This is a genomic window from Edwardsiella ictaluri ATCC 33202 (assembly GCF_000264785.1).
Classification (GTDB): domain Bacteria; phylum Pseudomonadota; class Gammaproteobacteria; order Enterobacterales; family Enterobacteriaceae; genus Edwardsiella; species Edwardsiella ictaluri.
In genome coordinates this window covers 1-57671 of sequence record NZ_AFJI01000052.1, presented here as the reverse complement: position 1 = coordinate 57671, position 57671 = coordinate 1, and the positions used below count along the sequence as shown (strand labels likewise).

At 60.2% G+C, this 57671-nt stretch carries 51 protein-coding genes and 1 pseudogene (1 of these 52 running past the window's edge); 27 read left to right on the top strand and 25 right to left on the bottom strand.

The features are described 5' to 3' along the window. Positions 1-855, bottom strand: the 5' portion of a protein-coding gene (locus EIEH_RS06645; protein WP_015871172.1) for a cobyric acid synthase. Its footprint begins 687 nt before the window's first position; the window shows 855 of its 1542 coding nt (coding positions 1-855); the start codon lies at positions 853-855; its stop codon lies off the left edge, out of view. Positions 856-1465: 610 nt separating this feature from the next. On the opposite strand from EIEH_RS06645, the gene cobD reads away from it, so the two are divergent. The 3 genes from cobD (at position 1466) to EIEH_RS06630 (ending at position 4969) form a co-directional block, all read left to right on the top strand. Next, complete coding sequence (gene cobD / locus EIEH_RS06640) at positions 1466-2542, top strand: threonine-phosphate decarboxylase CobD (RefSeq protein ID WP_015871170.1); 1077 nt, start codon at positions 1466-1468, stop codon at positions 2540-2542. Positions 2543-3014: 472 nt separating this feature from the next. After that, complete coding sequence (gene pykF, locus EIEH_RS06635; protein WP_015871168.1) at positions 3015-4427, top strand: pyruvate kinase PykF; 1413 nt, start codon at positions 3015-3017, stop codon at positions 4425-4427. 305 nt (positions 4428-4732) lie between these two features. After that, positions 4733-4969 carry a major outer membrane lipoprotein gene (locus EIEH_RS06630; protein WP_015871167.1) on the top strand — a complete coding sequence of 79 codons (237 nt, stop codon included), beginning with the start codon at positions 4733-4735 and terminating at the stop codon, positions 4967-4969. Positions 4970-5144: 175 nt separating this feature from the next. On the opposite strand, the gene EIEH_RS06625 is transcribed toward EIEH_RS06630, so the two are convergent. Then, positions 5145-6137 carry a L,D-transpeptidase family protein gene (locus tag EIEH_RS06625; protein ID WP_370447962.1) on the bottom strand — a complete coding sequence of 331 codons (993 nt, stop codon included), beginning with the start codon at positions 6135-6137 and terminating at the stop codon, positions 5145-5147. Positions 6138-6718: 581 nt separating this feature from the next. Continuing rightward, positions 6719-8338: a peptide ABC transporter substrate-binding protein gene (locus tag EIEH_RS06620; RefSeq protein WP_015871163.1), complete on the bottom strand. Its 1620-nt coding sequence runs from the start codon at positions 8336-8338 to the stop codon at positions 6719-6721. 219 nt (positions 8339-8557) lie between these two features. Between EIEH_RS06620 and tpx the strand changes: the two genes are divergently transcribed. Continuing rightward, complete coding sequence (tpx, locus tag EIEH_RS06615) at positions 8558-9061, top strand: thiol peroxidase (protein WP_015871162.1); 504 nt, start codon at positions 8558-8560, stop codon at positions 9059-9061. 59 nt (positions 9062-9120) lie between these two features. On the opposite strand, the gene tyrR is transcribed toward tpx, so the two are convergent. Beyond that, complete coding sequence (gene tyrR / locus EIEH_RS06610) at positions 9121-10707, bottom strand: transcriptional regulator TyrR (protein WP_015871161.1); 1587 nt, start codon at positions 10705-10707, stop codon at positions 9121-9123. Between the two features lie 379 nt (positions 10708-11086). Here tyrR and sseA point away from each other — a divergent pair, with 379 nt between their 5' ends. Then, entirely contained in the window at positions 11087-11926 is an 840-nt protein-coding gene (sseA, locus tag EIEH_RS06605) for a 3-mercaptopyruvate sulfurtransferase (protein WP_015871160.1), read from the top strand. A gap of 56 nt (positions 11927-11982) precedes the next feature. On the opposite strand, the gene EIEH_RS06600 is transcribed toward sseA, so the two are convergent. The 6 genes from EIEH_RS06600 to pspA are packed head-to-tail and all read right to left on the bottom strand — an operon-like array spanning position 11983 to position 15996. Next, positions 11983-13050, bottom strand: coding sequence for a TIGR01620 family protein (locus EIEH_RS06600; RefSeq protein WP_015871159.1), 1068 nt, complete (start codon positions 13048-13050; stop codon positions 11983-11985). Beyond that, the gene (locus EIEH_RS06595) at positions 13047-14447 is read right to left on the bottom strand and encodes a YcjX family GTP-binding protein (protein ID WP_015871158.1); all 1401 of its coding nucleotides are present in this window, start codon (positions 14445-14447) and stop codon (positions 13047-13049) included. The genes EIEH_RS06600 and EIEH_RS06595 overlap by 4 nt, the downstream gene beginning before the upstream one ends. Before the next feature lie 11 nt (positions 14448-14458). Then, positions 14459-14668 carry a hypothetical protein gene (locus EIEH_RS06590; protein WP_015871157.1) on the bottom strand — a complete coding sequence of 70 codons (210 nt, stop codon included), beginning with the start codon at positions 14666-14668 and terminating at the stop codon, positions 14459-14461. Positions 14669-14704: 36 nt separating this feature from the next. Next, a complete protein-coding gene (gene pspC / locus EIEH_RS06585; protein WP_015871156.1) occupies positions 14705-15058 on the bottom strand; it encodes an envelope stress response membrane protein PspC in 354 nt (117 codons plus the stop codon). Then, positions 15058-15285: an envelope stress response membrane protein PspB gene (pspB, locus tag EIEH_RS06580; protein ID WP_015871155.1), complete on the bottom strand. Its 228-nt coding sequence runs from the start codon at positions 15283-15285 to the stop codon at positions 15058-15060. Before pspB ends, pspC begins: the two co-directional genes overlap by 1 nt. Before the next feature lie 45 nt (positions 15286-15330). After that, positions 15331-15996 (bottom strand): phage shock protein PspA, encoded by a 666-nt coding sequence (gene pspA / locus EIEH_RS06575; RefSeq protein WP_015871154.1) that lies wholly within the window; start codon positions 15994-15996, stop codon positions 15331-15333. Positions 15997-16212: 216 nt separating this feature from the next. On the opposite strand from pspA, the gene pspF reads away from it, so the two are divergent. From pspF to EIEH_RS06540, 7 genes are all read left to right on the top strand, one after another. Continuing rightward, entirely contained in the window at positions 16213-17235 is a 1023-nt protein-coding gene (gene pspF / locus EIEH_RS06570) for a phage shock protein operon transcriptional activator (protein ID WP_015871153.1), read from the top strand. A gap of 401 nt (positions 17236-17636) precedes the next feature. Further along, positions 17637-19307, top strand: a complete 1671-nt coding sequence (sapA, locus tag EIEH_RS06565) for an ABC transporter substrate-binding protein SapA (RefSeq protein WP_015871152.1) — start codon at positions 17637-17639, stop codon at positions 19305-19307. Further along, positions 19304-20269 carry a putrescine export ABC transporter permease SapB gene (sapB, locus tag EIEH_RS06560; protein WP_015871151.1) on the top strand — a complete coding sequence of 322 codons (966 nt, stop codon included), beginning with the start codon at positions 19304-19306 and terminating at the stop codon, positions 20267-20269. The genes sapA and sapB overlap by 4 nt, the downstream gene beginning before the upstream one ends. After that, positions 20256-21146 carry a putrescine export ABC transporter permease SapC gene (sapC, locus tag EIEH_RS06555; RefSeq protein ID WP_015871150.1) on the top strand — a complete coding sequence of 297 codons (891 nt, stop codon included), beginning with the start codon at positions 20256-20258 and terminating at the stop codon, positions 21144-21146. The genes sapB and sapC overlap by 14 nt, the downstream gene beginning before the upstream one ends. Continuing rightward, on the top strand, positions 21146-22141 hold the full coding sequence (gene sapD / locus EIEH_RS06550; RefSeq protein ID WP_015871149.1) for a putrescine export ABC transporter ATP-binding protein SapD: 996 nt from the start codon (positions 21146-21148) through the stop codon (positions 22139-22141). The genes sapC and sapD overlap by 1 nt, the downstream gene beginning before the upstream one ends. After that, positions 22138-22953, top strand: coding sequence for a putrescine export ABC transporter ATP-binding protein SapF (gene sapF / locus EIEH_RS06545; protein WP_107775284.1), 816 nt, complete (start codon positions 22138-22140; stop codon positions 22951-22953). Before sapD ends, sapF begins: the two co-directional genes overlap by 4 nt. Before the next feature lie 94 nt (positions 22954-23047). After that, the gene (locus EIEH_RS06540; RefSeq protein WP_015871147.1) at positions 23048-24019 is read left to right on the top strand and encodes a mechanosensitive ion channel family protein; all 972 of its coding nucleotides are present in this window, start codon (positions 23048-23050) and stop codon (positions 24017-24019) included. A 77-nt stretch (positions 24020-24096) separates the two neighbouring features. Here the strand turns inward: EIEH_RS06540 and fabV are convergent, their stop codons facing one another. Further along, a complete protein-coding gene (gene fabV / locus EIEH_RS06535) occupies positions 24097-25290 on the bottom strand; it encodes an enoyl-ACP reductase FabV (RefSeq protein ID WP_015871146.1) in 1194 nt (397 codons plus the stop codon). Between the two features lie 196 nt (positions 25291-25486). On the opposite strand from fabV, the gene EIEH_RS06530 reads away from it, so the two are divergent. The 3 genes from EIEH_RS06530 to EIEH_RS06520 all read left to right on the top strand — a co-directional run bounded on the left by EIEH_RS06530 (position 25487) and on the right by EIEH_RS06520 (position 29799). Further along, positions 25487-26947 (top strand): AMP nucleosidase, encoded by a 1461-nt coding sequence (locus EIEH_RS06530; RefSeq protein ID WP_015871145.1) that lies wholly within the window; start codon positions 25487-25489, stop codon positions 26945-26947. Positions 26948-27081: 134 nt separating this feature from the next. Beyond that, entirely contained in the window at positions 27082-29025 is a 1944-nt protein-coding gene (locus EIEH_RS06525; RefSeq protein ID WP_015871144.1) for an exoribonuclease II, read from the top strand. Positions 29026-29205: 180 nt separating this feature from the next. Continuing rightward, positions 29206-29799 (top strand): NAD(P)H-dependent oxidoreductase, encoded by a 594-nt coding sequence (locus EIEH_RS06520; RefSeq protein WP_015871143.1) that lies wholly within the window; start codon positions 29206-29208, stop codon positions 29797-29799. Between the two features lie 86 nt (positions 29800-29885). Here the strand turns inward: EIEH_RS06520 and pepT are convergent, their stop codons facing one another. Further along, a complete protein-coding gene (pepT, locus tag EIEH_RS06515; protein WP_015871142.1) occupies positions 29886-31124 on the bottom strand; it encodes a peptidase T in 1239 nt (412 codons plus the stop codon). A gap of 364 nt (positions 31125-31488) precedes the next feature. Between pepT and potA the strand changes: the two genes are divergently transcribed. The 5 genes from potA to potD all read left to right on the top strand — a co-directional run bounded on the left by potA (position 31489) and on the right by potD (position 36624). Then, the gene (gene potA, locus EIEH_RS06510; protein WP_015871141.1) at positions 31489-32622 is read left to right on the top strand and encodes a spermidine/putrescine ABC transporter ATP-binding protein PotA; all 1134 of its coding nucleotides are present in this window, start codon (positions 31489-31491) and stop codon (positions 32620-32622) included. Next, entirely contained in the window at positions 32606-33472 is an 867-nt protein-coding gene (gene potB, locus EIEH_RS06505) for a spermidine/putrescine ABC transporter permease PotB (protein WP_015871140.1), read from the top strand. Before potA ends, potB begins: the two co-directional genes overlap by 17 nt. A 161-nt stretch (positions 33473-33633) precedes the next feature. Further along, complete coding sequence (gene potC, locus EIEH_RS06500; protein WP_015871139.1) at positions 33634-34410, top strand: spermidine/putrescine ABC transporter permease PotC; 777 nt, start codon at positions 33634-33636, stop codon at positions 34408-34410. Between the two features lie 236 nt (positions 34411-34646). Further along, on the top strand, positions 34647-35282 hold the full coding sequence (locus tag EIEH_RS19945) for a transposase (protein WP_050977406.1): 636 nt from the start codon (positions 34647-34649) through the stop codon (positions 35280-35282). 283 nt (positions 35283-35565) lie between these two features. Continuing rightward, positions 35566-36624: a spermidine/putrescine ABC transporter substrate-binding protein PotD gene (gene potD / locus EIEH_RS06490; protein WP_015871138.1), complete on the top strand. Its 1059-nt coding sequence runs from the start codon at positions 35566-35568 to the stop codon at positions 36622-36624. A gap of 41 nt (positions 36625-36665) precedes the next feature. On the opposite strand, the gene ycfP is transcribed toward potD, so the two are convergent. The 6 genes from ycfP to hinT all read right to left on the bottom strand — a co-directional run bounded on the left by ycfP (position 36666) and on the right by hinT (position 40590). Then, positions 36666-37208, bottom strand: a complete 543-nt coding sequence (gene ycfP, locus EIEH_RS06485; RefSeq protein ID WP_015871137.1) for an alpha/beta hydrolase YcfP — start codon at positions 37206-37208, stop codon at positions 36666-36668. Positions 37209-37295: 87 nt separating this feature from the next. Further along, on the bottom strand, positions 37296-38318 hold the full coding sequence (nagZ, locus tag EIEH_RS06480) for a beta-N-acetylhexosaminidase (RefSeq protein WP_015871136.1): 1023 nt from the start codon (positions 38316-38318) through the stop codon (positions 37296-37298). A 39-nt stretch (positions 38319-38357) separates the two neighbouring features. Then, a complete protein-coding gene (locus tag EIEH_RS06475) occupies positions 38358-39212 on the bottom strand; it encodes a phosphotransferase (RefSeq protein WP_035609077.1) in 855 nt (284 codons plus the stop codon). Beyond that, positions 39202-39792, bottom strand: coding sequence for a penicillin-binding protein activator LpoB (gene lpoB, locus EIEH_RS06470; protein WP_035609107.1), 591 nt, complete (start codon positions 39790-39792; stop codon positions 39202-39204). The genes EIEH_RS06475 and lpoB overlap by 11 nt, the downstream gene beginning before the upstream one ends. Positions 39793-39817: 25 nt before the next feature. Beyond that, positions 39818-40210, bottom strand: coding sequence for a YcfL family putative periplasmic lipoprotein (locus EIEH_RS06465; RefSeq protein ID WP_015871132.1), 393 nt, complete (start codon positions 40208-40210; stop codon positions 39818-39820). A 29-nt stretch (positions 40211-40239) separates the two neighbouring features. Beyond that, a complete protein-coding gene (gene hinT, locus EIEH_RS06460; RefSeq protein ID WP_015871131.1) occupies positions 40240-40590 on the bottom strand; it encodes a purine nucleoside phosphoramidase in 351 nt (116 codons plus the stop codon). Between the two features lie 398 nt (positions 40591-40988). Between hinT and EIEH_RS18440 the strand changes: the two are divergent. Beyond that, positions 40989-41517, top strand: a pseudogene (locus EIEH_RS18440) (IS1 family transposase); the annotation flags it as partial. Positions 41518-41784: 267 nt separating this feature from the next. Here EIEH_RS18440 and EIEH_RS06450 read toward each other — a convergent pair. Together EIEH_RS06450 and EIEH_RS06445 are read right to left on the bottom strand one after the other, a co-directional pair. After that, positions 41785-42303 carry a Spy/CpxP family protein refolding chaperone gene (locus EIEH_RS06450; protein ID WP_035609074.1) on the bottom strand — a complete coding sequence of 173 codons (519 nt, stop codon included), beginning with the start codon at positions 42301-42303 and terminating at the stop codon, positions 41785-41787. 381 nt (positions 42304-42684) lie between these two features. After that, complete coding sequence (locus EIEH_RS06445) at positions 42685-43200, bottom strand: Spy/CpxP family protein refolding chaperone (protein WP_015871128.1); 516 nt, start codon at positions 43198-43200, stop codon at positions 42685-42687. Between the two features lie 412 nt (positions 43201-43612). On the opposite strand from EIEH_RS06445, the gene kduI reads away from it, so the two are divergent. From kduI to EIEH_RS06425, 4 genes are all read left to right on the top strand, one after another. Next, a complete protein-coding gene (kduI, locus tag EIEH_RS06440; protein WP_015871126.1) occupies positions 43613-44449 on the top strand; it encodes a 5-dehydro-4-deoxy-D-glucuronate isomerase in 837 nt (278 codons plus the stop codon). Positions 44450-44514: 65 nt separating this feature from the next. After that, complete coding sequence (gene kduD / locus EIEH_RS06435) at positions 44515-45276, top strand: 2-dehydro-3-deoxy-D-gluconate 5-dehydrogenase KduD (protein ID WP_015871125.1); 762 nt, start codon at positions 44515-44517, stop codon at positions 45274-45276. Between the two features lie 323 nt (positions 45277-45599). Continuing rightward, positions 45600-45851, top strand: a complete 252-nt coding sequence (locus tag EIEH_RS06430; RefSeq protein WP_035609071.1) for a hypothetical protein — start codon at positions 45600-45602, stop codon at positions 45849-45851. Positions 45852-46076: 225 nt separating this feature from the next. Continuing rightward, complete coding sequence (locus tag EIEH_RS06425; RefSeq protein ID WP_015871123.1) at positions 46077-46928, top strand: MurR/RpiR family transcriptional regulator; 852 nt, start codon at positions 46077-46079, stop codon at positions 46926-46928. A gap of 260 nt (positions 46929-47188) precedes the next feature. Here the strand turns inward: EIEH_RS06425 and prc are convergent, their stop codons facing one another. The 3 genes from prc to EIEH_RS06410 all read right to left on the bottom strand — a co-directional run bounded on the left by prc (position 47189) and on the right by EIEH_RS06410 (position 50548). Next, the gene (gene prc / locus EIEH_RS06420; RefSeq protein ID WP_015871122.1) at positions 47189-49231 is read right to left on the bottom strand and encodes a carboxy terminal-processing peptidase; all 2043 of its coding nucleotides are present in this window, start codon (positions 49229-49231) and stop codon (positions 47189-47191) included. A gap of 19 nt (positions 49232-49250) precedes the next feature. Then, positions 49251-49955 (bottom strand): RNA chaperone ProQ, encoded by a 705-nt coding sequence (gene proQ / locus EIEH_RS06415; RefSeq protein ID WP_015871121.1) that lies wholly within the window; start codon positions 49953-49955, stop codon positions 49251-49253. Positions 49956-50056: 101 nt separating this feature from the next. Then, positions 50057-50548: a GAF domain-containing protein gene (locus tag EIEH_RS06410; RefSeq protein WP_015871120.1), complete on the bottom strand. Its 492-nt coding sequence runs from the start codon at positions 50546-50548 to the stop codon at positions 50057-50059. 292 nt (positions 50549-50840) lie between these two features. On the opposite strand from EIEH_RS06410, the gene yebS reads away from it, so the two are divergent. Together yebS and EIEH_RS06400 are read left to right on the top strand one after the other, a co-directional pair. Then, positions 50841-52085 carry a membrane integrity lipid transport subunit YebS gene (yebS, locus tag EIEH_RS06405; protein WP_015871119.1) on the top strand — a complete coding sequence of 415 codons (1245 nt, stop codon included), beginning with the start codon at positions 50841-50843 and terminating at the stop codon, positions 52083-52085. After that, on the top strand, positions 52045-54684 hold the full coding sequence (locus EIEH_RS06400) for a PqiB family protein (protein WP_015871118.1): 2640 nt from the start codon (positions 52045-52047) through the stop codon (positions 54682-54684). The genes yebS and EIEH_RS06400 overlap by 41 nt, the downstream gene beginning before the upstream one ends. A gap of 639 nt (positions 54685-55323) precedes the next feature. Here EIEH_RS06400 and EIEH_RS06395 read toward each other — a convergent pair. Beyond that, the gene (locus EIEH_RS06395; RefSeq protein ID WP_015871117.1) at positions 55324-55683 is read right to left on the bottom strand and encodes a YcgJ family protein; all 360 of its coding nucleotides are present in this window, start codon (positions 55681-55683) and stop codon (positions 55324-55326) included. Between the two features lie 1088 nt (positions 55684-56771). Further along, a partial coding sequence (locus tag EIEH_RS06390; protein WP_035609066.1) for an LPD38 domain-containing protein occupies positions 56772-57671 on the bottom strand: 900 nt, incomplete at its 5' end.

Below are 57671 nucleotides of genomic sequence, written 5' to 3'. Positions count from 1 at the left end.
GTGCTCCGTGATATAGCGCAGGGTAACGTCCGGCTGGGCGTTCAGCGGCGAGAAGTCGGTAAAGTTGGCGATATAGGGGAGCTGCAGCACCGCGATCTCCAGTGCCCGCCCCTCTGCGTGGCGGTACTTACCGCGCTGCAACGCCACGCCGTCCTCGTCATCCAAATCAAGCGTCAGCCACGGTAGGACCCCCAGCACCGGCACGCCGGTAAGGGACTCTATCTGGCGCAGCCCCGGAGTGAGCAGGCTGAAGTCACCGCGGAACTTATTGATGATGACTCCTTTGACCCGCGCGCGCTCCTGCGGCGTCAACAGTGCCAGTGTGCCATAGATAGCGGCGAATACACCGCCGCGATCGATATCTGCCACCAGCAGCACCGGCGCGTCGACCTTCTCCGCCATCCCCATATTGACGATATCGCGATCGCGCAGATTGATCTCCGCCGGACTGCCAGCCCCCTCCAACACCATGATATCGACCTGGCTGGCCAACTCACGGTAAACCTGCGCCACCTGCTCTAACAGTCGGGGCTTATAGCGGTGATAGTGGACGGCGTCCATATCCTGCAGCACCCGTCCCATCAGCACCACCTGGGCATGACAATCACTGGTGGGCTTCAGCAGGATCGGGTTCATCCGCACGTCCGGGGCGATGTTGGCGGCCTCGACCTGCATCATCTGCGCCCGTCCCATCTCGCCGCCGTCGGCGGTGATCCCGGAGTTCAGCGCCATATTCTGTGACTTAAACGGCGCCACCCGGTAGCCATCCCGGGAGAACACCCGGCACAGCCCGGCGCACAAAACGCTTTTCCCCGCGTCCGAGGCGGTGCCCTGTATCATGATCGATAGGGTCATTCTCCCTCCACCAGGGCGCGCGGCGGCCAGCCGGTCAAGGCCGGGTTAGCGCTGGCGCCGAACCATCGCATTCTCATCGTCGTTTACCTTATAAAACACCCGCCGAAACGGGTTGGTCATGTATCCGCGCAAACGGCGCTTTGCAGCGCCGACAGACCCAGCCCATCCCTGCCCGCCGGAGGCATTACTCTGTTATGGTATGACGGTCGGCATTCTGACTTGGCCTCACACTTACCCGCCCCTTCCCCCCTGGCGATCGGTGCCCTTCTACGGGGTCGTCAGCCTCACCGCCGCCGCGGCTGCGGCTGCGGCTGCGGCTGCGGCTGCGGCTGCGGCTGCGGCTGCGGAAGGATCGTACCGCCGGCCCAAACACATCGCGTCAGTAAACCGTCATACACCTGCTGGCACTTGCAAAAAGACGCCTGAAACGCATAAATTACAGCAAAATCATCAAAAGAGTAGCCTTACCCCTCATTGAAGGGGCTGATGGACAGACAAACGGCGCCCCGTGCGCAGAATGTATCCGATCAGGGGCGCCCCATTAACCGAGGGCGCCGGTGCCCGCCGTGACGGCGATGCGGGGCACCGGCCTCCCTTTTGGAGCACCGCGATGTTACACAGCCAGCACGGCGGCGACGTTATCGGCGTCGCAGAGCGCCTGGGCGTCAGCGCACTCAACCTCACCGACTTCAGCGCCAATATTAATCCCCTGGGTATGCCTGACAGCCTGCGTCAGGCCCTGCATCACCACCTGTCGTTGGCCCAGCCCTATCCCGATATTGAATACCGCGCGCTGTACCGTGCTCTGGCTGACCATCACGGGGTTGACGCCGGATGGATCGTCGCCGGCAACGGCGAGACGGAGCTGATTTTTGCCCTGGCCGATGCCCTGCGTCCGCGGCGTGCCTTGCTGCTGACGCCCGGCTTTGCCGAGTATCGGCGGGCGCTGCAGCGGGTGGGCTGCGCCATTCAGACCCACCCGCTCAAGGCCGGGAACGGATTTCAGGTGGATGAGGATCTGCTGGCAGCGCTGACGGCCGATCTGGACTGCCTCTTTATCTGCACGCCCAATAACCCGACCGGACTCACCCCCGATCCCGCTCTGCTGCTGGTGCTGGCGGAGCGCTGTCAGCACCTGGGCATCCGCCTGATCGTCGATGAGGCCTTTTGGGACTTCATCACCGATGAGGCGGGGATGATCCCGCAGCTGGCACGCTTTTCCTGCCTCTGTGTGCTGCGCTCCCTGACCAAGTTTTACGCCATCGCCGGGCTGCGCCTGGGTTACCTGCTGAGCGCCGATGCATCACTGACCGCGCGGCTGCGGGCGCGACAGATGCCCTGGAGCATCAATGCCTTTGCCGCACTGGCCGGCGAGGTCGTGTTGCGCGACCGCGCCTATCAGCAGGCCACCCATCGCTGGCTGGCGCAGGAGCGCCCTTTTCTGTACTCGGCGCTGGCGGCGCTGCCGTCGCTTCAGGTGTGGCCCGGTCGCGCCAACTATCTGTTTCTGCGCTGCGACCGCCCACAGATATGTCTACAGCAGGCCCTGCTGTCTCACGGCCTGTTGATCCGCCGCTGCGCTGACTATCCGGGACTGGATCCGCGTTATTATCGGGTTTGCGTGCGCCTGCGTTCCGATAATCTGCGGCTGATCGCCGCCCTGCGTACATGCCTCTGCGCAGGCTGACGCACGCCTGCTCCCCCGCCGTGAACCGGGCCGGAGTAGGTCTGTCATGACACGCAGGCCCGATGGCGACGCCGCCATACTGGTCGCACCGATCGCGGCAGAGTGTCACACCACGCACTAGACAGCGCGCGTTGCGCAACAAACCTGGCCTTTTCGCGCCCTTTTTTCATCATTGCGCACCAGGCCACCAAATTCGTTGCCTTTCTTGCGTTTAAATACGTATAATATCAGGCGTCAATTTTGTTGAATGGTTTCAGCCCTTGATTCTTCGCAGCGCCTGCTACATAACAACGCGACCTTTGCACTGGTCACCTCCCCACGGGCACGCATTTTTTGCCCCGGTACATCGGCTGTCACCTATTCCTCTTAGCCGTTCTATTTTCACATCACCTGTTTTACCCCCTGTCCTCCCAGTCGCTGGCGGTGGGAGTAAGCTTTTTCCAATCCATCACAACTTGCAGAAATGAATGTCATGAAAAAGACCAAAATCGTATGCACCATCGGTCCGAAGACCGAATCCGAAGAGATGCTGGGTAAACTGCTGAACGCAGGTATGAACGTAATGCGTCTGAACTTTTCCCACGGTGACTATGAAGAACACGGCCAGCGCATCAAAAACCTGCGCGCTGTCATGGAGAATACCGGCCAGAAAGCCGCTATCCTGCTGGATACCAAAGGACCGGAAATCCGCACCATGAAGCTGGAAGGCGGCAATGATGTCTCCCTGACCGCTGGCCAGACCTTCACCTTCACCACCGACCAGAGAGTCATCGGTAACAACGAACGCGTCGCCGTCACCTATCCGGGTTTCGCCGCTGACCTGCGCATCGGCAACACCGTGCTGGTGGACGATGGCCTGATCGGCATGGAAGTGACCGATGTCACCGAACGTACCGTGGTATGCAAGGTTCTGAACAATGGCGACCTGGGCGAGAACAAAGGTGTTAACCTGCCGGGCGTTTCCATCCAGCTGCCGGCGCTGGCTGAAAAAGACAAGCGCGACCTGATTTTTGGCTGCGAGCAGGGCGTTGACTTCGTCGCCGCCTCTTTCATCCGTAAGCGCGCCGACGTCCTGGAGATCCGTGAGCACCTGAAGGCCCACGGCGGCGAGCAGATCCAGATCATCTCCAAGATCGAAAACCAGGAAGGTCTGAACAACTTTGACGAAATTCTGGAGGCCTCCGACGGCATCATGGTTGCCCGTGGCGATCTGGGCGTGGAAATCCCGGTAGAAGAAGTTATCTTCGCGCAGAAGATGATGATCGAAAAATGCAACCGTGCCCGCAAAGTGGTCATCACCGCGACCCAGATGCTGGACTCCATGATCAAAAACCCGCGCCCAACCCGTGCGGAAGCCGGTGACGTTGCCAACGCCATCCTCGACGGCACCGACGCCGTTATGCTGTCCGGCGAGAGCGCCAAGGGTAAATACCCGCTGGAGTCCGTCGGTATCATGGCGACCATCTGTGAGCGTACCGACCGTGTCATGCAGAGCCGTATCGATACCCTGCACGACTCACGCAAGCTGCGTATCACCGAAGCAGTATGCCGCGGTGCGGTAGAGACCGCCGAAAAGCTGGATGCCCCGCTGATCGTCGTTGCCACCGCCGGCGGCAAATCCGCCAAAGCCGTCCGTAAGTACTTCCCGGATGCGATGATCCTGGCGCTGACCACTAACCCGGTCACCGCCCGCCAGCTGATCCTGAGCAAAGGCGTTATCCCTATGATGGTCAAAGAGATCGCCTCTACCGACGATTTCTACCGTATCGGTAAAGATGCTGCCCAGGAAAGCGGTCTGGCCCAGAAAGGCGACGTTGTCGTCATGGTCTCCGGCGCGCTGGTACCGAGCGGCACCACCAACACCGCATCAGTACACGTGCTCTGATAGAGAGCAAAAAGATAATTAAATTCAAGCGCCGCTCTGCGGCGCTTTTTTTATCCTGTCACAACATTTTTATCTCTTGAACTGATATTATTAATAGAATTAACTGAATAACGAAATAAGAAGATTCCAATAGAAGCGACCTGTTTTGTCTCTCTTTTTTTAACCTTCCCGCAAAACAAGGTGGTTCTTTGAGCGAACGATCAAAATAAACCGATTTGGCATGAAAAATTTATTCTCTTTAGAAAATGGTTTGTGTAATACTTGTGACGCTACATGGAGATTAACTCAATCTAGAGGGTTTTATAATGAATCGTACTAAACTGGTACTGGGCGCTGTTATCCTGGGTTCTACTCTGCTGGCTGGCTGCTCTTCCAACGCTAAAATCAACCAGCTGTCTTCTGACGTTCAGACTCTGAACACCAAAGTTGACCAGCTGTCTTCTGACGTGAACGCAATGCGCGCTGACGTTCAGGCTGCTAAAGACGATGCAGCTCGCGCTAACCAGCGTCTGGACAACATGGCTCACGCTTACAAGAAATAAGATTTCTTGAGTTGAGCAAAAGAGGCGCACTTCAGTGCGCCTTTTTTATTTCTGCACCACCCTCTCTCGCCTCTAACGCGCCTCCTCCATTCAACGCCCGCACGCCCTGTGTCACGCTGCGATACGCAAAAAGGGGGGTTGCACTTCCTATTCGATACACCGGGCCCCTGGCTCCTTAGCGGCCGTCCAATACTGCCTCGGGGATAGCAGCATCGATCGGCGCCGGAGCGCTAGCGGACGCCAGAACATTAGTGGATGCCTCGTTGCTGAGCGGCGCAGCATGGCTTACCAGTACCGGCATACCTGAACGTCGCGCCATCGCTCCATCAAACGCTGCGCGCTCCGTCAGCGGGCTGGCTGCGAAGGTGGACAGACGTCCATTCAACACGATCGGTAGCACCTGCGGATCGTCACGCTCAGAGCGCGACAGCGGCTGGTGCACCTCAACATAGCGTTTACCGTCCGGCTCTACCGACACCTTCAGCGGCTGATTGACAATCTGTACCCGGGTTCCTCCAGGTACGCTGCGAAACAGTGCTTCAATATCATCAGGACGCAAGCGGATACAGCCGGAGCTGACCCGCATGCCGATGCCAAAGTCGGCATTGGTACCGTGGATAAGATAGACCCCGCCCTGGGCGGCCAGACGCAGCGCAAAGCGCCCCATCGGGTTATCCGGTCCGGCGGGCATCACCGCAGGCAGGCTGATCCCCTGAGCCTGATAGTCGCGGCGGATATTGGCGGTCGGCGTCCAGGTTGGATCCTTAATATGCTGAGAGATCCGCGTCACCATCTCCGGCGTATCGCGTCCCAGCTGGCCGATGCCGATCGGATAGACCTCAACCCGATTCTCTCCCGGCGGGTAGTAGAACAGACGCAACTCGGCAAGGTTGATAACGATCCCTTCACGCGGCGCGTCCGGCAGAAGCATCTGGGCTGGGATGATCAGCTCGCTGCCCGGCCGGGGCAAGAAGGGATCTACGCCGGGATTGGCCTCCAGCATCCCCAGCAGCCCAATCTGAAATCGCGCAGCCGTCGCCTCCAGTGGTTTGCCATCGCGGGGAACGGTGTAAGTAAAATTTTCGCCAATGAGGCGGCTGTCAGACGTCGGCAATGGATAGTCCGCCGCGTGGGCGCCGCTCCCTGCCGCCATCCATAGCGACAGCATAAAGCTTACTGCAGTCAGTGTACATTTCATGCTGGGTTCCCGATCTGTTCTGTATCTACCGACGCCGCCGCGTCGGATACCGTCTTGGGCGACAGCCGCAGGCAATCGACACAAATATTAATATTTACTGATGTAATGGCAATTTATTCTGCCAGTATTTCTCTAAGCAATTCTGAGATTTACACTTGTTTTCAAATAATTACTAAAATATAGCTGGCAAAATCCTCCGTGGACTCAACGCTGAGGGAGGTAGAGGGGGGAAAGGAGAAAACGCGCTGAGAAATACTCTTCCACCGGCAAACCAGCGGCATGACATACCAAAAACGTCTATTTTGACATCCTTAGGTGAAAAGTTGCTCCAGAGCAGGGAATAATGTCTATTTATATCGCTATCCACGACATATAGTGAAATAAAACATTATTTTTTTCTTTATTCTTTGCGTCTATTTCCGCGGTGCTGCCAGAGTAAATACGCTAAATATGTTCTTTCTTTAAATAAGCAGAATAGAATGGCCATGGCACTCTTATTTTAGAGCCATGGCCAACGAGGACAATATCGTCATCCAGCGGAATAATACGGGCTAGTGCTTTATGATATACAGCTGGCGGCTGTAGGCGACATCCTCCGGATTATTGATGGGGTATCCCTTTACCCAAGGCTTAATCAACCTAGCATTGGTGTACTGATACAGAGGGGCGATCGGCGCCTCCTCTGCCAGCATGCGCTCCGCCTGTTGGTATATGGCGCTACGCTTCTGCGCATTGCCTTCCCGCGCGGCCTGCAGCAGCAGCGCATCGTATCCCGGCTGGCTAAAGCCGGTCAGGTTGCCGCTGTTGTGGCTCCCCAGCAACCCCAGAAAGCTGGAGGGCTCATTATAGTCAGCAATCCACGACCCACGTACCACGTCAAACCGACCGCTGTGACGGTTATCAACATAGGTTTTCCACTCCTGATTGGTCAGCTCAACCTGAACCCCCAAGGTCTTTTTCCACATTGATGCCACGGCGATGGCAATTTTCTGGTTATTCTCCGCTGTGTTATACAGCAGCGACAGCCGGAGCGGCCGCGATGGCCCGTAGCCCGCCTCGTGCAGCCAGGCCTGCGCCTGACGGTTACGCTCTGCCTGACTCATCAGCTGCATCGGCAGCTGCTGCGGCGCCATACCGTTTGTCGCATCCGGCGTCAGCCGATAGGCGGGCTTCTCCCCACTGCCCAGCACCTTGCCGGCGATAATCTCGCGATCGATGGCATAGGAGAGCGCACGTCGCACCCGCACATCGTTCAACGGCGCGCGGCGGGTATTGAACGCATAGTAGTAGGTCCCCAGCTGAATCGGCGTAAACACCTCACCGGGAATGCGCTTTTTCAGCGTCTGATACATGTTTTTCGGAAAAGACTCGGTGATATCCAGATCCCCGGCCAGATAGCGTTTGGTCGCCGTGCTCTCTTGGTTTATTAAAACAAAGGTCACCTTTGTCAGTTGAGTATGGGCCTTATCCCAGTAATAGGGGTTCGGCGTCAGCACGATATGTTCGTTGACCACATGCTGCTTCAGCTGGAAAGCGCCGTTACCCACCAGGTTACCCGGACGCGTCCACGACTGGCCATAGCGCTCAACCACCTTCTGTGGCTGTGGGAGCAGACTGAAATGGGCGCAAAGCTGTGGGAAATAGGACAGCGGGAAATTCAGCTGCACCACCAGCGTATGGGCATCCAGAGCCGTCACACCCAGTCGATCGGGGGGCAGTTTTCCGCTGACAATCTCCGCGGCGTTGGCGATCCCCGCCGTCTCGGCAAACCAGGCAAAGGGGGAATGGGTCTTCGGATCAACCAGACGCCGCCAGGAATAGACAAAGTCGTAGGCTGTCACGGGATCGCCGTTGGACCAGCGTGCCGTATCGCGCAGATGAAATACATAGCGCTGCTGATCCTTACTCTGCCAGGCATAGGCCACGCCGGGCTGGATGCTGCCATCTTCCCCTTGATTAACCAGCCCCTCAAACAGATCGCGCAGCACCTGTGCCTCCGGCAATCCGACGGCGGCGACGGGATCCAGCGACACCGGCTCATCCTTCAGTTGGCGTACCACGCTCTGCGTCTCGGCCAGCACGGTACCTGGCGGTACCTGCGCCGCCAGGACGCTTTGACTTACGGCGACGACCCCAACGGCCGCCGCGACGGCCAGACGAAAAAGCTGCATCGTTTACTATCCTATGTTGATCACACTGCCCGTAGGGCGCCCGGTTGGTGCCACGCTACCCTACTCTGCCTGAAGCGTGCATTCATCACCACCCCCACTTATTGCCTGGTGGAACCACCATGCAAGTAAACAAAATCTTAACACCACTCACCTATTAATGGCGCATTAATTAGCATACACTGAACACCCATTAACAATAAGTAAACAAGAGGAAGTTTTATGACACAGACTGTTTTATTCCGTGGCACACCGGTCACGCTCGACGGTCACTTTCCACGCCCCGGCGAAACGGCGCAGCCGTTCTCCCTGGTGTCGAAAGATCTGGCAGATCTGAACCTGGTAAGCTTTGGCCAGCAGCGTAAAATTCTCAATATTTTCCCCAGCATTGACACCGGTGTCTGCGCCACCTCGGTGCGGCGCTTCAACCAGCTGGCCGCCGAGGCCACTAACGCCGTCGTGCTGTGCATCTCCGCCGACCTGCCTTTCGCCCAGGCGCGCTTCTGCGGCGCCGAAGGGTTGAATAACGTGATTACCCTGTCCACCCTGCGCGGCGGCGAGTTCAAGCAGGCGTATGGCGTGGCGATTGCGGAGGGACCGCTGGCCGGACTGACGGCGCGGGCGGTGGTGATACTGGATGGTGAGAATCGGGTGATTTACAGCCAGCTGGTGGCGGAGATCGCCGACGAGCCAGACTACGAGGCCGCCCTGGCCGCGCTGAAGTAACACTCAGGCAGGCACCGTACCGCAGGCGACTCGCCTTGCGGTACGGCGTCAAGACTCCCTTATTCTCCCTGATGGTGGGGATCGGCCTCCTGATGACGGCGGCTGCTCAGTCCGTATTCGCGCAGCTTGTTGGCGATGGCGGTATGGGAAACGCCCAGTCGTTTGGCCAGCTTACGGGTGCTCGGGTAGTTACGGTACAGGCGGGTCAGCACCGAACGCTCAAAGCGTTTGCAAATCTCATCCAGCGAACCATCCAGCACCTCATCCCCCAGCGCCATCTCGGCCTCAAACTCCGGCAGCACAATGTCCTGCGGGCGCAGCTCGTAGCCCTGGAGCTGCGTCAGAGCGCGGTATACGGCATTCTTCAGCTGACGCACGTTGCCCGGCCAGCCATACTGGCTGAGAAACGCGCTCAGCTCCAACGCCAGCTTAGGCCGCGGCATCCCCTGCTCGTCGGCAAAGCGCGCGACAAACAGCTCCGTCAGCGGCATGATATCCTGTGTGCGTTCGCGCAGCGGCGGCAGGTTGAGGGTTAATACGTTGAGGCGATAGTAGAGATCCTCGCGGAACAGCCCCCGCTGCACCAGGTCGATCAGGTTCTTCTGGGTCGCGCAGATCACCCGTACATCGACGCGCACCTCGTGCTCCTCACCGACACGGCGGAAGGTGCCATCATTGAGGAAGCGCAGCAGCTTGGCCTGCATGCGCGGCGACATCTCGCCGATCTCATCCAGCAGCACAGTGCCGCCGGTGGCCTGCTCAAAGAAGCCCTTCTTGCCTTCCAGCGCGTTGGGATAAGCCCCCGGCGCATGGCCGAACAGTTCGCTCTCTGCCACCTCGTCGGGCAGCGCGGCGCAGTTCAGGGCCAGGAATGGCTTTTTGCCGCGCGGGCTGCGCAGATGGCAAGCGCGGGCCAGCACATCCTTGCCGGTACCTGTCTCGCCGACCAGCAGCAGCGGCGCATCCAGCATCGCCAGCTTACGCGCCTGCTCCAGCAGCTGACGCATCTTGGGGCTGACGCCGATGATATGGTCAAACTCGCTGTTGTCGTTAACCGCCAGATTCTGCAGCTGGCGCCCCATGCGCACCGCTGACTTCAGCACCACCACCGCGCCAACCGGGGTGCGGTGCGTCTGTTTACTGTCGTCCAGATAGATGGGCATGATATCCATCAGGTAATCCTGACCACGGATCACCACTTTCTCGCTGTGCGGCGCGACGTCATCGTCCTCCAGCCAGCGCATAAAGTTGTAGCCGCCGATCAGCGTCGCCGCGGTCTGCTGGCAGATTTTCTCCTCGCTGGTGGCAAACAGGGATAGCGCCGCCTGGTTGGCCAGCTCAACCTTGCCCTTCATGTCGATGGAGAAGACCGGCTCCGGCAGCGACTCCAGCAGCGCCCACATGGCCCTGTGCTCACGCTCGGAGGGCATAAACGGCACGGTCCGGACGTCGGTTACCCCGCTGATGCGACGGATCTCCGCCATCAGCTGACGGAACACCTCAAAATCCAGCTCATTAAAGTTCAGATAAATTCGCCCAATGGTATCAATCTCAATGCCGCGCAGATCGATATTACGGGCAGCGAGAAGATCCAGCAGTTCACGCGTTAGACCGATACGATCTTCACAAAAAACTTCCAGACGCATTAGTTTTGACCTTACTCTGCTTATGCTGCGTGTGTACGCGAAAAACAGCCGTTGTTTGCCCAAACCACCAGCACAGCGGCTGAAGCTATTGCCTGTCACCCAAAGTTGACAGATTTTTCTGTTATATGCCAGTCATCTTCCCCGATTTTAATCGGTTGATGAGCGCCGTTGGCCTACCCTGAGCGTCCCATCACGGGCGCGGACGAGGCTGCCATGGGCGTAAGCCAACGCGTACAGTATCTTATCATATATTTATCATACATTTTAGTTGAAGATAGCGGAAGGCTGGCATAGGTCATGCGTTCATGCGCGCGGCCATACACTGCGCCAAGGTTGCGGTATACAATCGAATCTCCTTTGCCATGCATTCGGAGCAACCATGTCATCCTCTCTGTTTGTCACTCCGCAGTGGCTGGCCGCCCACCTGGCGGATCAGGATATCCAGCTGCTCGACGCCCGTCTGGCCCCCCCGGGGCCGCGCACCGATCCCGTCGCCCGCGTCGAGCCGGAGCGCCTCCCCGGCGCCCTGCGCTTTGATATCGATGCCCTGTCCGACCACGCCAGTCCGCTGCCCCACATGCTGCCGTCCACCACCGATTTTGGCGCCGCCATGCAGGCGCTGGGCGTCGACAGCCGGCGCCATCTGGTGATCTACGATGACGGTACGCTGTTCAGCGCTCCGCGCGCCTGGTGGATGCTGCGGACCTTCGGCGCCGAGCGCGTCTCGCTGCTCGCCGGTGGGCTGGCTGCCTGGCAACGTCTGGGACTTCCTCTGCGGCAGGAAACACAGACCATCACCCCGCCGGGTCACTTCCCTGCTCAGTTGGATACCCGCCGCCTGCGCAGCGCCGCGCAGGTGCTGGACGCGCTGGGGGATAGTCATACCCAAATCATCGATGCCCGGGCCGCCGCCCGCTTCCGGGGCGCGGCGCCGGAGCCACGCCCCGGCCTGCGCCGCGGCCACATTCCCGGCAGCCATAACCTGCCGTGGGACAGCGTCGTGCGGGACGGCGTTCTCAAGACGCCGGAAGAGTTGCGGGCGCTGTTCAGGCAGGCCGGTATTGACCTGCAGCGCCCGATTATCGCCAGCTGTGGCTCCGGCGTCACCGCCGCGGTGCTGCTGCTGGCGCTGGCGGCGCTGGACATTGAGGAGACGGCGCTGTACGACGGCGCCTGGAGCGAATGGGGGGCAGACGATACGCTGCCCATTGCGCGGTAACCCGGCTACGCTGGCGGGGGAAGCCGGAGCCCGCCGGGGCACAGCCCCGCGGCGGGCTAGGTTCTGCGCTCTGCCTTTGCCGCAGGCAGCGTCCGCCGCAGCTGGGCTATCAGCTCTCGGCGAAAATCCCCCAGACGCGGGCGATCGTCGCCGATCCACGGCAGCGGACGGCACAGCTCCATCGCCTTGATCCCCAGCCGCGCGGTCAACAGTCCGGCACCGATCCCCTGCGCCGCCCGCGCCGACAGCCGGGCCGCCAGATCCTGGGAGAGCCAGTCCATGCCCACCTCCCGCACCAGCTCCGAGGCGCCGGCAAAGGCGATGTTCAGCAGCACCAGGCGGAACAGGCGCAGGCGGCTGTAGTACCCCAGCTCAATGCCGTACAGCGCGGCGATGCGATTGATCAGGCGCAGATTGCGCCAGGCGATAAAGGCCATATCCACCAGCGCCAGCGGGCTGACGGCGATCATCAGGGTCGACTCGGCGGCGTAGCGGCTGATCTCCCGCCGCGCCTGGCTGTCGAGCACCGGCTGTACCAGCGTGGCGTACAGGGAGACCACCTCGCGATCGCTGTGGCTCTCGTGCAGCGCCGCCTGCCAGCGCTGCACCGCCGGGTGGCTGCCATCCAGCCCGGCCTGGCGCAGCAGGCGTTCGCAGAATGCCCGCCCGCCGCCGACGGCGTGGCTGTGCAGCAGGTCTGCGGCCAGCTCACGCTCTTCGGCGCGTTGGCGCAGCCGGTAGAGATGGCGCCATTCGGTGGCCAGGGCGCCGACGCCGGCCAGGACGATCATGCCTCCGGCCACACAGCCGCCCAACGCAATCCAGTCCTGGCTGACCCAGGCCTGATGCAGCCAGGCCGCCCCCTGCGCCAGCACGCTGAGGCCAAACAGCACCACCCCGCCCGCCGCGATACGCCGCCACAGGCTGCGGCGCGGACGCAGGGCCATGCTGACCATCCCTTCCAGCTGCCCCTCCTCCTGCTCCGCCTCGGTCTCTGACGGCGCCAGGGGCGTAAACGCCTCGGCCTGATGCGCGTCGAATGCCATGCCCGGCTGCAGCGACGGCGTCGGCTCTGCGCTCAGCGACGCATCGAAATCGATGCGCGGTTTAATCGGATCGTTCACCGTAATTTATCTCCCAGCAAAAATTCCATCACGCTATCCATACGGATATGCGGCAGCGGCGTATCCAGCGCCGTGCGCTGCGGCCGGAACTGTTCGAAATGAAACCCCTGCTTCTGCCAGAATGCGGCCTGCGGCAGGCGTGCCGGTACCTCGCCCGGATACACCGTCAGCGCCGCACCGTCGCTCAGGCGCTCCCCGCGCAGGGCCGGGATCGTCTGCCCCTGGTGATCCACCACGCCGCTCTGAGTCGCCTGGATCGCCGCGATGCCGGCACAGTCCATGCTGATCCCCTCAAAGGCCGCGTTTTGCCAGGCATCCTGCACCAGCTGCTGCAGCAGCGAGACCAGATTGGCGTACTGGTCGGCGGTCACATGGTCGGCCTTGCTGGCGGCAAACATCAGCCGATCGATACAGGGAGAGAACAGACGGCGGTACAGCGTGCGCTTACCGTAGTTAAAGCTCTGCATCAGCTGGCTGAGGGCCAGCCGCATATCATTAAACGTCTGCGGCCCGCTGTTGAGGGGCTGCAGGCAGTCCACCAGGACAATCTGGCGGTCGAAGCGCGCGAAGTGCCGACGGTAAAACCCCTTCACCACTTCGCGGCAGTAATAGTCGTAGCGCTGGCGCAGCATGCCGATATTGCTGTGCCGGTCGGCGCTGGCCAGGCGGGCCTCACCCGCCTCATCCAGCCCCGGCCAGGGGAAAAACTGCAGCGCCGGCGCGCCGGCCATATCCCCCGGCAGCACAAAGCGACCCGGCTGAATAAAGTGCAGGCCGCGCTGTTTGCACTGCAGCAGATAGTCGGTATAGGCCTGCGCGATGGCCGCCAGCTGGCGCTCGTCCGCCGCCGCCAGCGGATCGCAGGCGGCGCACAGGCGCAGAAACGGCCCGGCCAGCGTCCGCCGCTCACCCTGCAGCAGACCATTCATCTGGCGCGACCACGCCAGATAGCGCAGATCGAGCATCGGCAGATCCAGCAGCCATTCGCCGGGGTAGTCCACGATCTCCAGGTACAGCGTCGAGGTCTCTTTGAAGTGGCGCAGCAGCGACTCCCGACTGCGGTAGCGCAGCGCCAGACGGATTTCGCTGACGCCGCGGGTCGGCGTGGGCCAGTCGGGCGGCTCGCCGTGCAGCTGAGCCATCCCTTCGTCATAGGTGAAACGGGCCACCCCCAGCTCACGCTGCGGCACCCGTTTTACCCCCAGGATCCGCTCCTCACGCGCCGCGGAAAACAGCGGCAGGCGCGCGCCGCTGTGGAGATGCAGCAGCTGATTGACCAGCGACGTAATAAACGCCGTCTTGCCGCTGCGGCTCAGGCCGGTGACCGCCAGACACAGATGGCGATCCAGGCCGCGGTTAACCAACGCGTTGATATCGTGCTGTAGCCTCTTCTTCATATTTCTCCTTGCTATTGCCCGGCCGACACATCATGCCGGACATCCTGCTGAAAATGGTGCGTCGTCACATAGCGTACGCCGCGGCGCAGTGCGGGCGCCAGCGTCCAGCGCAAGATCAGACGCAGCGGACGCCAGGCGACATAGCGGGTGACGCCGGCGGCGATGCCCGCCGGGGCGGCGCACAGCGGTCCGGCGCGGCGCGCCTGACGAAAGAAGGTCATATGCCTCTCCTCGGGTATCCGGCGGCGCTGATACGGCTATAGCTGACGGAAGCGCCGGTTCAGGCTAAACGCCGGCGAGGTCACATAGCGCTCCAGACGACGCAGCCGCTGTTCGCACGCCTCCAGCTCCCCGGCGGTGCGCGCCAGCTGCGCCCGCACGCCCGGCGCCTCGGGCGGCCGTTCGCCCTGTGCCACCGGCAGCGTAAAGGCCAGGATCAGGTACGCCGCCAGCGTAATAACAAACAGGCCGCAGAAGATCGACACGACCGCCATCGCCCGCACCAGAGCAACCGGAACATCAAAGTAGTCGGCGATCCCGGCGCAGACCCCCTTGAACACCCCGCGCTGAGGCAGGCGGTACAGACGACGCGGAGACAACGACGGGCTCATCAGGCGTCCCTCCAGCTGGGATGCTCCGCATCCAGAATCGCCTCCAGGGCGCCAATACGCTGGCGCATCCGCTGCGCCTCCTCGCTCAGCTGAGTCAGACGCTGCTGCTCCTGCGCCTGCAGTACGTTGTCGCTGCGCTGGCGGTTACCGTAGTGCAGCCACAGCCAGATAGGCAGGACAAACAGCACGAACAGGGTCAATGGAATGGCGAGAAACAGATAGCCCATAGATGCTCCTTGGATGGATGGTCAGTGCGCCGGACTGTAGCGCGCCTATTCGCCACGCTGCAGACGGGCCTTCATTTCACTCAGCTGACGACTGATTTCATCATCGGCCTTTAATTCAGCAAACTCCTGCTCCAGGCTCTTCTTTTTGCCCAGCCCCACGCTCTCGGCCTCGGCCTCCATCTGATCGATGCGGCGCTCAAACTGCTCGAAGCGCGCCATCGCCTCATCCAGCTTGCCGCTGTCCAGCTGGCGGCGGACATCGCGCGAAGAGGCGGCGGCCTGCTGGCGCAGCGCCAGCGCCTGCTGGCGGGCGCGGGTTTCACTCAGTTTACTCTCCAGCTCGCTGATTTCACGCTTCATTCGCTCAAGGGTCTCATCAATGCTCTCCACCTCATGCCGCAGCGTCAGCAACAGGTCGGCGACGCGCTGTTTTTCGATCAGCGCCGCCCGTGCCAGATCCTCTTTCTCTTTACGCAGGGCCAGCTCCGCTTTCTCCTGCCATTCGTGACACTGTAACGATGCCTGTTCGATGCGGCGCAGCAGCTGTTTCTTTTCCGCCAGCGCGCGGGCGGAGGTGGAACGTACCTCGACCAACGTATCCTCCATCTCCTGGATCATCAGGCGCACCAGCTTCTGCGGATCTTCGGCCTTATCCAGCAGCGTGTTGATATTGGCATTCACGATATCGGCAAAGCGCGAAAAAATACCCATAAAGTTATCCTCAGCTCAGTCAGTATTGCGGCCGCCGTGCTGTTCCAGCAGGCGCCACGGTGTAGGCTGATATATACAAGAGCCATGCCAAGTCTACGTTGTGGAGAATAATCATTACAATTCAAAGTGTTAATTATATTCCCGCCGGAGGATTGCAGAAACAGGAGTGATGAGTTTTACTAAAAGATAGTAAAAATAACCACATTAAGGTGAGAGATGGCCGATCGCGATACCCTACTGGGCGAAGACAACGCGTTTCTGGAGGTGCTGGAGCAGACCTCACGCCTGGCTCAATTGAACAAGCCGCTGCTGATCCTCGGCGAACGCGGCACCGGTAAGGAGCTGATCGCCCAGCGCCTGCACTATCTTTCGCCGCGCTGGCAGGGGCCGTTTATCTCCCTAAACTGCGCCGCGCTCAGCGAGACCCTGCTGGACTCCGAGCTGTTCGGCCATGAGGCCGGCGCCTTCACCGGCGCCCAGCGTCGTCATCTGGGGCGCTTTGAGCGCGCCGACGGCGGCACCCTGTTTCTCGATGAGCTGGCCACCGCGCCGATGCTGATCCAGGAAAAGCTGCTGCGAGTCATCGAGTATGGCCATCTGGAGCGCGTCGGCGGCAGCCGGTCGCTGCAGGTTGACGTACGCTTGGTCTGTGCCACCAATGCCGATCTGCCAGCGCTGGCCGCCGCGGGGCAGTTTCGCGCCGATCTGCTGGATCGCCTGGCGTTTGAGGTCATCGCCCTGCCGCCGCTGCGCCGGCGCCGGGCTGACATCCTGCCGCTGGCGGAGCACTTCGCCATGCAGATGTGCCGGGAGCTGGGGCGGGCGCTGTTCGGTGGCTTCAGCGCCCGCGCGCAGCGTACGCTGCTCGACTACCGCTGGCCCGGCAACATCCGCGAGCTGAAAAACGTGGTGGAGCGCTCCGTGTTTCGCCACGGCGACGACGAAGGCGCACTGCAGAACATCGTGCTTAATCCCTTCCCCACTCCCGACGCTGCCGTGGATGATGAGAGGGCCGCGGCGCTGCCGACGCTGCCGCTGGATCTGCGCGCCTGGCAGAGCGAACAGGAGTGCCGCCTGCTACGCCACGCGCTGCAACAGGCGCACTATAACCAGCGGCGCGCCGCCGACCTGCTCGGCATCACCTACCATCAGCTGCGCGGCATTATGAAAAAGCAGGGGATCGCGGCGATACCGCCGCAGACGGCCGACGATGCCGCGGCGATGACACCGCGCGAATGAGGCCGACGACGGGATAAAAAAAAGCCAGCACCCGCGCTGGCATTAAAATGAAACTGTAAGCAATGTGAGCAATGTCGTGCTCCCCGCAGGCGCCTGTCAGACAGACCATTGAGGTGCGATACAAATGATAACGCTTATCAATATCGATTGTAAAGCTTTTTTTCCTCCGACGATAAAAGCCGCGCCCAACCGGCATCGTACGGCGCCAATTGTTTAATCACAGAGCAAATAACCCGCGTCGGCAGCGCCAGCGATTGGGCCGACCGGCAATGTACGTTACACTAGGCTATCGTTCAATGAACTGCCGCTGCTCCGTCGTGTCATGGATCCGACGCAGGCAGCGTGCCGGGCCTCTCTGCCTGCGCCGCCGGCAGCACAGCCAACAACCTGTTGAAGCCTCTATGCGCGCTCTGAAAACACTGTTTATTCCGCTGCTACTCCTGTCAGCAGCGGTCACGGCGGCCGGGAAACCGGCGCCGCAGCCCGCCCCCGCTGTGCCGGATATCCGCCAGAGCGGGTTTATCTATTGCGTCAACGGTATCGTCAATACCTTCAATCCGCAGATGGCCAGCAGCGGCGTGACGGTGGATACCTTGGCGGCCCAGCTCTACGACCGACTGCTGGATGTCGACCCCTATACCTATCGCCTGATCCCCGAGCTGGCCCAACGTTGGGAGGTGCTCGACGGCGGCGCGACCTATATTCTGCACCTGCGCCGCGATGTTCCGTTCCAGAAAACCGCTTGGTTCACCCCGACCCGCAACATGAACGCCGACGATGTGCTGTTCAGTTTCGAGCGCATGTTCGACCCCAAACACCCCTATCACGACGTCAACGGCGGTCACTATCCCTACTTCGACAGTCTGCAGTTCAGCAATGCGGTACAGAGTATCCGCAGGCTGGACGATAACAGCGTCGAGATTCGCCTGAAGCAGCCTGACGCCTCTTTTCTCTGGCATCTTGCCACCCACTACGCACCGGTGCTCTCGGCCCAGTACGCCGATGCGCTGGCCAAGCGTGGCCAGCAGGTGCAGATAGACCGGCTGCCGGTCGGCACCGGCCCCTTTATGCTGGATGAGTATCGCGCCGGGCAGTTTATCCGGCTGACGCGTAACCCGCGGTACTGGAAAGGGACGCCGCGCATGACACAGGTGGTCATCGACCTGGGCGCCGGCGGCACCGGACGGATCTCTAAGCTGCTGACCGGCGAGTGCGATGTACTGGCCTATCCCGCGGCCAGCCAGCTGGGCATACTGCGCGACGATCCGCGCCTGCGCCTCACCCTGCGTCCGGGGATGAACGTCGCCTATCTGGCGTTTAACACCCGTAAGCCGCCTCTGGACAACGTCGATGTACGCAACGCCATCGCCTATGCGATCAATAACCAGCGCCTGATGCAGTCCATTTATTATGGCACGGCGGAGACGGCAGCCTCCCTGCTGCCACGCGCATCCTGGGCCTACGACAATGACGCGCGCGTTACCGACTACAATCCGGAGAAGGCGCGCGCCATGCTCAAGTCCGCCGGGATCAGCAATCTACGTCTGCAGCTGTGGGTACCAACCGCCTCCCAGGCCTATAATCCCAGCCCACTGAAAACCGCCGAGCTGATCCAGGCCGACTTGGCCCAGGTCGGCATCAAGGTCACCATTGTGCCGGTGGAGGGGCGCTTTCAGGAGGCCCGTCTGAATGATATGAGCCATGATATGACCCTCTCCGGCTGGGCGACCGACAGCAACGATCCGGACAGCTTCTTCCGGCCGTTGCTCAGCTGCGCCGCCATTCAGTCCCAGACCAATCTGGCCCACTGGTGTGATCCGGCCTTCGATACCCTGCTGCACCAGGCACTGCAGTCCCAGCAGCTCTCCCAGCGGATTGACGACTATCAGGCGGCGCAAAAAATCCTGGAGCAGCAGCTGCCGATCCTGCCGCTGGCCTCTTCGCTTCGCCTGCAGGCCTATCGCCATGACATCAAAGGACTGGTGCTCAGTCCATTCGGCAACGCCTCGTTCGCAGGGGTATACCGTGATATACCGAGCCCGACGCCCGCGCCGGACAAGGAGAAACCATGATTATTTTTACCCTGCGGCGTCTGCTGCTGCTGCTGGTCACACTGTTTTTCCTGACCCTCGTCAGCTTCAGCCTGCTCTACTTTACGCCCCATGCCCCGCTTTCCGGAGCATCGCTCACCGACGCCTACCGTTTTTACCTGCACAGCCTGCTGCAGGGCGACTTTGGCGTTTCCAGCATCAACGGGCAGGCCATCGTCGGGCAACTGCGGGAGGTGGTCCCCGCGACCCTGGAGCTGTGTATCCTGGGTTTTCTGCTGGCGCTGTTCTGCGGCATCCCTATGGGCATTGCCGCCGGGATGATGCGCGGACGCTGGCCGGACGGTGCCATCAGCACCCTGGCACTGCTCGGCTACTCCATGCCGGTATTCTGGCTGGCGCTGCTGCTGATGCTGTTTTTTTCCCTGCACCTGGGCTGGCTGCCGGTCTCCGGGCGCTATGACCTGCTCTACCCGGTACCCAATATCAGCGGCTTCGCCCTGGTGGATGCCTGGCTCTCCGAGGCCCCCTACCGCCATCAGATGCTGCTCAGCGTGCTGCGCCACCTGGTGCTGCCGGTCAGCGTGCTGGCGCTGGTGCCAATGACCGAAGTCATCCGCCTGATGCGCCTCAGCACCGACGGCGTGGTTAGCCAAAACTACATCAAGGCGGCGGCGACCCGTGGCCTGTCGCGGCGGACCATTGTCCGCCGCCACGTACTGCACAACGCCCTGCCACCGATCATTCCCCAACTGGGTCTACAGTTTTCCACCATGCTGACCCTGGCGATGATAACCGAGGTGGTGTTCAGCTGGCCGGGACTGGGGCGCTGGCTGATCAACGCCATCCGTCAGCAGGACTTTGCTGCCATCTCGGCCGGCGTCATGGTGGTCGGTACGCTGGTTCTGGTGGTCAATGTCCTGTGCGATATCATCGGCGCCGTCACCAGCCCGCTGAAACATAAGGAGTGGTATGCACTTCGATAACCTCTACCGCGAGAAAAAGGTCCCCACTCCGCTACGACAGACCTGGTACCACTTTCACGCCGACTCGCTGGCCATGATCGGCCTGTACGGCGTCGCCGCGCTGCTGCTGCTGTGCCTGTTTGGCAGCCTGCTGGCGCCCTATGGGCTGGATCAGCAGTTTCTCGGCTACCAGCTGCTGCCCCCCTCCTGGTCACGCTACGGCAACGTCGCCTTCTTCCTCGGTACCGACGACCTGGGCCGCGATCTGCTCAGTCGTCTGCTGTGCGGGGCTGCGCCGACCTTTGGCGCAGCGCTGACCGTCACCATCGCCGCCAGCCTGTGCGGCGTCCTGATCGGGGTGCTGGCCGGTATCACACACGGGCTGCGTTCGGCGATCCTTAACCATATTCTCGATACCCTGCTGGCGATCCCGTCGCTGCTGCTGGCGATCATCGTGGTGGCCTTTATCGGACCGCGTCTGGAGCACGCCATGCTGGCGGTATGGATGGCGCTGCTACCGCGTATCGTCCGCGCGGTCTACAGCGCGGTACATGAGGAGCTGGAGAAAGAGTTCGTGGTCGCGGCGCGGCTGGACGGCGCCTCGACCTGGTTTATTCTGTGGGACGCCGTGATGCCCAATATCGCCGGGGTACTGGTTTCCGAATTCACCCGCGCCCTCTCCATGGCGATCATCGATATTGCCGCGCTCGGCTTTCTCGATCTCGGGGCCCAGCTGCCGTCACCGGAATGGGGCGCCATGCTGGGGGACTCGCTGGAGCTGCTGTATGTGGCCCCCTGGAGCGTGATGCTGCCGGGCGGCGCCATTATGATCAGCGTGCTGTTGGTCAACCTGCTGGGCGACGGGCTGCGTCGTGCCGTCAACGCCGGGGTAAAATAATGCCGCTACTCGATATCCGTAACCTGACCATTGAGTTTATGACACCTGGGGGCCCGGTCAAGGCCGTCGATCGTGTCAGCCTGACCCTCAGCGAAGGTGAGATCCGTGGCCTGGTCGGTGAGTCTGGCTCTGGCAAAAGCCTGATCGCCAAGGCCATCTGCGGGGTGACCAAGGACAACTGGCGGGTAACCGCCGACCGGATGCGCTTTGATGACATCGATCTGCTGCGCCTGTCGCCGCGTCAGCGACGCCGACTGGTCGGCCACAACGTCTCGATGATTTTCCAGGAGCCGCAGTCCTGCCTCGACCCCTCCGAACGCATTGGCCGCCAGCTGATCCAGGCGATCCCCGGCTGGACCTATAAAGGCCGCTGGTGGCAACGCTTTCACTGGCGCCGCCGCCGCGCCATTGAGCTGCTGCACCGCGTCGGTATCAAAGATCACCGCGATGCCATGCGCAGCCTGCCCTACGAGCTGACGGAGGGAGAGTGCCAGAAGGTGATGATCGCCATCGCCCTGGCTAATCAGCCGCGCCTGCTGATCGCCGATGAACCCACCAACGCCATGGAGCCGACCACCCAGGCGCAGATCTTCCGCCTGCTGGCGCGCATGAACCAGAACAACAACACCACCATTCTGCTGATCAGCCACGATATGCAGATGATGAGTAAGTGGGCCGACCGCATTAACGTCATGTACTGCGGGCAGACGGTGGAGAGCGCCAGCTGTGAGGAGATCCTCCGCGCGCCGCACCACCCCTATACCCAGGCTCTGCTCCGGGCGATGCCCGACTTTGGCCGGTCGCTGCCGCCCAAGAGCCGCCTGAACACCCTGCCCGGTGCCATTCCGTCGCTGGAGCATCTGCCGATCGGCTGCCGCCTGGGGCCACGCTGTCCCTACGCCCAGAAAAAGTGTATTCAGACCCCCACCCTGCGCAGTGTGAAAAACCACAGTTTTGCCTGCCATTTCCCGCTGAACATGGAGGAGGCCCAGTGATGAAAACTCTGCTGGAGGTCCACGGCCTGGAAAAAACCTTTCGCTACCGCACCGGCTGGTTTCGCCGCCAGCGGGTCGAGGCGGTCAAACCCGTCAGCTTCACCCTGCGCGAGGGGCAAACGCTGGCGATCATCGGTGAGAACGGCTCGGGGAAGTCGACCCTGGCCAAGATGATTGCCGGCATGATCGAACCGAGCGGCGGCGAGATCGTCATCGACGATCACCCGCTGTGCTACGGCGATTACCGCTACCGCAGCCAGTGTATCCGAATGATTTTTCAGGATCCCGCCACCTCGCTCAATCCACGTCAGCGCATCGGTCAAATCCTGGACGTACCGTTGCGGCTGAATACCGATCTGGACGCCCCGGCGCGCGAGGAGCGGATTAATCAGACACTGCGTCAGGTCGGGCTGCGCAACGATCACGCCTACTACTATCCGCACATGCTGGCCACCGGCCAACTACAGCGCATCGCCCTGGCACGCGCGCTAATCCTGCAGCCCAAGGTCATCGTCGCCGATGAGGCCCTGGCCTCCCTGGACATGTCCATGCGCTCGCAGATCATCAACCTGATGCTGGAGCTACAGCAAAAGCACGGCATCGCCTATATCTACGTCACTCAGCACCTCGGCATGATGAAGCACATCAGCGATCAGGTGCTGGTGATGCAAGCGGGCCAGGTGGTCGAACGCGGCAGCACCGCCGAGGTGCTCGCCGCCCCGCTGCATGATTTAACCAAGCGTCTGATCACCAGCCACTTCGGCGAGGCCCTAACCGCCGACGCCTGGCGCCGCGATGGCGGCGGCTTTTAACCCGCGCCGGGCGCCATCGCCCGCCGCCCCCCTTGACGAAAAAGACGGGTGCCCGTCCCCTGGACGTCCATGAATCTGTTTAAGGTAAACTGCTGTGGCTCTAATTGTCGAAAAACTGCATGCGCATCTGATACTGGCCGCCGTACTGCTGCTGCTCAGCGCGATGGTATATGGCCTGCGCCAGTGCCGGGGAAACCGCGGCACCACCCTGCTTCAGGTGGCGCAGATCCTGCTTTGGCTGCTGCTGGTGCTGCTGCTGTGTGAAGGAGTTAAAAAATACCTGGTCATCGTCGGACTCTGGCCGTGGATTAAATATATCTCTTTCTGCCAGACTGTCCTGATCATCTTTGTCCTGTTTAAGGCCATCTCATCGGCCATCAATATCATCGCCGACCGGCAGGTTAAAAACGGGATCAACCGTTCGAAAACCCTGGTGGCGATCCGCGCTATTAATATCCTCATCCTGTTTCTGCTGGCGACCCTGTTCGGCGAGCAGCTGGGGCTGAATATGTCCGGACTGCTGACCTTTGGCGGCGTCGGCGGCGTCGCCATCGGTATCGCCAGCCGCAATATCCTCAGCAACCAGCTGTCCGGCGTGATGCTTTACTTCGATCGCCCCTTCAACGTCGGTGACTGGATCCGGCTACCGGAGAAAAATACCGAGGGTGTGGTGACCGAAATCGGCCTGCGCACCACCAAAATTGTCACCTTCGACCAGAAGCCGCTGTATATTCCCAACTCGGTATTTTCATCGATCATGATCGAGAACCCCGGGCGCAGCGACTACCGCAAGGTCGAGCTGGCGGCGATCGTCAAAAGCTTTGATGCGCAGCAGGTCAGCACCCTGCTGGGGCTGATCGGCGACAAGGTGGCGCAGGATCCGCGGGTCAACAGACAGCTGGATACCTTTATCCATATGCACAATATTACCAAGGATGGTATCCAGATCCTGATTAGCCTGTTCGCCAATACCCGAGATTACGATGTCTATCTGACGCTCAGGCAGAGCCTGATCGTCTACACTGTCGACACCGCCAGCGCGCAGGGGCTGGAGGTCACCTGCTGATAGCCCCCACGCTGCACCGTTCAAAAAAGGCCGCATCCGCGGCCTTGTTAGCATGTTACTGCGGCGTTTGCGCTAAGTTACAACGTAACTACGTCGAACTGCACGTCCGGATTCACATCAGCATCGTAGTCTACCCCATCCAGACCGAAGCCGAACAGGCGCAGAAACTCCTGTTTGTAGCCGCTGTAGTCAGTCAGCTGGCTGAGGTTCTCGCTGGTGATGGATGGCCACAGATCGCGACAGGTCTGCTGCACGTCATCGCGCAGCTCCCAGTCATCCATACGGATGCGGGCGTGATCGTCCAGCGCCATGTCGCTGCCGTACAGGCGCGTGCGCATCATACGGTCAACCTGCTCCATACAGCCTTCGTGGATCCCCTTTTCCTTCATTATCTTGAAAGACATCGAGATGTACAGCGGCATCACCGGGATCGCGCTGGAGGCCTGAGTCACCACTGATTTCAGCACCGCCACATGGGCAGTACCGCCGTGAGCGGCGAGATCGCCGCGGATACCCGCAGCGGCGCGATCCAGATCTTCCTTCGCGCGGCCCAGCGTGCCGTGCCAGTAGATAGGCCAGGTCAGATCGGTGCCGATGTAGGAGTACGCCACGGACTTGGCACCGTCGGCCAGTACCCCGGCATCACGCAGCGCGGACATCCACAGCTCCCAGTCCTGCCCGCCCATCACGGTGATGGTGTTCTGGATCTCTTCTTCCGTCGCCGGCTCGACGCTGGCGGAGATGATCTGATCCTTATTGGTGTCGATGGCGGTGGTGGTATACACCTCCCCGATAGGCTTCAGCGCCGAGCGAACCACCTCGCCCGTATCCGGCAGCTTGCGCACCGGCGAGGCCAGCGAATAGACCACCAGATCCACCTGCCCCAGATCCTGCTTGATCAGCTCGATCACCTGCTGGCGGCATTCGTTGGAGAACGCATCGCCGTTGACGCTCTTGGCGTAGAGCCCCGCCTCTTTGGCCGCCTTGTCAAACGCGGCGGCATTATACCAGCCGGCGGTCCCGGTCTTGGTTTCCGTGCCCGGCTTCTCAAAGAACACGCCGATGGTGGCGGCGCCTGCGCCAAAGGCTGCGGCGATCCGCGACGCCAGGCCATAGCCGGTCGACGCACCGATCACCAGCACTTTTTTAGGGCCGTTCTCAATCGGTCCTTTAGCCTGGGTATAGGCGATCTGACGACGGACGTTGGCCTCACAGCCAACCGGATGGGTAGTGGTGCAGATAAAACCGCGAACCTTGGGTTTGATAATCATAGTGTCTCTTATCCGTTTTATGGATGAAATCAGGGCATAAGATAGCGCATTGTACCCCAATTGGGTGCTCTGATGTGTTGTCCACGGCGAAAAAGTCCCGTATCCCCCCTTTTCCCCGGCGCCGCTCTCGGCTAGGCTTGCAGTACCGTTTGCTGCACGCGTCAGCAGCGCCATTTTTATCCATCAGGGAGAAGCCATGACTCCAGCCAACAGTGCGCCGCCTCTCACCCCGGAGCAGGCGATCAATCACCTGAGCGCTTACTATGACGGTGCCGTGCGCGCCCTGCGCGACGCTATTGGCGCCTTTATCGGACACGGCGAGGTGCCCAACACCGCGGCGCGCGCCGCCGGGTGCTTTGTCTACCCTGCGCTGCACGTCTTCTGGGACGGTGAGGGTAAGCCGGGGGAGCGCACCCGTGCCTATGGCCGCTTCAACCATCCCGGCCACTACGTCACCACCGTCACCCGCCCGGAGCTATTCCGCAGCTATCTGCTGGAGCAGCTGACCCTGCTGGTGCGCGAATATGGCGCCCGTATCGAAGTTCGCCCATCGGACCAAGAGATCCCCTATCCCTATGTTATTGACGGCGCCGAGCTGGGGCTTGACCGTATGCTGAGCGCCGCGCTGGCACGCCACTTTCCGACGCCGGATCTTGCCAGCATCGGCGATGAAACCGCCGACGGTGCGCTGCTGGGGCGGCAGGATCCCCCGCTCTCCCACTTTGACGCCCTGCGCACCGACTTTTCCCTGGCCCGCCTGCGCCACTACACCGGCACGCCACCCGAACACGTGCAACCCTATATTCTGTTCACCAACTACACCCGTTACGTCGATGAGTTCGTGCGCTGGGCCCGCAGACAGATAGGTAACCCCAACAGCGGCTATCGGGCGCTCTCCGGCGCCGGGGGCATTTACATCGATGCCGCCAACGCGGACGACGATCAGCTGGTCAGCGATCTGGCGTGGAAAAACCATCAGATGCCCGCCTATCATCTGATCGGCGACGATGGCTCCGGCATCACCCTGGTCAATATCGGCGTCGGTCCATCCAACGCCAAGACCATCTGCGACCATCTGGCGGTGCTGCGCCCTCACGCCTGGCTGATGATCGGCCACTGCGGCGGTCTGCGCCAGAGTCAGACCATCGGCGACTATGTGCTGGCCCACGCCTACCTGCGCGACGACCATGTGCTGGACGCCGTGCTGCCGCCGGACATCCCGATCCCCAGTATCGCCGAGGTACAGCGGGCGCTGTACGACGCCACCAAGCAGATCAGCGGCATGCCCGGCGAGCAGGTCAAGCAGCGGCTGCGCACCGGCACGGTGGTGACCACTGACGACCGTAACTGGGAGCTTCGCTACAGCGCCTCAGCCCGACGCTTTAACCTCAGCCGGGCGGTTGCGGTCGATATGGAGAGCGCCACTATCGCCGCCCAGGGCTACCGTTTTCGCGTACCCTATGGCACCCTGCTGTGCGTCTCGGACAAGCCGCTGCACGGGGAGATCAAGCTGCCCGCCCAGGCCAACCGCTTCTATCAGGGCGCCATCTCCGAGCACCTGCAAATCGGGATCTATGCGCTGGATCTGCTGCGCGCCGAGGGCGACCGCATGCACTCCCGCAAGTTGCGCACCTTCAATGAGCCGCCGTTCCGCTAGCGTGGGCATCCACCCGGCTGAATTCGCCTCCCTGGCCTGCCGCGCTTGCCCCGGCGGGCCACTTTGCGTAACAATGGCAGCCACTTTTTTTGGTCATCACGATCGCTCACCAGCCGGAATCACTATTTCACACTATGTTTCAGGACAACCCGCTGCTTGCCCAGCTAAAACAGCAACTTCACTCGCAGACTCCCCGTGTGGAAGGCGTGGTCAAGGGAACCGACAAAGGCTTTGGCTTTTTAGAGGTTGACGCGCAGAAAAGCTATTTCATTCCACCGCCGCAAATGAAGAAAGTGATGCACGGTGACCGCATCCGTGCCGCCGTTCAGGTTGATAAAGAGCGTGAAATCGCCGAGCCGGAAGAGCTGTTGGAGCCATTCCTGACCCGTTTTGTCGGCCGTATTCAGAAAAAAGAGAACGATGAGCGCCTGTCCATTATCCCGGACCATCCGCTGTTGAAAGACGCCATCGGCTGTCGTCCGGCACGCGGTCTGGATCGCGCCTTCAGGCAGGGAGACTGGGTGCTGGCCGAAATGCGCCGCCACCCACTGAAGGGCGACCGCAGCTTCTTTGCCGAGATCACCGCCTTCATCACCGACGGCGGCGACCACTTTGCCCCTTGGTGGGTCACCCTGGCCCGTCACGATCTGGCGTGCAGTGCACCGCAGTGGCAGGCGGGAACCCTGCTGGAGGAGGGACTGGATCGCGAAGATCTGTGCGCGCTGCCGTTTGTCACCATCGACAGCGCCAGCACCGAAGACATGGATGATGCGCTGCACGTGCGCGAGAACCCCGACGGCAGCCTGCGTCTGACCATTGCCATCGCCGATCCGACGGCCTACGTCAGCGCCGACAGCCCGCTGGACGCCGAAGCGTGTCATCGCGCCTTCACCACCTATCTCCCGGGCTTTAACATCCCGATGCTGCCGCGCGATCTCTCCGACGACCTGTGCTCACTGCGCGAAGGGCAGCGCCGTCCGGTGCTGGCCTGCGAGGTCACCCTCGACGCCGACGGCGGTCTGCGCAACGACATCCGCTTCTTCAGCGGCTGGATCGAGTCCAAAGCCAAGCTGGCCTACGATCGGGTTTCCGACTGGCTGGAGGACTGCGGCGACTGGCAGCCGCCGAGCGACGATATCGCTGCCCAGATCCGCCTGCTGCACCGCGTGGCCAACGCCCGTACCCAGTGGCGTCAGCAGCATGCCCTGGTGTTCCGCGATCGCCCGGACTACCGCTTTGTCCTCGACGATCACGGCAACGTCACCGATATCGTCGCGGAGCCGCGCCGCGTGGCCAACCGCATCGTGGAAGAGTGCATGATCACTGCCAACGTCTGTGCGGCGCTGGTGCTGCGCGAAGGCCTCGGATTCGGGATCTACAACGTCCATACCGGCTTCGATCCGGCGCTGGTGGAACAGGCCGTCTCATTACTGAACGCCAACGACGTCGCCACCAACGCCGAAGCGCTGCTGACCCTGGACGGCTTCTGCACCCTGCGCCGCCATCTCGACTCGCTGCCGGGCACCTTCCTGGATAGCCGTATCCGCCGCTTCCAGACCTTTGCCGAAATCAGCACCGAGCCGGGGCCGCACTTTGGCCTGGGGCTGGAGGCCTACGCCACCTGGACTTCACCGATCCGCAAGTATGGCGATATGGTCAACCACCGTCTGCTGAAGGCACTGATCGCCGGTAAGCCGACGACGCGGCCGGTCCAGGCAATGACGCAGCAGCTGGCCGAGCGCCGCCGCCAGAACCGGATGGCGGAGCGCGACGTCGGCGACTGGCTGTACGCCCGCTTCCTGAAGGAGAGGGTTAACGCCCCGATTCCATTCAACGCCGAGATCATCGATATCTCACGCGGTGGCATGCGCGTCCGCCTGCTGGAAAATGGCGCGGTGGCCTTTATTCCGGCCTCCTTTATCCATGCCGTGCGCGACGAGATGGTATGCAGTCAGGAGAACGGCACCCTTCAGGTGAAAGGCCGCGTCGTCTACCGCCAGGGCGATACCGTTCCGGTGACCCTGAGCGAGGTTCGCCTCGATACCCGCAGCCTGATCGCCCGCCCCTTCAGCGCCTGATCTGAAGGCTCTGGCCCGCCCCGCGCGGGCCATTTTTTTAGGCGATCCCCTGATGCCCAACGGCCCTTTTTGTGCCCTCTCCCGCCGCGACGCGTTCCAATAGAGTAATCACAATGATAGTTTTATAAACATTCATTTACGTATCCGTCATGCTGCCCATCGGGCGCACTGGAGCCAGTCATGAGTCATATCCTATTGCTTAACGGCATGAAACCCTTCGGCCACTCGAACGGCCAGTTGAACACCACGCTACACGACACCGCCCAAGAGCACCTGGGCGAGCTGGGACACCAGCTGCGCGCGACGACGATCGCTGAGGGATACCAAGTAGCACAGGAGGTGGAGAATCTCCTGTGGGCGGACTGCATCATCTATCAGATGCCGGGATGGTGGATGGGGGAACCCTGGATCGTCAAAAAATACCTTGATGAGGTCTTCACCGCCGGTCATGGCCGTCTGTACACCAACGATGGCCGTACCCGCGCCGACACCAGTAAAAAATATGGTTCCGGCGGACTGCTGCAGGACAAAAAATATATGCTGTCGCTAACCTGGAATGCGCCGCAGGAGGCCTTTGACGATCCGGCCCAGTTCTTCCACGGCCAGGGGATCGACGGCGTCTACCTGCACTTTCACAAGGCCAACCAGTTCCTCGGTATGGCGCCCCTGCCGACCTTCCTGTGCACCGACGTCATCAAGCGGCCGGACGTCGAGCACAATGTGGCGCGCTACCGTGAGCACCTGACGCGCCTGTTCACCAACGGCACCTGCTGAATCCGGCGCAAAACACGGGGTGCCCCGCCCATCGCGCGACACCCCGGATACGACGGCCATCCCCGGCCGCCGTACAGCGGTCCAGATTATCCGGCGACGCGTGCGCGCCCGGCGGTCAGCTCAGCGATACGCATGATCACCGATACCGCCTTCTCCATCCCCTCCAGCGTAATAAACTCATGCTTGCCGTGGAAGTTATAGCCACCGGTAAACAGGTTCGGGCACGGCAGGCCGTGGAATGACAGCTGCGCCCCATCGGTGCCGCCGCGGATCGGCCGCTCGATGGGCTCGATCGCCAGATCGCACATCGCCTGACGCGCCAGGGCGACGATATGAGGGTGCTTCGCCACCTCGTCACGCATATTGTAGTAACTGTCGTCCAGCGTCACCTCGATGTAGCAGTCCGGGTGCAATCCCTGGCCCACCTGCTTGGCAATCGCCATCATGTGCTTCTTGCGCGCCTCAAACCCCTCGCGGCTGAAGTCGCGCACGATGTAGTGCATCTCGGCCTTCTCCACGCTGCCCTTCATCGACACCAGGTGGTAGAACCCCTCATAGCCGTCGGTCTGCTCCGGCACCTCCGCCGCCGGCAGCAGCGCATGAATACGGTTTGCCAACCCCAGGGCGTTAACCATCACCCCCTTGGCGCTGCCCGGATGTACGTTATTGCCGATGATCTTGATGTTGACGGAGGCCGCATTAAAGTTTTCACACTCCAGCTCGCCCACGCCACCACCGTCCACGGTGTAGGCCCACTCCGCGCCAAAGGCCGCGACGTCGAAATGCTGGGCGCCCTTACCCACCTCTTCATCCGGGGTAAAGGCTACCCGGATCTCACCGTGGGGGGTATTTCCCTGCTTGAGACGCACCATCGCCGTCATAATTTCGGCGATCCCCGACTTATCGTCGGCCCCCAGCAGGGTTTTGCCGTCGGTGGTGATCAGGGTCTGCCCCAGCAGCTGGTGCAGCACCGGAAACATCACCGGAGAGAGAATTTCATCGCCGATCCCCAGGGCGATATCGCCACCGCGGTAATTTTCGACGATCTGCGGATTCACGTTTTTACCACTGGCGTCCGGCGCCGTATCCATATGGGCGATAAAACCGATGGTTGGCACCGGCCAGGCCACGTTGGCGGGCAGCGTCGCCATCACGCAGCCGTGTTCGCTGAGCGTGACCTGCTCCAGCCCCAGCGCCAGCAGCTCGCTTTGCAGTGCGCGGGCCAGCCTGAACTGTCCCTCGGTGCTCGGAACCTGACGTACTCCGGGCTTGGACTGTGTGTCAAACGAAACATAGTTAAGAAAACGATCAAGTAAGTTATTCATTTGGTATTTTCTCCCTTCTTGTTGCCCCATTATGCGGAGCCACCTCCGGCGAAATATTGCGTCAGGTCATTTTTACCGGGGTTTGCCTTTTCTCCTGACAGAAAAAATATGACCTCTATCCAGATTCAGCAAAAGCGGTGAATAATTTGTAAACGAATCGGAGCAAATGTCGGGATTTACGCAGGAAATCCGTGAATTCTGCACGCCTTAGCTTTCAATTATTGCCCGCAGGGTCTATCATGCGCGCTCTAAAAATTTGATCGACGCCGCTGGTTTCGAGCGCCCGGGAGTCCCGGTTTGCTCACGCAGTCTTTTTCAGCGGCGGTTCTATCTGCAACATCTCTCGGGATAGAGTAACTATTAAATGACTGAGACTTCCTCTGTAGACGCCCAGGCGCTTCCGGTCGTATGCCTGACCCATATCCGCAAATCCTTTGACGGCAAAGCGATCATTCCCGATCTCGACCTGAGTATTAATCACGGTGAATTTGTCACTATTCTTGGCCCCTCCGGCTGTGGCAAGACCACAGTGCTACGCCTGATCGCCGGGCTGGAAGAGGTCGACAGCGGCCATGTTGCACTGGATGGCGAGGAGATCACCCACCAGCCGGCCGAGCAGCGCCACGTCAATACCGTCTTCCAGAGCTACGCCCTGTTTCCGCACATGAGCGTCTTTGAAAACGTGGCCTTTGGCCTGCGCATGCAGAAAACCCCGCACCATGACATCGCGCCGCGCGTCATGGATGCCCTGCGCATGGTGCAGCTGGACGAGCTGGCCCAGCGCCGCCCACATCAGCTCTCCGGCGGCCAGCAGCAGCGGGTGGCCATCGCCCGCGCGGTGGTCAATAAACCGCGGGTGTTGCTGCTGGACGAGTCGCTGTCGGCGCTGGACTACAAGCTGCGCAAGCAGATGCAGAACGAGCTGAAGGCGCTGCAGCGCAAGCTGGGCATTACCTTTATCTTCGTCACCCACGATCAGGAAGAGGCGCTGACCATGTCCGACCGCATCATCGTGATGCGCGATGGACGTATCGAGCAGGACGGCTCGCCGCGTGAGATCTACGAGGAGCCGAAAAACCTGTTTGTGGCCAGCTTTATCGGCGAAATCAACATATTCGATGCCGAGGTGCTGCAGCGTATCGATGAGCAGCGGGTGCGCGCCAACGTAGAGGGACGCGAATGCGATATCTACGTCAACCCGGTGTTGCCGGTCAGCCAGGGCGACCGACTCAAGGTGCTGCTGCGGCCGGAAGACCTGCGCGTGGAGGAGATCAGCGACAGCGAGCAGGTCGACGGTATCATCGGCTATGTGCGCGAGCGCAACTACAAAGGGATGACCCTGGAGTCCAGCGTAGAACTGGAAAACGGCAAGATGGTGATGGTCAGCGAGTTTTTCAACGAGGACGATCCCGACGTAGACCATTCGCTCGATCAGAAGGTCGCAGTCACCTGGGTCGAAAGCTGGGAGGTGGTGCTGCCTGATGAAGAAATCGCGTAAACTGTTTCAAAATGTCGTGATCGCGCTGGTGGTAGGCTGGCTGTCGCTGTTCGTCTTCCTGCCTAACCTGATGATCATCGGCACCAGCTTTCTGACCCGCGATGACGCCAGCCTGGTACAGATGGTGTTCACCTGGGGCAACTACGCCCGGCTGTTCGATCCGCTGTATGCCGAGGTGCTGCTGCACTCGCTCAACATGGCGCTGATCGCCACCCTGTGCTGTCTGGTCATCGGCTATCCCTTTGCCTTTATTCTGGCGCGGCTGCCCCACCGGGTACGCCCGCTGCTGCTGTTTCTGCTGATCGTCCCGTTCTGGACCAACTCGCTGATCCGGATCTACGGGCTGAAGCTGTTCCTCAGCACCCGCGGCTACCTCAACGACTTCCTGCTCTGGGTCGGCATCATCGATCAGCCGCTGCGGCTGATGTACACCTCCACGGCGGTGGTGCTGGGGCTGATTTACATTCTGCTGCCCTTTATGGTGATGCCGCTCTACTCCAGCATTGAAAAGCTGGATCGCTCGGTGCTGGAGGCGGCGCGCGACCTGGGCGCCAACCGGCTACAGACCTTCATGCGCATCATCGTCCCGCTGACCATGCCGGGGATCGTCGCCGGCTGCCTGCTGGTGCTGCTGCCGTCGCTGGGCATGTTCTACATCGCCGACCTGCTGGGCGGCGCCAAAAACCTGCTGATCGGCAACGTCATCAAGAGCCAGTTCCTCAATATCCGCGACTGGCCGTTTGGCGCCGCCACCAGCATCTGCCTGACGCTGGTGATGGGGGTGATGCTGCTGATCTACTACCGGGTCGGTAAGCTGCTCAACCGTAAGGCCAGCGATTTGGCAGACTGACGGACAGGCGCGGTGTTGGCGTCGTACCGAGAGGTCAATATTTAATATCCATTTGTTTTATATTATAAAATTTTGTCGAATGGTTTGGAGAAGATAACAAAATTGTCTAATCTGCATAAGTATAACGCGTGCGTATGCCGCGCCGCCCGGGAGGATCTGCCATGCTCGGACGCCTGATGCGCGGGGGCTTCATGTCCCTCATCTACGCTTACTTATATATCCCTATCATTATTTTGATCGCGAACTCGTTTAACAGCTCGCGCTTCGGCATCAGCTGGAAAAGCTTTACCCTGAGCTGGTACAGCACGCTGATGAACAACGATAGCCTGTTGCAGGCGGCGGGCCACTCGATCACCATGGCTGTGCTCTCCGCCACCTTTGCCACCCTGATAGGCTCCCTGACCGCCGTGGCGCTGTTCCGCTATCACTTCCGCGGCAAGCCCTTCGTCAGCGGTATGCTGTTTGTGGTCATGATGTCCCCGGATATCGTCATGGCCATCTCACTGCTGGTGCTGTTTATGCTGCTGGGGGTCTCCCTGGGATTCTGGTCCCTGCTGTTCTCGCACATTACCTTCTGCCTGCCCTTCGTGGTGGTCACCGTCTACTCCCGTCTGCGGGGCTTTGACGTCCGCATGCTGGAGGCCGCCCGCGATCTCGGCGCCAGCGAGCTGGTTATCCTGCGCAAAATCCTGCTGCCACTGGCCATGCCGGCGGTGGCCGCGGGCTGGCTGCTGAGCTTCACACTGTCGATGGACGATGTCGTGGTCTCCTCCTTTGTCACCGGGCCGGGCTATGAGATCCTGCCGCTGAAAATCTACTCGATGGTCAAGGTGGGGGTCTCTCCGGAGGTCAACGCCCTGGCCACCATCCTGCTGGCGCTGTCGCTGCTGCTGGTGCTCGCCAGCCAGCTGATCCTGCGCGACCGCACCCGCAGCTAGTCTCAAGGCAGGCGGCCTCTACGCCGCCTGCCTTGCATCGTCCCCCTTTCCGGGAGGCCAATTATCTTTTTTGTTACCGCATTTATCTTCGGCGATTTAATCGGTATCGCCGTGCTGTTAACCATGCGGCCCTAGTTCCAGGCGGCTGTTTGGATTTGACCCTGCCCCAAAATCCTGCGCCATTCAGAAACAGCATTCCGGCATGATAAACACGCCCCTGAACCGAGGTGGTGCCGATGCAAAAGTCACGATTCACTGAAGAGCAGATTGTCTTTGCCCTGAAGCAGACTGAGCTGGATACGTCCGTGCCCGATGTCTGCCGCAAGCTGGGTATCTCCGGCACCACTTTTACACCTGACGAAAGCAATACGGCGAAATTTCCCCCTCTGAACTCAAACCTATGCGGCAACGGGCAAAGGAAATCTACGGCTGAAGAGAGAAGATGTCTATTGATCTCAGCCCCGACAAGACGATGCTGCAGGAAGGATAGGCGTCCGACAGACGTGGCCGGGATGCTGGATAGCATAGTGCACAGGCGTCCTTTACCGCAGGTGCTGAAAGCCGATAATGGCTCTGGATTTGCAGGGAACATATTGGATAGTTGGGTGTATGAAAGCGGGATCGGCGTCTCCCGCCCGGGAACACCGGCGGACAACGCGACGGTGGGATCCTTCAACGGCAGGTTAAGGCAGGCGGGTCTGAATGAGAACGGGTGCATCTCTCTGGAGGATGAACGGGCAAAATCGAGACCTGTCACATACGCTATAACCCGCGTCGTCCCCATTGTGCACCGGGCTGGATGCCCCCAGCGTTTACTGAAAAATCCGCCGGTTGCCAGAATATGCAGCCAGAATAAGGCCGGTTATTCCTGATTATGCATAGACCACATACGGGGAGCGGGTCACGCCGCCAGGGCTTTCATGAGCAGGCCTACGCCCGACTCAACCAACAGTCGTCTCGCTAATCTCCGCCACACCGCCGTCCACGCCCCTTGCCGACGGTACGCTTGGCCGCCAGCGGCCGACAGCGGCCAAGGCTTTACCCCCACCGCCACCGCTCCTATAATAGCCCGCCTGTTTGTTGTGGTACGCCAAGGTGTTACGACAGCGGACAGTTCCATCTTCTGTTTCGACCTTCACTATAGGGATACGCTGAATGAAAAAGTGGTCACCTCTGGTAGCCGCAGGTTTGCTGGCAATGGGAGCTCATGCCGCACATGCTGCCGATGCGCCGAAAACCGACAATAATACGGTCTACTTCTACAACTGGACCGAATATGTCCCGCCGGGACTGCTGGAGCAGTTCACCAGGGAAACCGGAATCAAAGTCATCTATTCGACTTATGAATCCAACGAAACCATGTACGCCAAGCTGAAGACGTACCGGGAAGGCGCCTACGATCTGGTGGTACCCTCCACCTACTATGTCGCCAAGATGCGTAACGAAGGGATGCTGCAAAAGATCGATCGCGATAAGCTGAGCAACTTCCACAACCTGGATCCCAATCTGCTACACAAGTCGTTTGACCCGAAAAATGACTACTCCATCCCCTACATCTGGGGTGCGACGGCGATCGGGGTCAACAGCGATGTCATCGATCCAGCCAGCGTGACCAGCTGGGCCGACCTGTGGAAGCCGGAGTATAAGGGCAGCCTGCTGCTGACGGACGATGCGCGCGAAGTGTTCCAGATAGCCCTGCGCAAGCTGGGTTACTCAGGCAATACCACCGATCCCAAGCAGATCCAGGCGGCCTATCAGGAGCTGGTAAAGCTGATGCCCAACGTACTGGCCTTCAACTCCGATAACCCGGCCAACCCGTTTATGGAGGGCGAGGTCAATCTGGGCATGATCTGGAATGGCTCCGCCTATGTGGCGCGTCAGGCCGACACCCCGGTGCAGATCGTCTGGCCAAAAGAGGGCGCCATTTTCTGGATGGACAGCCTGGCTATTCCGGCCAATGCCAAAAACCCCGAAGGCGCGATGAAGCTGATTAACTTCCTGCTGCGCCCGGACGTCGCCGCGCAGGTCGCGGAAACCATCGGCTATCCAACCCCGAACCTGGCGGCCCAAAAGCTGCTGCCTAAAGAGGTGGTCAGCGACAAGTCGCTCTATCCGGATGCGGAGACCATCGCCAAAGGCGAGTGGCAGAATGACGTCGGCAGCGCCAGCGAAATCTACGAAACCGATTTCCAGAAGCTGAAGGCCGGACGCTAATCCCCCAGCGCAGGGGGAGCCTCTCCCCCTGCCATCGCCCCTCAGGCCACGCTCTTAAACGCGCGGATCCGCTGCAGATGCGGTGACAGGCTGGAGAACTTATGCCCCTGCTGCTCATCCCACACCACATCATAGTACGGCGCCAGCAGCCCGGCGCTACGCTGACTGTCCAGCACCTCATCGTGGCGCGACAGCAGCACCAGGCTGCGGCCGCGGTTACGGCTGCGGAAATTCTCCACGCACTTGGTGGCGATATCCGCGTACTCTTCGGGGCGATCGATGAGCCCCGGCATCGTCTCCTGCGGGAACAGGTTCGGATTCACCATCACCTGGCGGATGCCGCAGAGAAACCCGATGCGCTCGGCCCAGAATCCCCCGAGCCCGACGCCGCAGATCAGCGCCCCCGGATCATCACCCTGACGGACGACCCGACTCACCTCGTTGAGCAGATACTGCATGTCATGCCGCGGATGACGCGTGCTGTAGCTGATCAGCCGCACATCCGTATCGATAAACTGCAGCTGCAGTACCTTTTCATGATTGCCCGGACTGGTGGAGTCGAAACCATGTAAATAAATAATCATACGTCTCCCTAAGCGGTCTCCCGCACGTGTCATCAACGCCGCACACGGCGGCGGCCCCGCACCTGATAAGTTATCCGGCGCCAGATCTCAGGCCTGTTTGGCCTCCTCCCAACGCTGGTGTAAGCGTTGCAAATCCTGATGCGCCTGCTTCCAGCGCGCGCTGCCCATCAGCCCCTCGCGATCAACCTGACCACGGTGACGCAGGCGGGCAATACGCGGTGACCCCGCAGCAGACAGGTGGTCCAGCACGCTGATAGCACCCTGGCGGTTATTGCATACCAGCACCATATCGCAGCCGGCATCCAGAGACGCTTGCGCCCGCTGCGCATAGCTGCCCATCACCGCGGCGCCGTTCATCGATAGATCGTCCGAGAAGACCACCCCCTCGAAGCCCAGGGTCTGGCGCAGTACCTGCTGCAGCCAGTAGGGTGAGCCGCTGGCCGGGCGGGAATCCGCCTGTGAATAGATCACGTGGGCAGGCATGACCGCATCCAGCTTGCCGCACGCATTCAGCGTCCTGAAAATAACCATATCATGCTCAACGATTTGCACCAGCGGACGCGCGTCGATCGGCGTCTCTTTATGGGAGTCCGCACTCACCTTGCCATGCCCCGGAAAATGCTTGCCGGTCGCCTTCATTCCCGCCTGGTGCATCCCGTCGATAAACGCCTGCGCCAGCGGAATGGCGCTCTCTGCCTCCCGGTGGAACGCACGTTCGCCGATGGCGGCACTGCCGTGCCCCAAATCCAGCACCGGGGCAAAACTCAGATCGATATCCATGGCGATCATCTCGCAGGCCATCAGCCAGCCGCCCTCCAACGCCAGACGCTGCGCCTCCTGCGGCGTGTTGAGCGCGGCATAGGACTGCGCTGCCGGCAGGCGGGTAAACCCCTGATGGAAGCGCTGCACCCGTCCCCCCTCCTGATCGACGGTCACCAGTAAAGGGTGGCGTGCCGCCTGGCGGATTTGGCGCACCAGCTCACGCAGCTGTGCCGGATCGTCAAAATTACGGCTAAACAGGATCACGCCACCGACCAACGGATGATCCAGGATCTCACGCTCCTCGGCATCCAGCTCATGGCCGACAACATCCAGCATTACAGGACCCACACGACGTCTCCTCTCTGGCGGCGCCGCGCGCCGCATGGATTATTGGGTTAAATTGCGCAGCAGGACATCGGCCTGCTGACGGTAAATAGGTTGTTGGGTCTGCTGCCAGCGCAACTCAAACCACAGCCAGGCCATATAGTCCACCCAGCCCAGCCAGCGATTCAGCTGATGCAGCAGACGTGCGGCGTCACTATAGCCCCCATGACGACAGTAGGCTGCGACCAGCCCGGCCCGTCCGGCGCCGTTCAGGGCATAGTTACGGCTCAGCGCCGCCAAATCCAGCGCGATATCGCCGCTGGCGGCATACTCCCAGTCGATCAGCCCCACGGCACCGTCGGCGTCGATCAGATTGCCATCGTGAATATCCATATGCAGCAGCGCCAGCTTAAGGGGCCGCGGCTCACGGCGGCGCTGCCAGCGGCGGTGCACGCGCTGCGCCAGAAATCCGCGGCGCCCGGGCGCCAGCTGCGCCCAGTAGGCGGCGCAATAGCGCCGCAGCGAGCGCGCTGTCAGACGCGGCGGCAGGCGGTGCAGGCGCACGACGAGCGCCGCCAGCTGCGCCGTAGACAGCGCCCCCGGCGCCAGCGTTTCGCCGGGCAGCCAACCGGCCAACAGCCAGCCATCAACGGCCCCATAGCAGGTTGGCCCCAGCCCGGCCGCGGCGCCCATCCGCAGCGCCCGCCCCTCACGACGCCGATCGATGCCCAGATGGTGCCGCTGCAGCATTATCGGACGCAGTAAAATAGTGACGCTGTCACCATTTTGCGCGCGCCAGTTATCGCCGCTTAGCCCCTGCGTCAGGCTAAACTGCCAGCCGGCGCCCGGCAGCGAGGGAAATCGGCGGCACAGCACCGCCCGCAGCTGCGCCTGTACGGCCGACGGATCAGAGCGCAACCGAGCCTTTACCCGACCAGATGATCTCCCCGCTCTGCACCAGCATCAGCTGCATCGCCAGACGCGGCGCCTGCACATTGCCGCTGACGGTGGTATACAGCACATACTGGGCACTCACCTGCCGCGCCAAACCGATCGCCTTACTGCGCGATCCGAGGCTGTCATTGGCCGCCAGCCCCAGACTCTGTTTGGCCTGTGCCAACTGCGCCGCCGACACCAGCTGAAAACGGGGGTTACCGGCCAGCGCGCTGCGCAGCACCTCGCTGGCGTTGGCCATCCCCAGCTGACCGTTGGTTTTATTTTGCACCCCATCCACCAGCAGAATACTGCCGGTCTCGCCCCCCTGAGCGCTCAACAGCTGATCGATCAGCGGCGCAAAGCTACCCTGCCAGTCCAGGCTGCTCATCTTGGGCGGCTGCGGTACCGGGGTGACGACCGGCGGCCGCGGTGTCGGCACCACGCTGGGCTTTGCCGATGTCGTTGGCGCCGGCGGCTGAGAGGGTCTCTCACCGCGCTGCAACAGCCCCTGACAGCCGCTTAGCAGCAGCGCGGCCAGCGCGATCCCCGTCATTCTCTTCATCATCATGATCAATCCTGTTTACCCATCAGTAATAAAGATATAGCCGCACCTGACGCGCCTGCGGATCCCGGCTGAACGACGTCAGTCTGACCCGTTCTCCACTCTGCAGCGTCAGGCGGACTGGCGCCGGCGCGGGCGCGATCTCCAGCCCCCGGGTATCATACCAATAGAAACGGTAGTGCAGCGGCAGCGTCACGCCGCCCTCTCCGTCACCGTAGCTGACCTGTGCCTGGGCGGTGCGTCCGCTCTCCTGCACCGTTATCTGCGGCGCGCTGGCCGTGACACCCGCCGCCAGCAGCCCCGGCTCCATCACCAGCCGCTGCTCCGCGTTGATCGGGATCCGTGACGGCGCTGCGCATCCGGCCAGCCACAGCGGCGCCAATAGCGCCAGCGTAGCCCAACTGCGATTCCCTGCCATACCCCCTCCTGCCCGGTTTCTGGCCGCGGTCAGCGCGCCAGCAATGGCCCCAGCGGGCGTCCGCCGAGCAGATGCATATGGATATGGAACACCTCTTGCCCCGCGTCACGGTTGCAGTTGATCACCAAGCGGTAGCCGCTCTCATCAACCCCCTCCTGGCGCGCGATTTTCGCCGCCGTGCTGATCATCCGCCCCAACGCCGCCTCATCCTGCGGCTGCACATCGTTCACCGTTGGGATCAACGTATTCGGCACGATAAGTACATGGCTCGGCGCCTGTGGCGAAATATCGCGAAACGCCGTGACCAGATCGTCCTGGTACACCACATCAGCGGGAATTTCACCGCGGATAATTTTGCTAAAAATAGTCTCTTCAGCCATGACAGATATCCTTAAACAGAGATAGGGAGGGTGATGATAAGGGCCTCGTTCTGACACACGGAACACGCTTCACGCACCGCGGCGCGCCTGCGAAGAAAGGCCCTACCCCGCGTCGAGCCCCTTAATTCTCCCACGGATGCCGCAGGCGACGGAGAATGAAGGGATTCCGTCTGCAGTATGAGTAGAGCGCGCCCGGCTTTCAAGCCTTAGACGCCCGGAACGGCGTAACTGGCGCCTTTTCCACCGCCGCCACGGGGCGGGACATACCATCAATGGCGATACCCGTATGGCGTATACGCCGCCGGCTGAAACCCCTAAGCTCGCATCAGACGCGTGGATTGTTTTAAGCGGGGAGTGACGACAGCTCCCTGAGCTATAGATAGGGTTTAGGTTCCCTTATGGCCAGCGTTAAGGTTCATTGTCCCCCTTGTCACTCTGCTCAGGTTACCGCCATGGCCAGAACCCTGTAGGCCATGACCGGTTTCGCTGCCATGGCTGCCACCGGGTGTTTCAACTCACTTACACTTATGAAGCCCGTAAACCGGGAATAAAGGAGCAGATCACTGAAATGCCGCCAAGGGTGCCGGGGTTCGCGATACCGCCAGTACACTGAAAATTGGCATTGACACCGTCATCCGGACTTTAAAAAGCACGCGCCAACGCGAATAACCGCTTCTCCCGTCACCCCTGCTGATGTGGCACTTATCTGCGAACTGGATGAACAAAATGATGCCTCGTTGGCAGTAAAGCCTGGCAACGCGGGTCTGGTACGCGTACAACACCAAAACAGGCGGTGTACTGGCCTACAGGTTTGGCCCCCGAACCGATGAAACCTGCCGGGAGCTACCGGCACGCCTTATGCCATTCAACATCGGTACGCTCACCGGCGACGACTGGGGCAGCGATGGCCGGGAAGTGCCGAAGGATACAGCCCCAAACCACATCATGTGCCAGCGTGACAGGCCTGTCGTGATACGGCTCAGCAACAAGATAGGGCCGTAAACCGGCAAATCGCCATTCTGGCAAGCGGTACGCCGCAGACTCAGGATACAGCAACGCTGGCGTCGCGCATCCTGCGGGTTAATCTATCGCAGATCTCAGTGGTCTTGCGTAGCGGGCAATCTGACGTGGTTATCCGCTACTTCCGCCATAAAAAAACGCCCCAATGGGGCGTTATTCAGCGCAGCGTCAAGGTTACTGCTGGGACTGATTCATTTTCCCCTGACGATCCAGCATCAGCTGCACGCGCTTTTCAAAATTCTGGTTAACCTGCGTCTTCTGCTCCGGGGTCAGCAGATTGTAGATCTGGTTTTCCATCTTCATCCTTGCCAGCGCCGCATCATTACGCGTTTTGTTGTTGGCCTCAATCTGCGCGCGCGCGGCCGCCTCATCAAACTTATCGCTGGCAACCAGCTGGTGCAGCTGCTTAAAGTGGTCCACGTTATGGTGCATCGGGTGCGCGCTGCGGAACTGCAGACGAATGTCGCGGATCTGCTGGCGCTGCTCCGGCGTCAGCTGGATCCCGGCCAGCATGCCGCCGTCGTGCCGGGCGCCTTTTTTCTGCATCATCTGATTTTGATGGTGCATCATCCCCATGCCATTACCATTACCCGTGCCATTCTGCGCCTGCGCGGCGGTACTATCGGCCGCATTCGCCGCGCCAACGCCCAACGCCAGGGTCGAAGCAAGAAGGAGTGCCGTCATTTTACGCATTGAGAATTCCTCTGTATCAATTTATGTTCGGTAATTTCGCCGTGTGTCTGGAAATAAATTTAGCGGAAAAGAGTTCAAGTACTTATATCCAGTGTAAATAACTGAAAGCAGAATTACGCGAAATAGCTTAATTATGGATTAATTATGAAGAGTCGGGATAAAATTGGCTATTGCGCTGGCGTATCCCCTGCCACCACCGCGGCGCAAGGCAATGCCGACACGGTCAGCGGGCGCACCGTAAATAAAATTGCCAGCGCGGCGCGGGATAATAGAATTACATAGGAAAAATATTAATTAATCCAGTTAAAAATACAGCACAACCCCGATAATTCGCTGAAACTGATCAGAGCCCCGCGGTGCGGGGCGCCCCATCCGCTTAATTTATTGATGCATCCCGCGATCGTGATATTGCTGCATCTGCTGCAGACCGCGCTCGGCGCTATCGTTAAAGGCCTTTTTCTGCTCCGGCGTCAGCACGTTGTACATCTGGTGATCCATCTTCAAACGCTGAACCAGCTGCTGATTGCGCTTGGCGCCTGAGGCGTCCAGCTGCGCACGCACGGCATTTTCGTCAAATTTGTCGCCGGTAATGATCTGCTGGCGCTGTTTAAAGGCATCGTGCCAGGCGGCGCTGTCGCTCTGAGCGGCATACTGGCGCGCGATATCCCGCATCTGCTGACGCTGCGCATCGCTGAGCGTCAATCCATCAAACATACCACCACGGTAGCGTCCATGATGACCGGCGCGCCACATCATATGGTGATAGCCAGAGCCCATCATCATACCGCCGTCCTGCCAGCAGGGCGGCGTATCGTCATCCTGCTGCGGCTGTGCCCAGGCCGCCCCCACGCCCAGCGCCAGCGACGCCGCCAGCGCCATCACCGTCAATTTTCTCATTTTTTGCTCCTTGTCGATTCCAGCGTCTTACTGCGCATGAGGCCTCCCATGGCAGCCCTCATGCGCACGGAAACTGCCTATGGAATGAGCTTACCCCCTCAGCCCGCTAATGACAGCGCATTCACGTAAATTATTTTAAACCTCCACGCTACCCCGTTATCTCAAAAGCAAGGCACGGCACAACCGCTAAAAATCATCCCTCCCCCCACGAAACCACTGTCTGGTGGCCACGGGATCCGGAGCCTCCGGGGAATTCCATAAAAATGCAATCATGATTCTAAAAAATCAAAACAGTATTTCATTTTGTATTGAAGCCCTGCAAGGATTGAGTTAGGATCCTCATCAGCACACGGGATCGGCCCAATGCCTGAGCCTGAGCCCGTCGGGTGTTACTGAGCATAACGAGGTAAAAATGGAAGTCCGTCAAAGCATCCACAGCGATCACGCGAAGCAGCTCGACACCGCCGGTCTGCGTCGTGAGTTTCTCATCGATACCGTCTTCGACGCCGATCGCTATACCATGGTCTACAGCCATATCGATCGCATAATCGTCGGTGGCATCATGCCCGTGACGCAGAGTGTCTCTATCGGCAACGAGGTGGGAAAGCAGCTGGGCGTCGGCTATTTTCTTGAGCGCCGCGAGCTGGGCGTTATCAATATCGGCGGCCCCGGCACCATTGACGTCGACGGTAAGTGCTATGAAATCGGCCCGCGTGAGGCGCTGTATGTCGGCCAGGGCGCCCGCGACCTGCGTTTCGCCAGCCTGGATAGCGCCTGCCCGGCCAAGTTCTACTACAACTGCGCGCCGGCCCATACCCACTACCCAAACCGCAAGATCACTCCGGCTGAAGTCTCTCCGCAGACCTTGGGCGATACCAAGAGCAGCAACCGCCGTACCATCAATAAATACATGGTGCCGGAGGTGCTGCCGACCTGTCAGCTGTCGATGGGTCTGACGGAGCTTGAAGAGGGCAACCTGTGGAATACCATGCCGTGCCACACCCATGAGCGCCGCATGGAGGTTTACTTCTATTTCAATATGGCGCCGGACAGCTGCGTATTCCACATGATGGGAGAACCGCAGGAGACGCGGCATATCGTGATGCGCAACGAACAGGCCGTGATCTCCCCCAGCTGGTCTATCCATTCGGGCGTCGGCACCCGGGCCTACACCTTTATCTGGGGCATGGTGGGGGAAAACCAGGTTTTTGACGATATGGACCACCTCGCCATTACCGATTTGCGCTAACCGTTATTTTTCATTCATCCGCACGTCGGCGGGGATGCCGGCGCGCCAATTAAAGGATAAAAGGCATGATTCTGGATACATTCTCTCTGCAGGGTAAAGTTGCGATGGTGACCGGGTGCGATACCGGTCTGGGTCAGGGCATGGCGCTGGGTCTGGCGCAGGCCGGCTGCGATATCGTCGGCGTCAACGTGGTCGAGCCGACGGAGACCGCAGAAAAGGTGCGCGCACTGGGACGCCAGTTTGTCAGCCTGACCGCTGACCTGCGCGATCAGGCGGTGATCCCGGATCTGGTGTCCCAGGCCGTCGCCGCCTGTGGTCATATCGATATTCTGGTGAACAATGCCGGGATCATCCGCCGTCAGGATGCGCTGGAGTTCAGCGAAAAGGACTGGGACGACGTGATGAACCTGAACATTAAGAGCGTTTTCTTCCTGTCGCAGGCCGTGGCGCGTCAGTTTATTGCGCAGGGACAGGGCGGCAAGATCATCAACATCGCCTCCATGCTCTCGTTCCAGGGGGGGATCCGGGTCCCCTCTTACACCGCATCCAAGAGCGCGGTGATGGGGGTTACCCGCCTGCTGGCCAACGAGTGGGCCAAGCACGGCATCAACGTCAACGCCATTGCGCCGGGCTACATGGCCACCAATAACACCCAGCAGCTGCGCAGCGACGAATCCCGCAACAAGGAGATCCTGGAGCGTATTCCTGCAGCGCGCTGGGGCCTGCCGCAGGATCTGATGGGGCCGGTGGTCTTCCTCTCATCCCCGGCATCCGACTATGTCAACGGTTATACCCTGGCCGTTGACGGGGGCTGGCTGGCCCGCTAACCGTTGGGAGGGTGCTGCGCTGACGCTGGGCCCTCCGCACTCTCCTTGCCCGGTTTGATTGAGAAACGCGGGCAGCGCAACCGCACCTCCCCCATACGACAGCCACACCGGGCACGGCCCCCAGATCTGCACGGCGCGAGCTGATAAGTATTTCTTATCGCTTAAGCCATCAGCGTAACACCGATAATACCTGTACAAAGATTGATATTGGTCATTATTTAATCGCCAGACTTTTGCTTCTATGAAAACTCACTTATGTGAGTGCTATCACAATAAATTACCAATACCTTGCTTATTCGATTCCTTACTGCTGGAGGTTCGTCATGTCGGTCGTTCACACCCATCTTAATCTGTTCGGCGGCGATACGCTGATTGTACGCTGTGCCCATGCGTTCTCTGTTCATCTGGCCAGCGATGAAAATCCACACCTTCAACAGGCCAGTGCAACGGCCTCTGTCAACCAACCCTCCTATGGGGAGCTCTACCTCAGCATCCCCTTCAGCGGTCTGTGGAGTCTGATTATTGACGCTCAGGGAGATACGGCAGAGCATTCCATTCGCTATCTTCCGGCATAAAACCTGTGATCGGACAATATCATTGCCCCCGGAAACATCACGCAAGTGGCGAGGGGCAATCCTTGCAGAGAAAAACCGGACTGCACCCACCCCGATAGACGATCCTGCCCTATAGTTGGACTGACCCCGCCCCGGTAGACGATCCTGCCCTATAGTTTTGGGGGCAGTCCATTTAAAAAATACGCTGTAGCGTTTAGAATCAGAGAACTACGCTATGGGGGTAAAATGACGACAGCATCCAGCCTGAATGAGCTACAGCAACAGATCCGCGACCGTTATGATAGCCTGAGTAAAAGGCTGCAGCAGGTATCCCGCTACGTACTGGACAATACCAACAGCGTGGCTTTCGATACGGTTGCCGTCATCGCTGAACGCGCCGGGGTGCCGCCATCAACGCTTATCCGCTTTGCCAATGCCTTTGATTTCAATGGATTCAACGAAATGAAACAGCTGTTTCGAATGAATCTGATGGAGGAGACCGCCAGCTACAGCGACCGTGCGCGAATGTTCCGTGAAATGGAGAGCGGAGCCGTACCGGAAACGCCGCTGGAGATCCTGCAGGAGTTTGCCCGCTCCAATGCCCAGGCGCTGCAGCACTTGGCCGCCCGTACCGAACCGGAGATGCTGCAGCGTGCGGTGGCGCTGCTGGCGGAAGCCGACACCATCTACATTGTCGGATTACGGCGCTCATTCAGCGTTGCCGCCTACTTAACCTACGCGCTGAGCCACCTCGACTGTCGCCCGATCCTGCTCGACGGCATGGGCGGGATGCTGCACGAGCAGATCAATCGCATCAAGTCGCGCGATATTGTGGTATCCATCAGCTTCTCCCCCTACGCGGAGGAAACCGTGCTGGTCAGCGAAACTGCCTCCGGTGTAGGTGCTCAGCAGATAGTCATTACGGACAGCCAGATTAGTCCGCTCGCGACCTTTAGCGATCTCTGTTTCGTGGTAAAAGAGGCGCAGGTGGATGCGTTTCGCTCCCAGTCCGCCACGCTGTGCCTGGTGCAGTCGCTGGTGGTGGCTCTGGCGCATCAGTTGGGAGGCTCGCAAATCCGGTACTCTGATATAGCCTGACGGCGGCATGCGCTAATTTTCAGCAGAGCTGACTGTTTCTCTATCAAATATACGATTCATAGACATCGTTTCACTTGCCTCAGATCAGCTGCACAATACACCGATCAGAAAAAATCTGATTGATAAAGATCAACGCTCACAAATAGATATTTTTCGATAGGCTTCCGCTTATTTTGTGACAATGAAAATCGAGCGCTGCTGATAAAAAAGGCGCGACCTGCGACGCGCCTTTTTTCACTGGAGCATTGCCCTGCTTACCCCTACATCTGAGCCTGCTGTGCGCTTTTCTGCTCCAACAGAGCCAGATCTTCGGCAATTTTTACTGTTTCATTCAGATAGGTATCGGGTTCCTGATAATCCTTGGGAATATCATCCAGCGAGACGATCGGCTTCTTGCCCGCCAGCTTCAACCGGGCGTTGATCCGCTGCAGACGAATTGCATCGTCATCCTTGTTCTCCTTCTCGCGCTGAGCGTAGTTCAGAGAAACAATGTTACGGCGCGCCTTGAGCGCCTTGTAGTGGGCAATATCCTGCTCGATGTACTGGAACTCGGGATCTTTGGCGATGCGCGCATCGTGCAGCACAATCAGCTGCGGATCAAAGCGCTGTACATCACCGGCCTTATTATAGACGGCGGCGTTGATGCTATCCCACGGCAACGCATTATCCTCAAAGCTCTCGCCGGTGTCCGCCGGATCAACGCCTGTCGGCATCACGATATCCGGCGTTACCCCTTTCCGCTGGGTGCTGCCACCGTTGATGCGGTAAAACTTCTGAATGGTGTACTGCACCGATCCCAGATCCGGCCACTCTGGGCGCAACATCTGATCGTAAATGCGATTCACTGACCGGTACTGCTGTACCGTTCCCTTTCCGAAGGTGGGTTCACCCACGATCAAGGCACGATCGTAATCCTGCATTGCGGCAGCGAAAATCTCGGAGGCCGAGGCGCTAAAGCGATCGACCAGCACCACCAGCGGCCCCTTGTAGTAGACGACGCCATCAGTATCTTCATCCCCGCGCACCTTGCCAACGTTATCGCGCACCTGCACCACCGGCCCGCTGGGTATAAACAGACCCGACAGAGAGACCGCCTCCGTCAGGGCACCGCCCCCATTGCCGCGCAGATCGATGACGATGGCGCTCACATGCTGTTTCTCCAGCTTCTGCAGCTGAACCTTGACGTCCTCCGTCAGGCCGACGTAGAAACCGGGAATATCCAGCACGCCGATTTTATGACCGTCTGCCGTTTTGACACTCATCTTCACGGCACGATCTTCCAAGCGGATGCGTTCGCGGGTCAGGGTGACGATACGGGTTTTGGTGCCTTTACCCGCCGACAGGATCTCCAGACGCACCCTGCTGCCCTTTGGCCCTTTGATCAGGGCGACCACGTCGTCCAGACGCCAGCCGATCACATCGACCATCGGTTTGCCCGGCTGACCCACCGCCACGATGCGATCACCCACCTTCAGCACCTTGCTCTTGGCCGCCGGACCGCCAGCCACCAGAGAGTTAATCTGGGTATAGTCATCCTCGGTCTGCTGCAACACCGCACCGATGCCCTCCAGCGACAGGCTCATGTCCGTATTGAACTGCTCGGTATTGCGTGGCGACAGGTAGCTGGTATGGGGATCGATCTCACGGGCAAACGCATTCATAAACAGCTGGAAGACATCCTCGCTGTTGCCCTGGGTCAGTCGCTTAATGGCAAACTGATAGCGTTTGGTCAGGATCTTCTGGATCTCCGGCCAGTCCTTACCGGTCAGCTTCAGGTTCAACGCGTCATACTTCACCTTGGCGTGCCAAAGAGTATCCAGCTCGGCAACACTGGTCGGCCACGGCGCCTTACTGCGATCGACGTCGATGGTGTCACTGCCGTCAAAGCTCATCGGTTTTTTCAGCAGCGTCAGGGCATACTCGTAACGCTCCAGACGGCGCTGCTGAGACAGATTGAACAGCGCATAGGCCGTATCCAGCTGACCACTGCGCAGCTCATCACCCAGCTTGCTTTCACGATCGCGGAAGCGGGCGATATCCGATGCCAGAAACACGTTGTGGTTATAGTCCAACATGTTCAGGTAACGGTTGAAGATTTTCTTCGAGAACTCTGCGTTGAGGTCAAACTGGCGGTAATGGGAGCGGGTAAAACGTGCGGTAACACGTTCACTGACCGTTGCATGCTGAGGTTCCTGATGCAACTGGGGCAGCTGGATAGCGCCGCTGACGGCGCCATCCGCTGCAAAAACGGTACCTGCAAACAGCGACAGGGCGATTGCCGATACCCGGAAAAAATTGTTCATGCCTGGGTTGGCCTCCGTATCAGAACTGCAAGTGTTCTGTGCGTACAATCATTGCCAGACCGTTAGACAGCTGGACACGTACACCGTCTTTGGTGATCTCGAGTACGGATGCCTCCATGGCATGCTTACCGGCGCTGACCTTCACGGTTTGCCCCAGATGCAGCTGCTCCAGCGAAGTCACCGGGGTGCTGCGCTGTTCCGTGGTCTCGCTCTTGGCGCGCGGTTTGCGCTCCGACGTAGCCTTGGCGGCTCGCGGTTTACGCACTTCTTTACTGCCCTGCTCACCGTCACGGCGTGCGGTGGGCTTCTTACCCGCCGGGCGCGGACGGCGCGGCTCGCGCTTTTCGCCATTTTCGGCGGCCTCGCGCTTGCGGGCGTCACGCTGTGCCTGGACCCGGGCCTTGGCCTCTTCCAGCTGCTGACGGGCATGCTCTACGTGCTGCTCGTCCAGCACGCCGCAGGCGTTGCCATCCAGATCGACACGCTCTGCACCCAGTTTTACCCCGTGCAGGTAGCGCCAGCTGGATGTGTAAAGGCGGAGTGCTGAACGTAGCTGAGTCTTGCTCAGGCCGTTTTCTTCTCCCTGCATCCGTGCAACCAGATCCTGAAAGATGCCGATCTTTAACGGGCGGGCTTCACCCTCGGTGCTGAAGCACTGAGGGAAACGTTGAGCCAAAAAGGCGATGACTTCTTTACTACTGTTCAACTTTGGTTGATTTTCCATGAAATTTCCTGATTACAACGGGTTTGCCAACCAGCGATGGCATGAACAGGCGACATTATAATGAGGCTACCGCCAAATACCATGCCATCAGCACCACAACCTTAAGCAAATGTCACAAATTTTGCCCAGTCGCAGCGCTCCAGATGCTGGCAGAGCGCGCCCACCACGCTTTTCAGACCTTTTTCATCTTCTTCGTCGAAGCGCTCAAACTGTGTGCTATCAATATCCAGCACTCCGATCGTCCGTCCTCCGACCACCAGCGGCAGCACAATTTCCGCATTGCTCGCGGCGTCACAGGCGATGTGGCCCCTGAAGCAGTGCACATCCCCAACGCGTTGTACCTGACCCGTAGCGCAGGCCGTACCGCAGACCCCTTTTCCCACAGGAATGCGTACGCAGGCCACCTTGCCCTGAAACGGCCCCAGCACCAACATCTGCCCATCCAGAAAATAAAACCCGGCCCAGTTCACCGCCGGCAGGCGCTCATACAGTAAGGCACTCACGTTGGACAGCGTGGCGATCGCGTTGAACTCACCGCTGCAAAGCGCGCTCAGATCGCGGGCCATATCGGTATAAAACGTATCTTTACTCATGATTATCTCAGTGACGATAGGATCCCATAGACCTGTTCGGGCACAGCTCTCATAAAATAAGCATTAAATGCGACAACACACAAGCAAAAAGCCGAATAGCATCGTTTTATGCGCTGACACCATGTATATTGATGCCCAGGGCGTATCCCGTTACTGGCGTCGCCGCTCTCGAGCCGTTACGGGACACCCCCTAGCCCGCGCTACTGTTGTACACAGCTTCTCAGCCAACCATGGGACGATAGATGCGCTATCCGCTTATCCGGCAACGCCACCCATTTCCGGTATTAATGGCATGACTCGCCAAGCCGCCCCCCCGACGCATCGCCTGCGTTGCCCGGAGTGCGACGCGCTGTGCCACCTCCCGACGATAGGCCCCCGACAGTCCGCCTTTTGCCCACGCTGCAGCGCCCGCCTGTATCAGGGCCGAGACTGGCCGCTGCCCCGTCTCGCGGCGCTGGCGTTCACCCTGATGGTGCTCTTGCCGCTGGCCCTGTTTCAACCGCTGCTACAGATCCATCTGCTGGGCGTCACGATACAGGTCAGCGTATGGCAGGGCATCGAACAAATGGCCATGCAGGGCGAGATCCTCACCGCCGGCATGGTCGCTTTCTGCGCCATCGTAGCGCCGTTGCTGTTACCCTCGCTGCTGCTGGCGCTGTACCTCGGCCAGCGGCGGCACCTGAACCTGCGCCCGCTGCTGCTGCTGCTCTCCCTGCTGCGCCCGTGGATCATGTTGGATGTCTACCTGATCGCACTGACCGTCGCCGCCATTAAAGTCCGCGAATATGCCGTCGTCGGTCCCGGCCCCGCGCTGCTGGCCTATATCGTCGCCACGCTGCTGACCCTGCTGCTGCTGATCCACCTGAATATCGAACAGCTGTGGCGACGCCTGTACCCGCAGCCTCCTCAAACGGCACCGGACAGCACACTGCTGCTGTGCCACGCCTGTCGCCATACGGCCCCAGCGGACAGCCACGGACACTGCCGGCGCTGCCATCTGCCGCTACACTGCCGTCGGCCCTATAGCCTGCAAAAAACCTGGGCCCTCCTGCTGGCCGCCATAGTGATGCTACTGCCAGCCAACCTACTGCCGATCTCCATCCTCTATATCAATGGCACACGCATCGAAGACACCATCCTATCCGGCATCGCCAGCCTGGCACAGGGCGGCAACTTGCCGATCGCTGCTATCGTCTTTATCGCCAGTATCGCCGTTCCCTTCATCAAGGTGGCGGTGTTGCTATTCCTGCTGTCAGGTATCCAGCGTCATCAGGCTCATAATCCCATAGCGCGCATGCGCTTGCTGCGGCTGGTCATCTGGATCGGCCGTTGGTCAATGCTGGATCTGTTTGTCATTGCGCTGATGATGTCGCTGATCGATCGCGACCAGCTGTTCTCGTTTACCATGGGCGCGGCGGCCTTCTATTTTGGTGCCGCGGTATTTCTGACAATGCTGGCCGTGGAATGGCTGGACAGTCGACTGATATGGGATGCACATGCAACAACCGACGCCAACGACACAGAATACGCCCAATAACGCGATCATCAGGCATAAACGCCGCCTGTCGCCCTTCTGGCTGCTTCCGCTGGTCGCGCTGCTGACTGCCGGCTGGATGGGCTATACCACCCTGCAAGGGCGCGGTGAAACGGTGGTGATCACCTTTCAATCCGCACCCGGTCTGGTGGCCGGGCGCACGCCGGTGCGCTTTCAAGGGGTCGAGGTAGGCACGGTCAGCAAAGTCAGCGTCACCCCGGATCTGAATAACATCGAGGTTTCGGTGAGCATCCAGCGCAGCATGAGCAGCGCCCTGCGCCAAGGTACCCAGTTCTGGCTGGTCACGCCCAAGGCGTCTCTGGCGGGAGTCTCCGGGCTGGACGCGCTGGTCGGCGGCAACTATATCGCCATGCAGCCGGGCGACGGCGCGCCACGCCAGCACTTTATCGCCCGCGAGGGCCAGCCCAGCCTCCATCCGGGCACCGATGAGCTGCTGCTGCACCTCAGCGCACCAGACTTAGGCGCGCTCAGCAACGGATCGCCGGTCTATTACCGCAAGATACCGGTCGGCAGTGTCTATAACTATACCATCGACGATGAGCGGCAGGGGGTGCGTATCGATGTACTGATCGAGCGGCGCTTTGCTCCCCTGGTCAAGGCGGAAAGCCGCTTTTGGAATATCTCGGGGATCCGCGGTGACGTCAGTCTGTCCGGCATCTCGCTGCAGGTAGAGGGTCTCGCCGCACTGGTCAACGGCGCCATCGCATTCGACTCCCCGTCGGTCTCCTCTCCGGTACGCCCTGGCGCCAACTTCCCCCTCTACCCCAGCCTGGCCAGCAGTCAACGTGGCGTCAGCGTCACGCTGGCGCTGCCCGGCGGCGAGGGACTGCAGGCCAACCGCACACCGCTGCTGTATCAGGGCGTGCAGGTCGGCATGCTCACCGAGCTGGATCTCAACGCCGATGGTCGGGTCAGCGGCACCCTGGCCGTCGATCCCAGCATCAGCGATCTGCTGCGCAGCCAGAGCCGCATCAGTCTCAGCACGCCCGGCCTCACGCTCAGCCAGCTTAATCTGAGCCAGCTGTTCAACGGTAGCGTCCTCGAACTTCACCCCGGCGATGGTGAACCGCTACGCCACTTTACCGTGCTCCCCGCCGCCCAGACGCTGCTGCAGGAACCGGGCGCGCTGCGTCTAACCCTGAGCGCCACGCAGGGCTACGGTATCGACGTCGGCCAGCCGCTGCGCCTCAAGGGGATCCGCGTTGGGCAGATCACCGGACGCGAGCTGCACGACGATGGCGTACAGTTTGAGGTCGTTATCGCGCCGCAATACCGGCACGCTATCCACGCCGACAGCCGCTTCGTGGTCAATAGTCGCCTCGGCCTACAGCTGGGTATCAGCGGCCTGACACTCACCGGCGCTGCCCCGCAGGAGTGGCTCGAGGGGGGGATCGCGATCCTGCCCGGCCAGCGCGGTCAGCCCCTGAGCCACTATCCATTGTTCCGCGACGCCGACGCCGCCCGCGATGATATCCGCGGCGAGCAGCCTCCGACGACCCTGACCCTGCGCGCCGCCGTCCTGCCGGATATCCAGCCCGGGTCACCGGTGCTGTATCGCAAATTCCGCATCGGCGAAATCACCGCCATCGCCCCGCGGCGTGACGGCTTCGATATCGCCCTGTATATCCAGCCCGCCTATCGCCACCTGGTGGGGGGACAAAGCGTATTCTGGGCCGAGGGCGGCGCGCGGGTGCAGCTCAACGGCGGCGGTCTGACGGTGGAGGCCGCCCCCCTTGAACGCGCCCTGAAAGGCGCCATCAGCCTCGATAACCTCAGCGGCGTAACGCCCCCCACGGGCGACCGGCGCCCCCTCTACCCGAATGAAACCGCCGCCCGCGCCGTCGGCGGCCAGATCGTGCTCTCGACCTACGACGGCACCCGCCTCTCGCCGGGTATGCCGATCCGCTACCTGGGGATCGATATCGGTCAGCTGGCCTCGCTCAACCTCAGCGCCGATCGCCGGCAGGTATTGGCGCAGGCGGTGCTCTACCCGGAGTATGTCGATGCCTTCGCCCGTTCGGGAACCCGCTTTTCACTGGTAACCCCGCATATTTCCGCCGCCGGGGTGAACAACCTGGAGGCGCTGCTGCAGCCGTTCATCAACCTGGAGCCGGGCAGCGGCAACGCGACCCGACGTTTTGAGCTGCAGGACGCGACGCTGAGCGATGCCCGCTATCTGGACGGGATCAGCATCGCGGTCGATACCCCGGACGCCGGCTCGCTGCAGATCGGCACGCCGGTGTTGTACCGCGGCATGGAGGTGGGAACCGTCACCGGCCTGACCCTGGGCAACCTGGGCGATCGGGTGCAGGTGGCGCTACGCATTGGCCGCGCCTATCAGCGGCTGGTGCGCACCAATAGCGTCTTCTGGCAGGCCTCTGGCTATAATCTGGCGTTCGGCCTGACCGGCGGCGTGGTCAAGACCGGAACGTTCCAGCAGTTTATCCGCGGCGGCATCGCCTTCGCCACGCCGCCCTCGACACCGCTGGCACCGGCGGCGGCGGCGGGAACCCACTTTTTACTGCACGAAAATTCCCCCGATAATTGGCAGCGCTGGGGCACCGCCATTCCCCTGCGCTGAGGCGCCCGGCCGCTTTAGCACGCCAGCCGACGGATGCGGGCAGGCAGGTCTGGATACAGTAGGCGCAGCCGACGCAGCGCCGGTTAGATGCCATCGGCGCGTTGATAGGTCACCGGCACAAGACAGCACCGCATAAACATCTGGTTAACTGTCGTTTGCCGCGGCGCCGCTGATCCCATACTGTTTCACCGTGGTGCAAAACTGACCGATAGGCGGCAGATTATCCATGCAGCATGTCAACCATATAGTTCTGGCAACCGGCGCACTTACGCGGATCGATAATCATCACCCAACACATAGCACGTATCCCCCTGCCGCGATGTCGCCCCCCAGGGCAGTAACGCCAGACCGGTGCTGACGCCATCCGGAGCACAGCAACGCGGTCAGCCGATGGAATAATACCCATTAAGCCTTCCCATAGCGTGCCGGGTGTGGCCACCGTCACCATACCGGATAATCGGCAGTGCGCCCTATTTTTCGCTCATGGCAGTCCAAACGGCCGACCAGAGCCCGGTCGATGGAGATATGAGTTTACATGGCATAAAAAAGGCGATCGGTTTCTGATCCGCACAGGCCACGCGCTATGAGATCCGTGACGCCGTCATCAGCGATCGGTAACCGGCGATCGGGTCAGCCCGGTTAAACTCCGCGGGGAAACAGCAGCACCGTATATTGTGCCGAAACGGCACCGCTGTGTTTACCGTCGGGGCCGTAGTAGCGATCCATCCGGCACAGACGCTCGCGGGTATCGCAAAAAATTCCGTTGGCAAAGGTGAACTGGGTCAGGTCAAAGTCACCCTGCGAAAATAGCCTCTTCGCCACCGTCCGCCCCAGATATTGCTCCGTTAGGGGCCGGGAAATTCCCCGGCTGTCCGCACAGAAATAACGATCGCACAGTACGCCGACCCGCGGCGATCGCAGTGCCTCCGGCTGTGCTGCTGGCGCTACCGCTGGCAGCACCAGCAGCACAGCGAAAAACCATCGGCAGACTTGTCTCACCTAACCCCCTTACATCCTCAGGCTTAAAAACGGTAGCCAATACCCACGAAACGCCATTTACGCGACGGCCCTGCCCAGCTCGCGGATTTGCAGACCCTCTTACCGTAAGATTGAAGACGTGACAGATCTCGTCCTCAGACACAGCGCATTGAAGATCATCACACGCTGATATCCGCATGGCCCAACGCCTGTTCTCCACCGATCATTAGCGTCAGCTGACAGGCTATACCGCCTCGCTCCCCTCGCCCGATCAGCGAGGGTACACACTGGCATCCCCCGATCTGAAATCAGGGAGATGGCAGGAAAAGACCCGTCCTATGCGCCCGGAGGCACAATCCGCTCGCTGACGGTTAAATCGCTGTGCCCGCCAGCGCCACGCTGGCTCAGGTGCCTTTTCCCTCGGCATCCCCCAGACTCAGAGAGATCCCCATTGCCACGGCAAAAACGCACTGCTCAGTTAAGGGCACACACCACCGATACCCCAGCGTGACCAACCCTACGCTGAAACTGGCAAAACGGCGCAGAGGAACTACACTTAAAAAGTAAGGCACTCAATGCTTGCATAATGCCAATTTTTAGCGCACGGCTCGACAATAAGAGCCCTTCCCATAGACCTGACACAGGAATCGTGACGGGTCTTTTTTTATTATAATAAAATCAAATTATTACAAATATATTTCGCATGGATGTATAACGTTTTCCGTGTCGCCATGCTTCAAAACAGCCTGACTAAACCCATAATTATACACAGCCTAAGGAAAAGCAAACCGCCAGCGTCACTATTCCGCTTTATATGTCTGTGCCGCCCGCACATATCCAGCCTGCAGAGGGCCTGAAAGGCACCGCGCACAAAGGGTAACAGGCTATCTTCCCGCAGAAAATGGGCGGTCAGCGAATATCAAATCACATCACATTCAATTAGTTTATATATGAAATATCAGACAATGTGCAGGGACGCCGGCGTCGCCCTCGGAGCCAGCGCCGGCGCACAGGATCAGGCACGGGGATGACGCCATCGGATAGTCTCATTCCCGACGGCGAGCGCCAGAACAGGGGCAGCGGGAGTCTCTGGACGCGACGGTATCGCCTTAGCTAAACGGGTCATCCGCCCCTACTCCCCCCCCGTGCATCCGTATCACCGCCTGCTGCACGATGCGGTTGCGGCGCGCCAGTAGCCTGTCGATGCGATGACGTTTTTCCTCGGCGCTGAGACCGGTGTGCAGCTGTACCATCTGGATCTGGCTGTTCAGCTGGCGTACCTGCTGCTGCGTCCGGTTGAGCCGTGGCCGGCTGGCCAAGATGTAGCGCTGTTCCCGTTGTAGCGCACGGCTCTCCTGTAGCCGATGCTCCCCTTTCCAGCGCTGCACCGTGCCATAAACCTGGTTGGCCTGCTGCATCATACGGTAGAAATCCTCACTGTACTGAGTCGATTTCGGCGCTGCCGATCCGCGCAGAAACGACTTGATCACCGGCAGTTCATCGACGCGCAGCGCCGGGCGTTCGCCGTACTCCCCCATGCCGCGCAGAACGATATCCATCGCCCCGAGCACATAGGCGCCCAGGGTGCCGGTATAGCCGGTGATCAGGTGGTCAATCTTCTTCGGTGACCAGCCAAACTGCTCACCGGCCTGACGGGCCAGCAGACTGGTACGCTGATCATAGCGGGCGCCAGAGAGCAGATTGGCGTCCGCCATCCCCTCAATGGGATTTCCGCTAAAAAAGTCATAGTTCACCAGGTTTTCAGCCAGCGGCAGTGCGATCTGAGGTATGGGATTAAACGCCAGCTGCTCCATGAAATTACGCGCCACCAGTTTGGCGAATTTTTTCCCACTCTCTTTCCCGCCGATGGCGCGGATCATCCGCTCCGGCAGCGTCGCGAACATCAGCCCGATTTCAAACGGCTTCGGCAGACGGAAGTGCTGATCGCCGATGAAGAAATGCCAGTAGATATCTTTATCCCAGTCCGGCAACTCCTCATAGCGATCGTC

Excerpts from the sequence above, each read along its gene's own strand:
- sapA (WP_015871152.1), top strand. The coding sequence starts at position 17,637 with ATGCGCGCTCTGAAAACACTGTTTATTCCGCTGCTACTCCTGTCAGCA.
- potD (WP_015871138.1), top strand. The coding sequence starts at position 35,566 with ATGAAAAAGTGGTCACCTCTGGTAGCCGCAGGTTTGCTGGCAATGGGA.
- hinT (WP_015871131.1), bottom strand. The coding sequence starts at position 40,590 with ATGGCTGAAGAGACTATTTTTAGCAAAATTATCCGCGGTGAAATTCCC.
- tpx (WP_015871162.1), top strand. The coding sequence starts at position 8,558 with ATGACACAGACTGTTTTATTCCGTGGCACACCGGTCACGCTCGACGGT.
- EIEH_RS06450 (WP_035609074.1), bottom strand. The coding sequence starts at position 42,303 with ATGCGTAAAATGACGGCACTCCTTCTTGCTTCGACCCTGGCGTTGGGC.
- potB (WP_015871140.1), top strand. The coding sequence starts at position 32,606 with ATGAAGAAATCGCGTAAACTGTTTCAAAATGTCGTGATCGCGCTGGTG.
- EIEH_RS06520 (WP_015871143.1), top strand. The coding sequence starts at position 29,206 with ATGAGTCATATCCTATTGCTTAACGGCATGAAACCCTTCGGCCACTCG.
- EIEH_RS06530 (WP_015871145.1), top strand. The coding sequence starts at position 25,487 with ATGACTCCAGCCAACAGTGCGCCGCCTCTCACCCCGGAGCAGGCGATC.
- prc (WP_015871122.1), bottom strand. The coding sequence starts at position 49,231 with ATGAACAATTTTTTCCGGGTATCGGCAATCGCCCTGTCGCTGTTTGCA.
- EIEH_RS06400 (WP_015871118.1), top strand. The coding sequence starts at position 52,045 with ATGCAACAACCGACGCCAACGACACAGAATACGCCCAATAACGCGATC.
- ycfP (WP_015871137.1), bottom strand. The coding sequence starts at position 37,208 with ATGATTATTTATTTACATGGTTTCGACTCCACCAGTCCGGGCAATCAT.
- EIEH_RS19945 (WP_050977406.1), top strand. The coding sequence starts at position 34,647 with ATGCAAAAGTCACGATTCACTGAAGAGCAGATTGTCTTTGCCCTGAAG.
- EIEH_RS06595 (WP_015871158.1), bottom strand. The coding sequence starts at position 14,447 with ATGAAGAAGAGGCTACAGCACGATATCAACGCGTTGGTTAACCGCGGC.
- pspF (WP_015871153.1), top strand. The coding sequence starts at position 16,213 with ATGGCCGATCGCGATACCCTACTGGGCGAAGACAACGCGTTTCTGGAG.
- pepT (WP_015871142.1), bottom strand. The coding sequence starts at position 31,124 with ATGAATAACTTACTTGATCGTTTTCTTAACTATGTTTCGTTTGACACA.
- EIEH_RS06465 (WP_015871132.1), bottom strand. The coding sequence starts at position 40,210 with ATGGCAGGGAATCGCAGTTGGGCTACGCTGGCGCTATTGGCGCCGCTG.
- potC (WP_015871139.1), top strand. The coding sequence starts at position 33,634 with ATGCTCGGACGCCTGATGCGCGGGGGCTTCATGTCCCTCATCTACGCT.
- EIEH_RS06620 (WP_015871163.1), bottom strand. The coding sequence starts at position 8,338 with ATGCAGCTTTTTCGTCTGGCCGTCGCGGCGGCCGTTGGGGTCGTCGCC.
- kduD (WP_015871125.1), top strand. The coding sequence starts at position 44,515 with ATGATTCTGGATACATTCTCTCTGCAGGGTAAAGTTGCGATGGTGACC.
- EIEH_RS06590 (WP_015871157.1), bottom strand. The coding sequence starts at position 14,668 with ATGACCTTCTTTCGTCAGGCGCGCCGCGCCGGACCGCTGTGCGCCGCC.
- EIEH_RS06625 (WP_370447962.1), bottom strand. The coding sequence starts at position 6,137 with ATGCTGTCGCTATGGATGGCGGCAGGGAGCGGCGCCCACGCGGCGGAC.
- fabV (WP_015871146.1), bottom strand. The coding sequence starts at position 25,290 with ATGATTATCAAACCCAAGGTTCGCGGTTTTATCTGCACCACTACCCAT.
- pykF (WP_015871168.1), top strand. The coding sequence starts at position 3,015 with ATGAAAAAGACCAAAATCGTATGCACCATCGGTCCGAAGACCGAATCC.
- yebS (WP_015871119.1), top strand. The coding sequence starts at position 50,841 with ATGACTCGCCAAGCCGCCCCCCCGACGCATCGCCTGCGTTGCCCGGAG.
- EIEH_RS06445 (WP_015871128.1), bottom strand. The coding sequence starts at position 43,200 with ATGAGAAAATTGACGGTGATGGCGCTGGCGGCGTCGCTGGCGCTGGGC.
- cobD (WP_015871170.1), top strand. The coding sequence starts at position 1,466 with ATGTTACACAGCCAGCACGGCGGCGACGTTATCGGCGTCGCAGAGCGC.
- proQ (WP_015871121.1), bottom strand. The coding sequence starts at position 49,955 with ATGGAAAATCAACCAAAGTTGAACAGTAGTAAAGAAGTCATCGCCTTT.
- pspB (WP_015871155.1), bottom strand. The coding sequence starts at position 15,285 with ATGGGCTATCTGTTTCTCGCCATTCCATTGACCCTGTTCGTGCTGTTT.
- pspC (WP_015871156.1), bottom strand. The coding sequence starts at position 15,058 with ATGAGCCCGTCGTTGTCTCCGCGTCGTCTGTACCGCCTGCCTCAGCGC.
- kduI (WP_015871126.1), top strand. The coding sequence starts at position 43,613 with ATGGAAGTCCGTCAAAGCATCCACAGCGATCACGCGAAGCAGCTCGAC.
- EIEH_RS06425 (WP_015871123.1), top strand. The coding sequence starts at position 46,077 with ATGACGACAGCATCCAGCCTGAATGAGCTACAGCAACAGATCCGCGAC.
- sseA (WP_015871160.1), top strand. The coding sequence starts at position 11,087 with ATGTCATCCTCTCTGTTTGTCACTCCGCAGTGGCTGGCCGCCCACCTG.
- sapC (WP_015871150.1), top strand. The coding sequence starts at position 20,256 with ATGCACTTCGATAACCTCTACCGCGAGAAAAAGGTCCCCACTCCGCTA.
- sapB (WP_015871151.1), top strand. The coding sequence starts at position 19,304 with ATGATTATTTTTACCCTGCGGCGTCTGCTGCTGCTGCTGGTCACACTG.
- EIEH_RS06430 (WP_035609071.1), top strand. The coding sequence starts at position 45,600 with ATGTCGGTCGTTCACACCCATCTTAATCTGTTCGGCGGCGATACGCTG.
- potA (WP_015871141.1), top strand. The coding sequence starts at position 31,489 with ATGACTGAGACTTCCTCTGTAGACGCCCAGGCGCTTCCGGTCGTATGC.
- EIEH_RS06410 (WP_015871120.1), bottom strand. The coding sequence starts at position 50,548 with ATGAGTAAAGATACGTTTTATACCGATATGGCCCGCGATCTGAGCGCG.
- tyrR (WP_015871161.1), bottom strand. The coding sequence starts at position 10,707 with ATGCGTCTGGAAGTTTTTTGTGAAGATCGTATCGGTCTAACGCGTGAA.
- pspA (WP_015871154.1), bottom strand. The coding sequence starts at position 15,996 with ATGGGTATTTTTTCGCGCTTTGCCGATATCGTGAATGCCAATATCAAC.
- sapD (WP_015871149.1), top strand. The coding sequence starts at position 21,146 with ATGCCGCTACTCGATATCCGTAACCTGACCATTGAGTTTATGACACCT.
- lpoB (WP_035609107.1), bottom strand. The coding sequence starts at position 39,792 with ATGAAGAGAATGACGGGGATCGCGCTGGCCGCGCTGCTGCTAAGCGGC.
- EIEH_RS06525 (WP_015871144.1), top strand. The coding sequence starts at position 27,082 with ATGTTTCAGGACAACCCGCTGCTTGCCCAGCTAAAACAGCAACTTCAC.
- EIEH_RS06630 (WP_015871167.1), top strand. The coding sequence starts at position 4,733 with ATGAATCGTACTAAACTGGTACTGGGCGCTGTTATCCTGGGTTCTACT.